47 protein-coding genes, 1 other RNA gene and 3 pseudogenes (2 of these 51 running past the window's edge) are annotated in these 56,541 nt (G+C 73.7%); 11 read left to right on the forward strand and 40 right to left on the reverse strand.

Features of this window, described 5'->3' with window-relative positions:
* The 10 genes and pseudogenes from ACWH4W_RS02330 to ACWH4W_RS02375 form a co-directional block, all read right to left on the reverse strand.
* Positions 1 to 532, reverse strand: the start of a protein-coding gene (locus ACWH4W_RS02330) for a DEAD/DEAH box helicase (RefSeq protein ID WP_473074187.1). The gene continues 1,262 nt to the left of window position 1, outside the view; 532 of the gene's 1,794 nt are visible here — the first part of the coding sequence; it begins with the start codon at positions 530 to 532; its stop codon lies off the left edge, out of view.
* Positions 533 to 645: 113 nt separating this feature from the next.
* On the reverse strand, positions 646 to 1,038 hold the full coding sequence (locus ACWH4W_RS02335) for a type II toxin-antitoxin system death-on-curing family toxin (RefSeq protein ID WP_473074188.1): 393 nt from the start codon (positions 1,036 to 1,038) through the stop codon (positions 646 to 648).
* Complete coding sequence (locus ACWH4W_RS02340; protein ID WP_086684213.1) at positions 1,035 to 1,235, reverse strand: ribbon-helix-helix protein, CopG family; 201 nt, start codon at positions 1,233 to 1,235, stop codon at positions 1,035 to 1,037. The genes ACWH4W_RS02335 and ACWH4W_RS02340 overlap by 4 nt, the downstream gene beginning before the upstream one ends.
* 36 nt (positions 1,236 to 1,271) lie before the next feature.
* Positions 1,272 to 2,723 carry an MFS transporter gene (locus ACWH4W_RS02345; RefSeq protein WP_473074189.1) on the reverse strand — a complete coding sequence of 484 codons (1,452 nt, stop codon included), beginning with the start codon at positions 2,721 to 2,723 and terminating at the stop codon, positions 1,272 to 1,274.
* 136 nt (positions 2,724 to 2,859) lie between these two features.
* Positions 2,860 to 4,035, reverse strand: coding sequence for an SUKH-4 family immunity protein (locus tag ACWH4W_RS02350; protein WP_473074190.1), 1,176 nt, complete (start codon positions 4,033 to 4,035; stop codon positions 2,860 to 2,862).
* A gap of 227 nt (positions 4,036 to 4,262) precedes the next feature.
* A complete protein-coding gene (locus ACWH4W_RS02355; RefSeq protein WP_473074191.1) occupies positions 4,263 to 6,569 on the reverse strand; it encodes a xanthine dehydrogenase family protein molybdopterin-binding subunit in 2,307 nt (768 codons plus the stop codon).
* Positions 6,566 to 9,562 carry a 2Fe-2S iron-sulfur cluster-binding protein gene (locus tag ACWH4W_RS02360; RefSeq protein ID WP_473074192.1) on the reverse strand — a complete coding sequence of 999 codons (2,997 nt, stop codon included), beginning with the start codon at positions 9,560 to 9,562 and terminating at the stop codon, positions 6,566 to 6,568. The genes ACWH4W_RS02355 and ACWH4W_RS02360 overlap by 4 nt, the downstream gene beginning before the upstream one ends.
* The gene (locus ACWH4W_RS02365; RefSeq protein WP_473074193.1) at positions 9,559 to 10,452 is read right to left on the reverse strand and encodes an FAD binding domain-containing protein; all 894 of its coding nucleotides are present in this window, start codon (positions 10,450 to 10,452) and stop codon (positions 9,559 to 9,561) included. The genes ACWH4W_RS02360 and ACWH4W_RS02365 overlap by 4 nt, the downstream gene beginning before the upstream one ends.
* A 320-nt stretch (positions 10,453 to 10,772) precedes the next feature.
* Positions 10,773 to 12,416, reverse strand: a complete 1,644-nt coding sequence (locus tag ACWH4W_RS02370; RefSeq protein WP_473074194.1) for a beta-N-acetylhexosaminidase — start codon at positions 12,414 to 12,416, stop codon at positions 10,773 to 10,775.
* Positions 12,416 to 13,099: pseudogene (locus ACWH4W_RS02375) on the reverse strand (carbohydrate ABC transporter permease); the annotation flags it as partial. The pseudogene ACWH4W_RS02375 and the gene ACWH4W_RS02370, both read right to left, overlap by 1 nt.
* An 11-nt stretch (positions 13,100 to 13,110) precedes the next feature.
* Here ACWH4W_RS02375 and ACWH4W_RS02380 point away from each other — a divergent pair.
* Complete coding sequence (locus ACWH4W_RS02380) at positions 13,111 to 13,458, forward strand: hypothetical protein (RefSeq protein WP_473074195.1); 348 nt, start codon at positions 13,111 to 13,113, stop codon at positions 13,456 to 13,458.
* 288 nt (positions 13,459 to 13,746) lie between these two features.
* Here ACWH4W_RS02380 and ACWH4W_RS02385 read toward each other — a convergent pair.
* From ACWH4W_RS02385 to ACWH4W_RS02395, 3 genes and pseudogenes are all read right to left on the reverse strand, one after another.
* Positions 13,747 to 13,938, reverse strand: a pseudogene (locus tag ACWH4W_RS02385) (extracellular solute-binding protein); the annotation flags it as partial.
* A gap of 225 nt (positions 13,939 to 14,163) precedes the next feature.
* Complete coding sequence (locus ACWH4W_RS02390) at positions 14,164 to 14,445, reverse strand: DUF3039 domain-containing protein (protein WP_006134439.1); 282 nt, start codon at positions 14,443 to 14,445, stop codon at positions 14,164 to 14,166.
* A gap of 30 nt (positions 14,446 to 14,475) precedes the next feature.
* Positions 14,476 to 15,048 (reverse strand): YqgE/AlgH family protein, encoded by a 573-nt coding sequence (locus ACWH4W_RS02395; RefSeq protein WP_473074196.1) that lies wholly within the window; start codon positions 15,046 to 15,048, stop codon positions 14,476 to 14,478.
* Between the two features lie 309 nt (positions 15,049 to 15,357).
* Between ACWH4W_RS02395 and murA the strand changes: the two genes are divergently transcribed.
* A complete protein-coding gene (gene murA / locus ACWH4W_RS02400) occupies positions 15,358 to 16,704 on the forward strand; it encodes a UDP-N-acetylglucosamine 1-carboxyvinyltransferase (RefSeq protein ID WP_473074197.1) in 1,347 nt (448 codons plus the stop codon).
* A gap of 212 nt (positions 16,705 to 16,916) precedes the next feature.
* On the opposite strand, the gene ACWH4W_RS02405 is transcribed toward murA, so the two are convergent.
* The 6 genes from ACWH4W_RS02405 to ACWH4W_RS02430 form a co-directional block, all read right to left on the reverse strand.
* On the reverse strand, positions 16,917 to 17,198 hold the full coding sequence (locus ACWH4W_RS02405) for an HU family DNA-binding protein (protein WP_003990598.1): 282 nt from the start codon (positions 17,196 to 17,198) through the stop codon (positions 16,917 to 16,919).
* A gap of 395 nt (positions 17,199 to 17,593) precedes the next feature.
* Positions 17,594 to 19,003, reverse strand: coding sequence for an NAD-dependent malic enzyme (locus tag ACWH4W_RS02410; RefSeq protein WP_473074198.1), 1,410 nt, complete (start codon positions 19,001 to 19,003; stop codon positions 17,594 to 17,596).
* A gap of 406 nt (positions 19,004 to 19,409) precedes the next feature.
* Positions 19,410 to 21,761 (reverse strand): HelD family protein, encoded by a 2,352-nt coding sequence (locus tag ACWH4W_RS02415; RefSeq protein WP_473074199.1) that lies wholly within the window; start codon positions 21,759 to 21,761, stop codon positions 19,410 to 19,412.
* Between the two features lie 60 nt (positions 21,762 to 21,821).
* On the reverse strand, positions 21,822 to 22,604 hold the full coding sequence (locus tag ACWH4W_RS02420) for an anti-sigma factor family protein (protein WP_473074200.1): 783 nt from the start codon (positions 22,602 to 22,604) through the stop codon (positions 21,822 to 21,824).
* 59 nt (positions 22,605 to 22,663) lie between these two features.
* Positions 22,664 to 23,248: a sigma-70 family RNA polymerase sigma factor gene (locus ACWH4W_RS02425; RefSeq protein ID WP_078492847.1), complete on the reverse strand. Its 585-nt coding sequence runs from the start codon at positions 23,246 to 23,248 to the stop codon at positions 22,664 to 22,666.
* Between the two features lie 301 nt (positions 23,249 to 23,549).
* Positions 23,550 to 24,137 carry a CGNR zinc finger domain-containing protein gene (locus ACWH4W_RS02430; RefSeq protein ID WP_473074201.1) on the reverse strand — a complete coding sequence of 196 codons (588 nt, stop codon included), beginning with the start codon at positions 24,135 to 24,137 and terminating at the stop codon, positions 23,550 to 23,552.
* A gap of 140 nt (positions 24,138 to 24,277) precedes the next feature.
* Between ACWH4W_RS02430 and ACWH4W_RS02435 the strand changes: the two genes are divergently transcribed.
* Positions 24,278 to 24,856 (forward strand): YdeI/OmpD-associated family protein, encoded by a 579-nt coding sequence (locus tag ACWH4W_RS02435; RefSeq protein ID WP_473074202.1) that lies wholly within the window; start codon positions 24,278 to 24,280, stop codon positions 24,854 to 24,856.
* A gap of 9 nt (positions 24,857 to 24,865) precedes the next feature.
* On the opposite strand, the gene ACWH4W_RS02440 is transcribed toward ACWH4W_RS02435, so the two are convergent.
* The 4 genes from ACWH4W_RS02440 to ACWH4W_RS02455 all read right to left on the reverse strand — a co-directional run bounded on the left by ACWH4W_RS02440 (position 24,866) and on the right by ACWH4W_RS02455 (position 28,978).
* On the reverse strand, positions 24,866 to 26,023 hold the full coding sequence (locus tag ACWH4W_RS02440; RefSeq protein WP_473074203.1) for a uroporphyrinogen-III synthase: 1,158 nt from the start codon (positions 26,021 to 26,023) through the stop codon (positions 24,866 to 24,868).
* Positions 26,024 to 26,154: 131 nt separating this feature from the next.
* The gene (locus ACWH4W_RS02445) at positions 26,155 to 27,513 is read right to left on the reverse strand and encodes a nitrate/nitrite transporter (RefSeq protein WP_473074204.1); all 1,359 of its coding nucleotides are present in this window, start codon (positions 27,511 to 27,513) and stop codon (positions 26,155 to 26,157) included.
* Positions 27,514 to 27,686: 173 nt separating this feature from the next.
* Positions 27,687 to 28,481 (reverse strand): hypothetical protein, encoded by a 795-nt coding sequence (locus ACWH4W_RS02450; RefSeq protein WP_473074205.1) that lies wholly within the window; start codon positions 28,479 to 28,481, stop codon positions 27,687 to 27,689.
* Positions 28,478 to 28,978, reverse strand: coding sequence for an ATP-binding protein (locus tag ACWH4W_RS02455; RefSeq protein WP_473074206.1), 501 nt, complete (start codon positions 28,976 to 28,978; stop codon positions 28,478 to 28,480). Before ACWH4W_RS02455 ends, ACWH4W_RS02450 begins: the two co-directional genes overlap by 4 nt.
* A 224-nt stretch (positions 28,979 to 29,202) precedes the next feature.
* Between ACWH4W_RS02455 and ACWH4W_RS02460 the strand changes: the two genes are divergently transcribed.
* From ACWH4W_RS02460 to ACWH4W_RS02470, 3 genes are read left to right on the forward strand one after another with little or no spacing between them, the layout of a single operon-like run.
* Positions 29,203 to 30,057: a helix-turn-helix domain-containing protein gene (locus ACWH4W_RS02460; RefSeq protein WP_473074207.1), complete on the forward strand. Its 855-nt coding sequence runs from the start codon at positions 29,203 to 29,205 to the stop codon at positions 30,055 to 30,057.
* Between the two features lie 11 nt (positions 30,058 to 30,068).
* Entirely contained in the window at positions 30,069 to 30,242 is a 174-nt protein-coding gene (locus ACWH4W_RS02465; RefSeq protein WP_473074208.1) for a DUF397 domain-containing protein, read from the forward strand.
* Positions 30,239 to 30,412 carry a hypothetical protein gene (locus tag ACWH4W_RS02470; protein ID WP_473074209.1) on the forward strand — a complete coding sequence of 58 codons (174 nt, stop codon included), beginning with the start codon at positions 30,239 to 30,241 and terminating at the stop codon, positions 30,410 to 30,412. Before ACWH4W_RS02465 ends, ACWH4W_RS02470 begins: the two co-directional genes overlap by 4 nt.
* Positions 30,413 to 30,493: 81 nt before the next feature.
* Here the strand turns inward: ACWH4W_RS02470 and ACWH4W_RS02475 are convergent, their stop codons facing one another.
* The 8 genes and pseudogenes from ACWH4W_RS02475 to ACWH4W_RS02510 all read right to left on the reverse strand — a co-directional run bounded on the left by ACWH4W_RS02475 (position 30,494) and on the right by ACWH4W_RS02510 (position 39,182).
* The gene (locus tag ACWH4W_RS02475; protein WP_473074210.1) at positions 30,494 to 31,321 is read right to left on the reverse strand and encodes an MBL fold metallo-hydrolase; all 828 of its coding nucleotides are present in this window, start codon (positions 31,319 to 31,321) and stop codon (positions 30,494 to 30,496) included.
* Between the two features lie 433 nt (positions 31,322 to 31,754).
* Positions 31,755 to 31,970 (reverse strand): annotated as a pseudogene (locus tag ACWH4W_RS02480) (helix-turn-helix domain-containing protein); the annotation flags it as partial.
* Positions 31,971 to 32,005: 35 nt separating this feature from the next.
* On the reverse strand, positions 32,006 to 32,344 hold the full coding sequence (locus ACWH4W_RS02485; protein ID WP_103815984.1) for a helix-turn-helix domain-containing protein: 339 nt from the start codon (positions 32,342 to 32,344) through the stop codon (positions 32,006 to 32,008).
* The gene (locus tag ACWH4W_RS02490) at positions 32,341 to 32,724 is read right to left on the reverse strand and encodes a type II toxin-antitoxin system RelE/ParE family toxin (protein ID WP_473077392.1); all 384 of its coding nucleotides are present in this window, start codon (positions 32,722 to 32,724) and stop codon (positions 32,341 to 32,343) included. Before ACWH4W_RS02490 ends, ACWH4W_RS02485 begins: the two co-directional genes overlap by 4 nt.
* A gap of 338 nt (positions 32,725 to 33,062) precedes the next feature.
* On the reverse strand, positions 33,063 to 34,394 hold the full coding sequence (locus ACWH4W_RS02495; protein WP_473074211.1) for an acyltransferase family protein: 1,332 nt from the start codon (positions 34,392 to 34,394) through the stop codon (positions 33,063 to 33,065).
* Complete coding sequence (locus tag ACWH4W_RS02500; RefSeq protein WP_473074212.1) at positions 34,391 to 36,589, reverse strand: bifunctional polysaccharide deacetylase/glycosyltransferase family 2 protein; 2,199 nt, start codon at positions 36,587 to 36,589, stop codon at positions 34,391 to 34,393. Before ACWH4W_RS02500 ends, ACWH4W_RS02495 begins: the two co-directional genes overlap by 4 nt.
* Positions 36,589 to 37,824: a DNA polymerase III subunit gamma/tau domain-containing protein gene (locus ACWH4W_RS02505; RefSeq protein WP_473074213.1), complete on the reverse strand. Its 1,236-nt coding sequence runs from the start codon at positions 37,822 to 37,824 to the stop codon at positions 36,589 to 36,591. The genes ACWH4W_RS02500 and ACWH4W_RS02505 overlap by 1 nt, the downstream gene beginning before the upstream one ends.
* A 374-nt stretch (positions 37,825 to 38,198) precedes the next feature.
* Positions 38,199 to 39,182, reverse strand: a complete 984-nt coding sequence (locus ACWH4W_RS02510) for a LysR family transcriptional regulator (protein ID WP_473074214.1) — start codon at positions 39,180 to 39,182, stop codon at positions 38,199 to 38,201.
* Between the two features lie 83 nt (positions 39,183 to 39,265).
* Between ACWH4W_RS02510 and ACWH4W_RS02515 the strand changes: the two genes are divergently transcribed.
* Both ACWH4W_RS02515 and ACWH4W_RS02520 read left to right on the forward strand, forming a co-directional pair.
* The gene (locus tag ACWH4W_RS02515) at positions 39,266 to 40,570 is read left to right on the forward strand and encodes an MFS transporter (RefSeq protein WP_473074215.1); all 1,305 of its coding nucleotides are present in this window, start codon (positions 39,266 to 39,268) and stop codon (positions 40,568 to 40,570) included.
* A 97-nt stretch (positions 40,571 to 40,667) separates the two neighbouring features.
* The gene (locus ACWH4W_RS02520) at positions 40,668 to 41,672 is read left to right on the forward strand and encodes a LacI family DNA-binding transcriptional regulator (RefSeq protein ID WP_473074216.1); all 1,005 of its coding nucleotides are present in this window, start codon (positions 40,668 to 40,670) and stop codon (positions 41,670 to 41,672) included.
* A gap of 174 nt (positions 41,673 to 41,846) precedes the next feature.
* Here the strand turns inward: ACWH4W_RS02520 and ssrA are convergent.
* The 5 genes from ssrA to ftsE form a co-directional block, all read right to left on the reverse strand.
* Positions 41,847 to 42,250: a transfer-messenger RNA gene (gene ssrA, locus ACWH4W_RS02525) on the reverse strand.
* Between the two features lie 118 nt (positions 42,251 to 42,368).
* Complete coding sequence (smpB, locus tag ACWH4W_RS02530; RefSeq protein WP_473074217.1) at positions 42,369 to 42,848, reverse strand: SsrA-binding protein SmpB; 480 nt, start codon at positions 42,846 to 42,848, stop codon at positions 42,369 to 42,371.
* 60 nt (positions 42,849 to 42,908) lie between these two features.
* A complete protein-coding gene (locus tag ACWH4W_RS02535; protein WP_473074218.1) occupies positions 42,909 to 44,069 on the reverse strand; it encodes a S41 family peptidase in 1,161 nt (386 codons plus the stop codon).
* Positions 44,070 to 44,136: 67 nt separating this feature from the next.
* Positions 44,137 to 45,054 (reverse strand): permease-like cell division protein FtsX, encoded by a 918-nt coding sequence (gene ftsX / locus ACWH4W_RS02540; RefSeq protein WP_473074219.1) that lies wholly within the window; start codon positions 45,052 to 45,054, stop codon positions 44,137 to 44,139.
* A 29-nt stretch (positions 45,055 to 45,083) separates the two neighbouring features.
* Positions 45,084 to 45,773 carry a cell division ATP-binding protein FtsE gene (ftsE, locus tag ACWH4W_RS02545; RefSeq protein ID WP_004987389.1) on the reverse strand — a complete coding sequence of 230 codons (690 nt, stop codon included), beginning with the start codon at positions 45,771 to 45,773 and terminating at the stop codon, positions 45,084 to 45,086.
* Between the two features lie 267 nt (positions 45,774 to 46,040).
* On the opposite strand from ftsE, the gene ACWH4W_RS02550 reads away from it, so the two are divergent.
* Positions 46,041 to 46,232, forward strand: coding sequence for a hypothetical protein (locus ACWH4W_RS02550; protein WP_473074220.1), 192 nt, complete (start codon positions 46,041 to 46,043; stop codon positions 46,230 to 46,232).
* A 116-nt stretch (positions 46,233 to 46,348) separates the two neighbouring features.
* On the opposite strand, the gene ACWH4W_RS02555 is transcribed toward ACWH4W_RS02550, so the two are convergent.
* The 4 genes from ACWH4W_RS02555 to ACWH4W_RS02570 form a co-directional block, all read right to left on the reverse strand.
* Complete coding sequence (locus ACWH4W_RS02555; RefSeq protein WP_473074221.1) at positions 46,349 to 46,942, reverse strand: LPXTG cell wall anchor domain-containing protein; 594 nt, start codon at positions 46,940 to 46,942, stop codon at positions 46,349 to 46,351.
* A 427-nt stretch (positions 46,943 to 47,369) separates the two neighbouring features.
* Positions 47,370 to 48,476, reverse strand: a complete 1,107-nt coding sequence (gene prfB, locus ACWH4W_RS02560; RefSeq protein ID WP_473074222.1) for a peptide chain release factor 2 — start codon at positions 48,474 to 48,476, stop codon at positions 47,370 to 47,372.
* A 279-nt stretch (positions 48,477 to 48,755) separates the two neighbouring features.
* Entirely contained in the window at positions 48,756 to 49,994 is a 1,239-nt protein-coding gene (locus tag ACWH4W_RS02565; RefSeq protein WP_473074223.1) for a serine/threonine-protein kinase, read from the reverse strand.
* A 109-nt stretch (positions 49,995 to 50,103) separates the two neighbouring features.
* Positions 50,104 to 51,780, reverse strand: coding sequence for a serine/threonine-protein kinase (locus tag ACWH4W_RS02570; protein WP_473074224.1), 1,677 nt, complete (start codon positions 51,778 to 51,780; stop codon positions 50,104 to 50,106).
* Between the two features lie 499 nt (positions 51,781 to 52,279).
* Between ACWH4W_RS02570 and ACWH4W_RS02575 the strand changes: the two genes are divergently transcribed.
* Both ACWH4W_RS02575 and ACWH4W_RS02580 read left to right on the forward strand, forming a co-directional pair.
* Entirely contained in the window at positions 52,280 to 55,732 is a 3,453-nt protein-coding gene (locus ACWH4W_RS02575; RefSeq protein WP_473074225.1) for an FHA domain-containing protein, read from the forward strand.
* A 501-nt stretch (positions 55,733 to 56,233) separates the two neighbouring features.
* Positions 56,234 to 56,541 carry the 5' end (the start) of an ABC transporter substrate-binding protein gene (locus ACWH4W_RS02580; RefSeq protein ID WP_473074226.1) on the forward strand. 1,111 nt of this gene lie beyond the right edge of the window, so only the first 308 of its 1,419 coding nucleotides appear in the window; it begins with the start codon at positions 56,234 to 56,236; its stop codon lies off the right edge, out of view.

Consider the following 56,541-nt stretch of genomic DNA (forward strand, 5'->3'; position numbering starts at 1 on the left):
ACGGCGTACCGGTGAGCGCGAGCCGGCGGGTGGCCGGTTCGAACGCCTCCAGGCACGCCTCGCCCCACGACTTGGAGTCGCCGGCGTGGTGGATCTCGTCGAGGATCACCAGGGTCTTGCGCTGCTCGACGCGGTTGCGGTGCAGCATGGGGCGCACGCCGACGCCGGCGTACGTGACGGCGACGCCGTGGTACTCCTTGCCGAGCGGGCCCGCGCTGTACTCGGGGTCGAGCTTGATGCCTATGCGGGCGGCGGCCTCCGCCCACTGCTTCTTCAGGTGCTCGGTGGGCGCGACGACGGTCACCTGCTGCACGACGTGGTGGTGCAGCAGCCAGGACGCCAGCGTCAGCGCGAACGTGGTCTTTCCGGCGCCGGGCGTGGCGACCGCGAGGAAGTCACGGGGCTGAGCCTGGATGTACTTGTCCATCGCCCCCTGCTGCCAGGCGCGCAGCTTGCCGGCGGTGCCCCAGGGGGCACGGCCGGGGAAGGCCGGGGACAGGTGGTGCGAGGCGGGGCCGGCGGTGGTAGTCACGATCTCCGAGGGGGTGGTTCGGTCGGCGCATCTGCGTAGGACGACCGGGCCACCCTACCGATGGCCCGGGGCCGTCGACGCCGGTACACGACCGGCGCCGTCGCGGATGGGACTCAGGTCACATCGCCCTCGGCCAGCTCCCTCAGCGCCTCGGAGATCGCCTTGACCTCGTCCACGCTTCCGGTCGCCACGGCGATGACCAGGCGTTCGGCCGCGTCGATGTCGGGGCGCAGCTGCACCTCGTTCAGCGCCAGGAAAACGGCGCAGGACACCCACGCGGTGCGCTTGTTGCCGTCGACGAAAGGGCGATTGACGACCAGGGACTGCAGGAGTGCCGCCACCTTGTCGAGAAGGCCCGCGTAGGCCTCCTGCCCGAACATGGACGCCGACGGGCGATGCACGGCCGACTCGAGCAGTCCCGCGTCACGCACGGCGACGCGCTGATCGTCGACGGCGTCCTCGGCGATGGCCAGGACGTCCTCGGCCGTGAGGTAGACGTACGTCACTTCAGCCGCTCCAGAAGCTCGGCCCACTTGGCGGTCTGCTCCTTGGCGGCCTTGCGCACCAGCGCCTGATGCGCGGTGCGCGCCAGATAGTCGTCCACGGCCCGCAGCAGTATCGCGTGCATGCTGACGCCCTCCTCCTCGGCGCGCAGCTTGAGGGCTTCCGTCTGGTCGTCGCGAAGACGCAGGTTCATAGCCATACCAAAACGGTACCACCGCATGGGGTCATAGTGGTACTAGTCGATCGGCCTCAACCGGGTCGTCACCCACACCCCCGCCAGGGCCACCGCCGCCATCGGCAGGAACACCGCGGCGAAGGCGGCCGGGTGGGACCCGGTGGCCTCCGTCGCCGCGTGGCTGACGGTGCCGCCGCCGAGGGCGGCGAAGGCCGCGCCGCCGATCGCCAGGAGGAGGACGTTGGAGAGGCCGTCGGAGATCTGGAGGGCGGCGGAGTTGGTGCCCGTCTCCTCGGGGGCGGAGAGCTGGAGCAGCAGGACGCTGGTGGAGGAGATCACCAGGCCCATGCCGAAGCAGCCGAACGCCCAGACGACCGCCAGCGTCCAGGCCGGCACCGCCTGGATCAGCACACTCGGCGCCGCCGCGACGGCGAACGCGACCAGCAGCATGCCGAGCGTCATCAGCCGCTCCCGGTACTGCTCCAGGCGGGGCCGGGACTGCACCCAGGAGCCCAGCGCCCAGGTGCCGCCGCCGGCCGCGAGGGAGAAACCGGCCAGCGTGGGGCTGAGTCCCCGCTGGGTGACCAGCATCAGCGGGACGAAGGACTCCGCCGCGATGAAGGACCCGGCGGCGACACCGCGCAGCAGCACCACGGACGGCAGACCGCGGGCCGCCCGGGAGGTGCCGCGCGGGAGCAGGCCGAGGACGGCCGGCACCAGCAGGGCCACGCCCAGCGCGCCCGGCAGCAGGGACAGCCAGCGCAGGTCCTGGGCGGCGTACTGGAGCAGGCCCGCGCCGAAGGAGATCGCGAACGCCAGCCGGATGCGGCGGCGGTCGAAGGAGGCCGGGGCCTCACCGCCGACCGGGCCGGCGGCGAGGCGGCGTATCTGAGGCAGGGCGAGCGCCACCGGGAGCACCACGATCACGGGTATGCCGAGGAACACCCAGCGCCAGCCGAGGTGCTCGGTCACCGCGCCGGAGGCGAGCGGGCCGACGATGGAGGGGACGACCCAGCTCGCGGCGAACGCCGCCATGATCGCCGGGCGCAGCCGCTCCGGATAGGCGCGGCTGACGACGACGTACAGGGCGACGATCACCAGGCCGCCGCCGAGGCCCTGGACCGCGCGGCCCAGGATGAACAGCCACATCGCGCTCGCGGTGCCGCCGATCAGCAGCCCTGCCGCGAACGAGGCGATGCCCCAGGTCAGCGGCGCGAGCGGGCCGCTCCGGTCGGACCACTGGCCGGACAGCACCATGCCGAACAGGCTGGTGGTGAAGTACCCGGAGAACGCGAACGCGTACAGCGGGACGCCGTCCAGCTCGCGGGCCGCGACGGGCATGGCCGTGCCGACCGCCGTCGCCTCGAAGGCGATCAGCAGCACGACGGAGACGACCCCGATGCTCAGCGCCCGGTACCTGCGGCTGAGGACGGTGTCGTCGGGGACGACGGCCGGGGCGGGGGCGACGGCGGGCTCGGCGACACCCGTGTCGCGGGGGTTCGGGGCGGTCATGACCGCCAGGGTAAGGTCCACTCCCCTGTTTGACCCCTGTCGGAGGTCGGTATCGGCACCGGGACCTCGGTCGTAGGACCCGGTGCGCCTCCCCCCCCACCCCCCTCACACGGGCACGGCCGCGTGCCCGAGCGGCTCAGAGAACCCCGCCCGCCTCGTCCTGGAAGAGGCACGTCCAGTAGTGCCAGTCCGTGTCCGGGGTCGTGCCCGTGGGGTCGACGGAGGCGAGGACCTGGATCATGGTCAGGGCGAGCTGGTCGTAGGCGTCGCTGGTGAGGGCGTGGCCGGAGGCCTCGTCGAGGGAGCGCTCCCGGTGCAGGAGCCAGAGCGTGAAGGCCAGCGTGGAGATGTCCGTGTTCAGCGGGCGGAGGGCCGCGTCCCCCTCGCTCCAGCTGAGCACCGCGCCCGTCGCCCCGTCGACGACCAGGCTGTGGTCGTCGATCAGGTGGCCGACGCGGACCAGGCGGTCGGCGTGGGCCGGGAGGAGATCCGGCGGGAACGCGCCGCCGCAGTCGTCGGCCGCGTACTCCGTGAGCGTGCGCAGCGGCTGGTCGGTGTCGAGGGAGAACAGGAAGCCGTCCTCGGGCAGGCCCGTCTCGCGCAGGAAGCGGCGGGTCGGCTCGTGCGTGAGCGTCGGGGGGAAGTCGACCTCCTCGAAGCGGACCACGCCGCCCCGGCCGAACTCCTCGTCCAGCAGGCGCAGGGGCAGGTCCAGGGCCAGCCCGGAGGACGTGCCGGGGCCCGCCACGAGGGCGAGGGGGCGGATCAGCGCCGCCATCCGCCAGAACGGCGCCGGCTCGCCGTCCGCGCCCTCCTCGAACACCGCGAGCAGCTGCCGCGAGGCCTCCGCGACCGCCTTGGTGCCGTAGCGGCCGGCGTAGGCGGCGAACTGGCCGCGCAGCCCCGCCAGTTCGTCCGTGGCCGCGGCGAAGCGGACCAGGGTCGGCAGGGACGGGGCGAGCGGACGGCGGTCCATGAGGTCGGGCCGGTCGTGGACGTACGTCGTGGAGACCTCGCCGGTCGCGCCGTCGAGCAGCACCGACTCCGTCTCCAGGCCCGCCGGGGCGGTGAACTCGCCGATGACGAGCTGGTCGCGCAGGGCGGACGGGAGCCGGCCGGCGGCGCCCGCCACGTCGGCGACCGTGTGCGGTCCGCCGGGACGGGCCGGCTCCGCGAAGCGGAACAGGCCGCTGTCGCACGGCAGCCCGGGTCCGGTCAGCCAGTGCCGCGTCAAGGCGTGCGTGACCTGGGGACCGAGGTCGTCCTCGGTGAGTGTGATCGCCCTCGCGACAACGGTGTCGGTCGTGCTCATGATTCCCCCGCGATACGTGTGCTCGGTCCCGGGCCCGCGAACGTCCCGCCCCGGGCAGGACGGCCCGCGCCCCGCCGGACCCACGGCCGTCCCCCACTGCTTCCGAAGACTACGCGGCGCCACTGACAACGCCTCAGGACCGCGGGGCGCGGCCGGCGCCCCGTCCCTCAAGACGCGCGGGAGGCCGCTCGCGTTGCCCGGACGCGGCGACCGTCTCGGGGAACCGCTCAGTTCCCGGTGACCACGGCGGCCTGCGGGCGGATCGGCAGCCGGTTCACCGGCCGGCCGGTGGCGGCGCGCACGGCCGAGGCGATCGCGGCCGGCGAGGTCACCACCGGCACCGCGCTCACCGCCTTCGCGCCGAACGGCGCGACCACGTCCCGCTCCTCCACGAGCTTCACGATCCGGATGTCGGGCACGTCCAGCGCCGTCGGCAGGGCGTACCCGGTGAGGTCGGGGTGGCGGATCAGACCGCGCGGGGTGCGCAGGTTCTCGGTGAGCGCGGCGCCCAGGCCCTGGGTCACGCCCGCCTCGATGCGCGCGGCGAGCTGCGCCGGGTTGAGCACCCGGCCCACGTCCTGCGCGACCGCCAGCTCCACGACCCGTACCGAGCCCAGCTCGATGTCGACGTCGACCACCGCGCGGATCGCGCAGAAGGAGATGCCGACGAAGGCGTCGCCCTGTCCGGACCCGTCCAGCGGCTCGGTGGGGTGGGGACGGCACTGCGCGGTCGCCCACAGCTCCTTGCCGTCCATCGCCTCGGTGACGGTCGTGGACAGCACGCCGTCGTACGAGGTGATCTTGCCGTCGGTGATCTGCAGCAGCTCGGTGGACATGCCGAACTTGTGCGCCAGCGGCTGGAGGAGCTGGGTGCGGACCATCTTGGCCGCGCGCTCCACCGCCCCGCCCGACACCCAGGTGTGGCGGCCGCGGCAGCCCGCCCCGGCCGGGGGCTGGTCGGTGTCGACGGGCACCACGTGCACCTCGTCGATGCCGAGGGTCTCCTGCACGATCTGCCGGGCCAGCGTGGAGAAGCCCTGCCCGGTCTCGACGGCCGCGCACAGCACGGTCGCCACGCCGTTCTGGACGCGCACGGTGGCCGTGGACACCTCGTCGGCGCCCTCCGCGCCCAGCATGTGCACCATGCCCAGGCCGTAGCCCACGCCCCGGCGCACCGCGCCCGGCTCGCCCGCGCCCTCGGGGCCGCCGGGCAGCAGCCACTCGTCCTCGGGGGTGTCCTTGGGCAGCGGCGGCAGCGGGAAGTCCCGTACGGCTTGGAGCAGTTCGGCGACCGGGGCGGGGCAGGTGACGGTCTGGCCGGTGGGCAGCACGTCGCCGGTGGCCATCACGTTCCGCTGCCGCACCTCGGCCGGGTCCAGGCCGAGCTTCTTGGCCAGCTTGTCCATCTGCGCCTCGTACGCGGCGCACACCTGCATCGCGCCCTCGCCGCGCACGTGGCCGGAGGGCGGGTTGTTGGTGCGCACCGCCCAGCCCTCGATGAAGGCGTTGGGGACGACGTAGGGGCCGCAGGCGAAGGCGACGGCGGCGGCCAGGGCGTCGGAGGAGGTGCCGGCGTAGGCGCCCGCGTCGAGCAGGATCTGCGCCTCGACCTTGACCAGTCTGCCCTCGGCGTCGGCGTGGTGGCGGTAGCGCAGCAGCGTGGGGTGGCGGTGGCCGTGACCGAGGAAGGACTCCTCGCGCGTGGCGGCGAGTTTCACCGGGCAGCCGGTCTTCAGCGCGAGCAGCCCGAGGGGGAGCTGGAAGCTCTGGTCCTCGCGGTCGGCGGTGGCGCCGGGCACCCCGGTGACGACGATCTTGACCTGGTCCTGCTGGAGGCCGAACGCGGCGGCGGCGGTGTCCCGGTCGCCGTGCGGGTCGGTGGACGCCAGGTACAGCTCGACCCCGCCGTCCGGGCGGGGCACGGCGAGTCCGGCCTCGGCCCCTATGGGGGCGGGGTCCTGCCGCCCGATGCGGTACAGCCCCTCGACGACGACCTCGCCGGCCGCCTCCGCGTCGCCGTGGCGCAGCGGGATGTGCCGGATCAGGTTGCCGTCGGGGTGCAGCGGTTCGGCCTCGAAGGCCTGCTCGGGGTCGGTCACCGGGTCGAGCACCTCGTACTCGACGATGACCGCGGCGGCGGCCATCCGCGCGGTGTCCGGGTGGTCGGCGGCCACGGCGGCCAGCGGCTCGCCGTGGTGGCGTACGACCTCGGAGGCGAAGACCGGGCGGTCGGCCGTGCCCCGGCCGAGCACCGAGGCGCCGGGGACGTCCTCGTGGGTGACGACCGCGCGGACGCCGGGCATCTCGCGCGCGTGCGTGGTGTCGATCGACTTGACGCGCGCGTGCGGGTGCGGCGAGCGCAGCACGGCGGCCCACAGCAGGCCCTCGGCCCACAGGTCGGCGGCGTACGGGAAGGTTCCCTCGGTCTTGGCGCGCGCGTCGGCGGCCGGGAGGGAGACGCCGAGCCCGCGCGGGGCGGCCTCCTCCTCGGGGGCCGCCTCGGCGGTCCGCACGGTGGCTGCTTCGTTGCTCACGCCTGGCCTCCGTCCTGGCCGTGGGGCTGGTCCTGCGGTGCGACGCCGAACGCCGAGGGGCCGACCCCGCCGGCGCCGGGGCCCGCCTGGTGCGGGATGCGCGGGGTGCCGTCGCCGTCGTCCTCCGCGGCCTCGGCCTTCGCCTCGCGTTCGGCGACGACCTCCCGCACGGCGGTCACCACGCCCCGGTAGCCGGAGCAGCGGCACAGGTTGCCGCACAGGGCCTGGCGGGTCTCCAGCTCGGTCGGGGCCGGGTTGCCCTCCAGCAGGTCGTGCACGGTCATCGCCATGCCCGGCACGCAGAAGCCGCACTGCACGGCTCCGCACCGGGCGAGGGCGCGCTGCACGTCCGAGGGGCGGCCGTCCTGGGCCAGTCCCTCGACGGTGCGGACCTCGCTGCCGGCCGCGGTGACGGCGGGGACCAGGCAGGACGCGACGAGCCGGCCGTCCACCTGCACGTTGCACGCGCCGCACTCGCCCTGCGAGCAGCCGTCCTTGGCGCCGGCCAGACCGAGCCGCTCACGCAGCACGTAGAGCAGCGACTCGCCGATCCAGGCGTCGGTGACGGGCCGGTCGGTGCCGTTGACGCGGAGCACGTAGGAGGCGAGGGGGTGGTCGTCGTGGGGAACCACGACGACGTCCGCGGCGGGGGCGTCCGCCTCGGGAGCGGTGTGCGGGCCGGCGGAAGCGTCGTCGCCGGCGGAGGGCTCCGAGGGCCCCTCGGACGGCTCGGGAGCGGTCCGGGCGTCCTCGGCGGGGCCGCCGTCGCTCCCGGACGCCCCGGGCGCGGGCTCCTCGGCGCCCTGGGGGGCGTGCGGGTGCTCGCGTCCCTCGGCGGCCTCGGCGTCACCGACGCCGTCGCCGGACTGCCACGGCTGCTCGGCCCCGGACGGCCGGAGGTGCTCCGGGTACGCCTCGGCGGGCAGCGGCCGGGACGCGTGCGGGGCCTCGTGCGCGGAGGCGCCCTCGGCGGCGGGGTCCGCCTGCGACCGGTTGTGGGCGTGCGGCGGCTGCTCCGGGGAGCCGCCGGGCGCGCCCGGATGCGAGGGCTGGCCGGCGTCCGGCCGCCGTCCGTGCGCGGGAGCGCCGCCGTGCGGCCGGGTGGCGGCGTCCTGCGGTTCGTGCGCGGGGGCGTGGTCACCGCCCGCGGTGCCGTACGAGCCGGACCGCTGCCCGTCGGCGCCGGGCTGCGGCGCCTGCCCGCCGGCCTCGGGGCCGCGTCCGTCGTCCTGCGTTCCGTGCGGGCCGGACTGGGGTCCGTGGACGCCGGGCTGCGATCCGTGCGCGCCGCCCTGCGGCCCGGGTTCACCGTCCCGCGGCTCGTGCGAGCCGGACTGCGACCCGTGGACGCCGGGCTGGGGTTCGTGCGCGCCGGGTTGCGGCCCATGCGGGCCGGACTGCGGGCCGTGCACGCCGTCCCGCGGCCCGAGTTCGCCGTCCCGCGGCTCGTACGAGTCGTCCTGCGGCCTGTACGAACCGTCCTGGGGTCCGTGCGGACCGCCCTGCGTTCCGTGCACGCCGTCCCGCGGGCCGAGTTCGCCGTCCCGCGGCTCGTGCGAGCCGTCCCGCGGCCTGTACGAACCGTCCTGGGGTCCGTGCGGACCGCCCTGCGTTCCGTGCACGCCGTCCCGCGGCCCGAGTTCGCCGTCCCGCGGCTCGTGCGAGCCGGACCGCTGCCCGTCGGCGCCGGGCTGCGGCGCCTGCCCGCCGGCCTCGGGGCCGTGCACGCCGTCCTGCGGGCCGTGAGCACCGTCCTGCGGCCCGAGTTCGCCGTCCCGCGGCTCGTACGAGTCGTCCTGCGGCCTGTACGAACCGCCCTGCGTTCCGTGCAGGCCACCCTGCGGGCCGTGGGTACCGTCCTGCGGCCCATGCGGGCCGCCCTGCGCTCCGTGCACGCCGTCCTGCGGGCCGTGGGTACCGTCCTGCGGCCCATGCGGGCCGTCCTGCGCTCCGTGCGCGCCGCCCTGCGGCCCGAGTTCGCCGTCCCGCGGCTCGTACGAGTCGTCCTGCGGCCTGTACGAACCGTCCTGGGGCCCGTGCGGACCGCCCTGCGCTCCGTGCACGCCGTCCCGCGGGCCGTGGATACCGTCCTGCGGCCCATGCGGGCCGTCCTGCGCTCCGTGCGCGCCGCCCTGCGGCCCGAGTTCGCCGTCCCGCGGCTCGTGCGGGCCGGACTGCGGGCCGCGCACGCCGGACTGCGGCACCTGTCCGCCGCCGCCCTCGGGACCGTGTGAGCCGGCCTGCGACCCGTGCGGACCGTCCTGCGCTCCGTGGGGGCCGCTCGGAGGGCCGTGGACACCGCTCTCGAACCCGTGCTCGCCGCCCTGCTGCTCGTGGTCCTGCGGCACGCCCGGTACGCCCGGTCCCCACGGCGTGCCGATGGACTGGGACTCCGCCCAGGGGGCCGCGGCGCCGCCCGGGAGGGTCGCCGGAGGGGTGCCGCCCCACTGCTCGACCAGGGAGGACGCGGTGAACTCGCCGGACTCGTCCGGCAGGTCGCCGCCCGCCACGGGGATCGACCACTGCCCGGTGACGTCCTGGCCCGGCGCCTGTCCGGGCGCCCGGTGCTGTCCCGCGGGATCCTGGTCCTGGGCCTGCGCGTGGTGCGGGCCCGCCGCGTTCGGGTCGTAGGCCCACTGCCCGCTCGCGCCGGGGTCGTAGCCGAACCGGTCCCCCGCGGCCGCGTCGGCCTGCGCGGTCCCCGGGTCGTCCCACCGGGCCCCGTCGACGGGGGCGCCGGACGCCGCCCAGGCGCCGGTGGCCGCCGGGTCGGTGCCCGCGGTGGTGGCGGGCGTGACCGTGATCTGCGGCGGCACGTAGCCGTGGCCGGGTGCGGCCAGCGGGCTCTCCATGGAGTCCAGCAGGGCGTCGATGCCGCCCTCCGGGAGGTTCACGAAGGCCGTGGCGCCGTCGTCGTAGTCGCCCTGCGGCAGGGGGTCCCAGCGGCTGCCGCCCGGAGGCGTGCCGCCCTGTCCGTGCTGGTCGTCGGTCACGACAACGCCCTCCCCAGTGCTCGTCGGGCCAGCGCGGCGACGGTGCGCCGCAGGTGCAGTACCGCGGGCGGCAGCGGCGGGACGGTCCCGTCCTCGCCGGGCGCGGCGTCGGGGATGCAGGCCGCGGCGACGTACTCCCCGAACGCGCTGAGCGCCTCGGGCACGATCGCGCGGTCGTTGTCCCAGTCGATGAGCTGCGCGACCCACTGCTCGGCCTCCAGGGGCCGCAGCGGCATCGGCGCGATGGCGCCCACCGCGCAGCGCACCCCGCGCCGGGCGGGGTCCAGCACGAGGGCGACGGAGGCGACCGCGCGGCCGGGTCCGGTGCGGCCGGTCGCCTTCAGGAAGACCTGGGGGGCGTGCAGCAGCGGTACGCGCACGTAGCCGATGAGCTCGCCGGGGCGCAGCGCGTCCATGCCGGCCAGCAGGTGCGACACCGGGACGTCGCGGCGGGCGCCGCCCGGGCTCGCGACGATCAGCGTCGCCTCCAGGGCGGCCAGCACGGGCAGCGCGTCCCCGGTGGGGGCGGCGGAGGCGATGTTGCCGCCGAGGGTGCCGGCGTTGCGGATGTGCGGGGGTCCGGCGGCCCGCGCGGCGGCGGCGAGCGCCGGGATGAGGGCGGCGAAGTCGGGGCGCCCCATGCGCGCGTGGGTGAGTCCGGCGCCGAGCAGCGCGTGTCCGTCCAGGTACTGCCAGCCGCGGATCTCGTTGATCTTGCCGAGGCCGACCAGCGCGGCGGGCCTGAGCTGCCCGGAGTTGACGGCGGCCATCAGGTCGGTGCCGCCCGCGACGGGCACGGCGGCGGGCATGGCGGTGAGCGCCGCCACGGCCTCGTCCAGCGTCGTGGGCAGCGTCACGGCCTGCGCCGCCTGCGGTGCGTGCGTGCTCAAAACCGGCTGCCCCTTCCCGCTGCCCCACCTGGTCCCGCCCGTGCGCCGTACGGTACGTGCTGACAGGGCGGACGTGGCAACTCTGGCACATCTTGGCAGGTGCCGAGGACGGGGGTCCGCTAGGAGGCATTCGCCCGGCTGGGCCCGGACCTGGCCGATTCCGTCCGCGAATCGCCGCGGTGCCGCGGAATCACAGGCTTCGGAAGCTCTTGCTCCGTTATGGAACGACCTGTTCGGCCTGTTCGGCCCGCAGCGAACGCGCGGGGCGCGGGTCGTCCCCCGGGGCGCGGGAGCACCGGGGGACGACCCGGGAGCCGTGCCTACACGGCGGGCGGCGGCCCGTCGAGCGGGCGGCCGAGGACGCCGGGGCGGCGCTGCCACGGGCGGGGGCCGGCGGGCGGGCGGTAGGCGACGCCGAGGGCGTCGAGGCGCCGGTAGTGCTCGGTCATCCGCCGCTCGAAGCCGGCGAAGTCCCGGTCGGCGGGGGCCGGGAGCTCGCTCCAGGCGACCTCGCACAGCGCGACGAGCCGGGGGAACGTCTGGTAGTCCACGCGCCCCTGGTCCTCCATCACCTCGGTCCACACGTTGGCCTGCGTGCCCAGCACCCGCGTCCGCTCCTCGGGCGTCAGCTCCGCCGGGACCGGCTCGAACCGGTAGACGTCCTCCAGGGTGCGCACGTACCCGATCGGCACCGGTTCGTCGGGGCCCGCGTCCTGGCGGTGGTCCAGGTACACCTGCTGCTCGGGGCACATCACCACGTCGTGTCCGGCACGGGCCGCGGCGACCCCGCCCGCACAGCCGCGCCAGGACGACACCGCGGCGCCCGGCGCGAGACCGCCCTGGAGGATCTCGTCCCAGCCGATGAGGCGCCGCCCGCGTTCGGCCAGCCAGCCGTCGAAGTGGCCGATGAACCAGGACTGCAGGGCCTCCTCGTCCGCGAGTCCGAGCGAGGCGATCTGCCGCTGCGCGGTCTTCGACGCCCGCCACTGGTCCTTGACGCATTCGTCGCCGCCGATGTGCACGAACGACGAGAACGGCCCGGCGTCGGCGGGAAACAGCTCCAGGACTTCCTCCAGCACCCCTTCGTAGAAGCGCAGGGTGTCCTCGGTGGGGCTGAGGACGTTCGGATTGATGCCCCAGGTGTCCCAGACGGTCAGCGAGGAGGTGTCGACGACGTCGGAGTTGCCGAGTTCCGGATACGCGGCGATGGCGGCCTGCGAGTGCCCGGGGACGTCGATCTCGGGAACGACGCTGATATGCCGTTCGGCGGCGTGGGCGACGATCTCGCGGAGGTCGTCCTGGGTGTAGTGGCCGCCGTGCGGCCGGTCGTCCCAGAGCGGCGAGGCGCGGTGGCCGATTTTGGTGCGGGCGCGCCAGGATCCGATCTCGGTGAGCCGCGGATACCGCTTGATCTCGACGCGCCAGCCCTGGTCGTCCGTCAGGTGCAAGTGGAGGACGTTGAGTTTGTGCGCGGCCATCAGGTCGAGATAACGGAGCACGCCTTCCTTGGGCATGAAGTGGCGTGCCACGTCGAGCATCAGCCCGCGCCAGCGGAAACGGGGCGCGTCCTCGACGGTCACGTGCGGCACCGTCCACACCCGGTCGCGGCGCACGGGCGCCCTGCGGAACGCGTCGGGGCCGAGGAGCTGCCGCAGCGTCTGCGCGCCGTGCAGGACGCCGGCCGCGTCACCGCCCTCGACGAGGACGCCCCTGCGGTCGCTGACGAGCCGGTACGCCTCGGGGCCGAGGTCCGGGGCGAGGGCGAGACGGATGCCGTCGCCGGCCTCCGCTGGCTCCCGCGCCTCGCGCCAGGGCAGTCCGGTGGCGGCCCGCAGCACGGCCCCGAGCCACCGCCCCACGCCCTCCGTCCCGGCGCCGGCGTACAGCCCGGAGCGCTCCGTCAGGCGCGTCTCCCCGTCGCCGGCGACGACGCCCCGGGGGGCCGGAATCAGTGAAGTCGGCATCACGTCAGTCCTTCCGCGCCGCCCGGTCCGGAAACCAGACGCCGCTGTACGAGTACGAAGAAGATCAGCACCGGAATCGTCATCACGGTGGAGGCCGCCATGACCCCGCCCCCGTCGGGGTCGTCGGGTTTGCAGAACACCGGCAGTGCCATCGGCAGGGTCGACCGGGAGATGTCGCTGATGATGCACGACTCGGCGAACAGGAAGTCGTTCCAGGCGGAGATGAACGAGAACACACTGGTGGCCACGAGGCCCGGCAGGACGAGCGGGAAAAGGATCTGCCGGAGGAAGCGCGCGCGGCTCGCGCCGTCGATGTACGCGGCCTCCTCCAGCGCCTCCGGAACGCCCTTCACGAATCCCCTGGGCATCCAGATCGCGAAGGGCAGCGAGAAGGCGATGTGCGGCAGGACCAGCGACCACAGCGTGTTCAGCTGACCGAGATCCCGCATCACGAAGAACAGGGGGACCGTCGGCGCCTCCACGGGCACCGTCTGGGCCACCAGGAACATGATCAGCAGGGTGGTCCGCAAACGGAACCGGAATCGCGTCACGGCGGTCGCGGCGAGAAACGCGAGGAGCGCGGAAGCGATCACCACGGCGACCGCGACGACGACGCTGTTGAGGAAGTAACGGCCGAAATCCTGCTGCCCGAACACCCGCCGGAACGAGTCCCGCGCGGATGCCGGCGTAGACGGTGACCCTCACGAACGGGAAGGAGCACCACACCGCTTCGAGCAGCACCAGGAAGAACGCGCTGAACCGCCCGTACGTCCAGGAGTGGTCGCCGAGCCCCAGCCCCCGGTCGACCGGGCCGGAGTCGGCGTCGGAGAGGAACAGCCACACCGTGGACCCGGTGAGCGCCGGAGTGGCCCAGGCGCCCAGCGCGGCCGGCATCAGCGCCGGCCGCGGCACCGCCCGCACCCGCGTGAGCAGCACGGCGAGCGCGCACCCCACGGCCGGCGTGGAGACGACACGGGCCGCCGCGAACAGCACGGTGGCCAGCAGCACCTGGAACTGCGCGTCCCCGAACAGCCCGGCGTAGTTCCCGAACCCCTCGAAGGTGGTCGGCTCCCCGCCACTGACCCGCGCCTGGGCGGAGGGGAAGACCGAGATGAGCCCGAGCTGGCCGATCGGGCAGGCGAGCAGCCCGCCGAGGACCACGAGAGCCGGGGCGAGACACAGCCGGGGTGTGCCCGAACGCCCCGCTCGGGGGCGCGGGGAACCGTGCGGAAAGCCCTTGCGCACCGGAGCCCGCCGTCGCTGCGGAACCCCCGGGCTCGTCGACACCGTCATCCGACCGACCCGAACGCGTCGTTCATCTTCTTCGCCCCTCCTCGAACGCGGCGAGGACGGAGTCGACGACCTGTTCCTCGGGTTTGTCGCCGACCTCCTGGAAGAGCCGGACGCGCAGGGTGCCGGTCTTCTCGTCCTTGTCGGAGGAGGACGTGCCCGAGGTCTGGGGGGCGCAGGCGGCGGTGGCGAGGACGGCCGCGGCGGCGCCCGTGCGAAGAGGCAGCTTCATGACGTGCTCCCCCGAGTGCGTTGCAGCATATGCAATGACGGTTTCGCTGTGCACAACACACCGAAGGCTAAGGACTGGGTGAGTCACCCCACAAGAGGGCTCCACCACTCTGTGACCGGCCGACGCACCCTGTGCAACGGGCAAGCAGCGCAAAGGCCCCCGCGGGCACGCACAGCGCACCCCGGGGGCCTCGAAGGACTCGGACCGGCGTCAGCGAGGCAGGGGCTACTTGTCGCCCTTGCCCTTGTCGTCGCCGCCGTCGCCCATGGACTCGTAGATCTCCTTGCACATGGGGCACACCGGGTACTTCTTCGGGTCGCGGCCGGGCACCCACACCTTGCCGCACAGCGCCACGACGGGAGTGCCGTCGAGGGCACTCGCCATGATCTTGTCCTTCTGGACGTAGTGGGCGAAGCGCTCGTGGTCACCGTCGCCGTGGGAGGTCTGCGGCGTCGGCTCGACGAGGGTCCCCGTACCAGTCCCGCGCTCGGGCTCAAGAGTGCTCATAACCGCCAAGGGTACTGAAGGCCGCCCGGCTCAGTTGAGCGAAGGGTCGTCCGGATACGTGGCGACCATCGCCAGCTCGCCGCGCTGCCGGCGCAGCACCTCGCGCCAGAGCCGCTCGGGCGACGGACAGGACACGTCACCGGGCTCCGACTCGACCACGTACCAGGCGCCGTCCGCCAGCTCGTCCTCCAGCTGGCCGGGGCCCCAGCCCGCGTACCCGGCGAAGATCCGCAGCGAGCCGAGGACGGAGGCGAGCAGCTCCGGCGGGGCCTCCAGGTCGACCAGGCCGATCGCGCCGTACACCCGGCGCCAGCCCAGCGGCGGGTCCTCCCCCGCCGCCCCGCCCGGGACGACGGCCACGCCGAGGGCGGAGTCCAGCGACACCGGGCCGCCCTGGAACACCACGCCGGGCTCGCCGGCCAGGTCCGCCCAGCCCTCCAGGATGTCGCCCACGTCCACCGGGGTCGGCCGGTTGAGGACGACACCGAGGGAGCCCTCCTCGTCGTGGTCGAGGAGGAGCACCACCGCACGGTCGAAATTCGGGTCCGCCAGAGCGGGAGTGGCCACGAGCAGCCGCCCTGTGAGCGAGGACACCTCGGTCATGCCAGACATGATCCCGCATCTTCCCGCCGCGCGGGGAGGCAATCCGGGTGACGGAGTGAACACGGCCGCCGCGCGCGAGACCTCCCTGGTCGGGCGTCGTCCGGCCGGGGTGAGGAGGTGCGGACGGGCGGCCGGGGGCGCGGACGGCGCGCGGCGGCTCCCGGTGACCCCGCGTGGCCGTCGCCGGACGGTTCGTGTTGTGACAGATCCATGACGCCCCCGGGGGCTCCTCGGGCTTACAGAAGGGGGGTGGAGGGCGACTACCCTTTCCCTTCTGGCCCCTGCCCCACTCCACGGAACGCGAGATCCATGACCGTCAACGACGTCGACGACGTACTGCTTGTCCACGGCGGAACCCCGCTGGAGGGCGAGATCCGGGTCCGCGGTGCGAAGAACCTCGTACCGAAGGCCATGGTCGCCGCGCTGCTGGGCAGCGCACCGAGCCGGCTGCGCAACGTTCCGGACATCCGTGACGTCCGGGTCGTCCGGGGTCTGCTGCAGCTGCACGGCGTGACGGTCCGTCCGGGCGAGGAGCCCGGCGAGCTGGTGCTCGACCCCACCTACGTGGAGAGCGCCAACGTCGCTGACATCGATGCCCACGCCGGTTCCTCGCGGATCCCGATCCTGTTCTGCGGGCCGCTGCTGCACCGGCTCGGCCACGCGTTCATCCCGGGTCTCGGCGGCTGCGACATCGGCGGACGCCCCATCGACTTCCACTTCGACGTGCTGCGGCAGTTCGGCGCGACGATCGAGAAGCGCGCGGACGGCCAGTACCTGGAGGCCCCGCAGCGGCTGCGCGGCACCAAGATCGCCCTGCCGTACCCGTCCGTCGGCGCCACCGAGCAGGTGCTGCTCACGGCGGTCCTCGCGGAGGGCGTCACCGAGCTGTCCAACGCGGCGGTGGAGCCGGAGATCGAGGACCTGATCTGCGTCCTGCAGAAGATGGGCGCCATCATCGCGATGGACACCGACCGGACGATCCGCATCACCGGTGTGGACCGGCTCGGCGGCTACACCCACCGCGCCCTGCCGGACCGGCTGGAGGCCGCCTCCTGGGCGTCCGCGGCGCTCGCCACCGAGGGCGACATCTACGTCCGCGGCGCCCAGCAGCGCTCGATGATGACGTTCCTCAACACCTACCGGAAGGTCGGCGGCGCCTTCGAGATCGACGACGAGGGCATCCGTTTCTGGCACCCCGGCGGGCAGTTGAAGTCCATCGCGCTGGAGACGGACGTGCACCCCGGCTTCCAGACCGACTGGCAGCAGCCGCTGGTGGTGGCGCTGACGCAGGCCACGGGCCTGTCCATCGTCCACGAGACGGTCTACGAGTCCCGTCTGGGCTTCACGTCCGCGCTGAACCAGATGGGCGCCCACATCCAGCTCTACCGCGAGTGCCTGGGCGGCTCCGACTGCCGCTTCGGCCAGCGCAACTTCCTGCACTCGGCGGTCGTCTCGGGCCCGACGAAGCTCGAGGGCGCGGACCTCGTCATCCCCGACCTGCGCGGCGGCTTCTCGTACCTGATCGCGGCCCTCGCCGCCCAGGGCACGTCCCGCGTCCACGGCATCGGCCTGATCAACCGCGGCTACGAGAACTTCATGGAGAAGCTCTCCGCGCTCGGCGCCAAGGTGGAACTGCCGGGCAAGGCCCTCGGCTGACCCACAGCACACGAACGCCGATGGGGCGGTCACCCGAGTCGGGTGACCGCCCCATCGGCGTTCACTGCAACGCCCCGAAGGGGGCGCGGGGCTGCACCTCTGTGCGGCTACCGCCGCGTGCGCGCGACCCGCCGCGAACGGCCGGCACACGGCGGGGGGCGCCCAGCCGAACGGCGCTGAACCGCTCAGGCGCGAGGCGCCCGCGGGGCGCCTTACTTGCCCTTGGCCGCTTCCTTGAGCTTCGAGCCCGCGGAGACCTTCACGCTGTACCCGGCGGGGATCTGGATCGGCTCACCGGTCTGCGGGTTGCGCGCGGTGCGCGCAGCGCGGTGGGTGCGCTCGAAGGTCAGGAAGCCGGGGATGGTGACCTTCTCGTCGCCCTTGGAGACGATGTCGCCGACGACGTCGGCGAACGCGGCCAGCACGGCGTCGGCGTCCTTGCGGGTCACCTCGGCGCGGTCGGCCAGCGCGGCCACCAGCTCACTGCGGTTCATGTTGTTACTCCCGTGTTCTTCTTGCCGTTGAGGCGTGCCACGCGGCGGAGCCGCATGTCGGGCACGGCGAAAGCCGATGCTGCCAGGTTCCTCGGTGAGTCCCCGGGCCCGGGTCCTTCGTCGGACCCTCGCGCCCAGGGACGCATCCTGCCTCTACCTGCGGCGGTAATGCCAATCCGGCACCCGCAGGAGTCGTGAGAACACCCGAGGGAGTCACACGAAGAGCGTCACGGCCTCCGCACGGTGACGCTCCGTCCGCTTCCGGCAGCGGACAGCAGGGGGCCGGAGCCCGGGTCCGGCCGCCACCCTAGGGGGCGGCCGGGACTACGGGTTCCGCGACGCGCCGGTTCAAACCGCCCGTGGCGATCCTCACAGCGCCCGGACCGCCGGGGGCGTCACGCGCCGGCGGCCTTCGCGGCGTCCCGGACGGCGTCGGCCACCGCGCCCGCGACCTTCTCGTTGAAGACGCTGGGGATGATGTAGTTCGGGTTCAGCTCGTCCTCGGTGACCACGTCGGCCAGGGCCTGGGCCGCGGCCAGCATCATCTCGGTGTTGACGGTGCGGGACTGGGCGTCCAGCAGACCGCGGAAGACGCCCGGGAACACCAGCACGTTGTTGATCTGGTTGGGGAAGTCGGAGCGGCCGGTGGCCACGACGGCCGCCGTCTGACGGGCGATCGCCGGGTCCACCTCGGGGTCGGGGTTCGCGAGCGCGAACACGATCGCGCCCTCGGCCATCGCGGAGACGTCCTCGGCGCCGAGCACGTTGGGGGCGGAGACGCCGATGAAGACGTCCGCGCCGTGCACGGCCTCCTTCAGCGTGCCGGTGAGGTTCTCCGGGTTGGTGTGGTCGGCGATCCAGCACAGGGCGGAGTCGGGGGCGGCGTCGACCAGGTCCTCGCGGCCGGCGTGCACCACGCCGTGGATGTCGGCCACCACGGCGTTCTTCACGCCGGCGGCGAGCAGCAGCTTGAGGATGGCGGTGCCGGCCGCGCCGGCGCCGGACATGACGACCCGGATGCCCTCGATGGACTTGCCGGTGACCCGCAGGGCGTTGGTCAGGGCGGCGAGCACCACGATCGCGGTGCCGTGCTGGTCGTCGTGGAAGACGGGGATGTCGAGGGCCTCGCGCAGCCGGGCCTCGATCTCGAAGCAGCGGGGCGCGGAGATGTCCTCGAGGTTGATGCCGGCGAAGCCGGGGGCGATCGCCTTGACGATCTCCACGATCGCGTCGGTGTCCTGGGTGTCCAGGCACAGCGGCCAGGCGTCGATGCCGGCGAACCGCTTGAACAGGGCGGCCTTGCCCTCCATCACCGGCAGCGCGGCCTTCGGGCCGATGTTGCCCAGGCCCAGCACGGCGGAGCCGTCCGTCACGACCGCAACGGAGTTGCGCTTGATGGTGAGGCGGCGGGCGTCCTCGGGGTTCTCGGCGATCGCCATGCAGACCCGGGCCACACCGGGCGTGTAGACCATGGACAGGTCGTCACGGGTGCGGATGGGGTGCTTCGACGCCATCTCGATCTTGCCGCCGAGGTGCATCAGGAACGTACGGTCGGAGACCTTGCCGAGGGTGACGCCCTCGATGGCGCGGAGCTGCTCGACGATCTCGTCGGCGTGGGCGGTGGACGCGGCCGCGATCGTGACGTCGATCCGGAGCCTCTCGTGGCCCGACGCCGTCACGTCGAGGCCGGTCACCAGGCCTCCGTGGGACTCGACGGCCCCGGTGAGCTGGGACACCGCGGTTCCGCCCGCGGGCACCTCCAGCCGGATGGTCATCGAGTAGGAGACGCTGGGCGCCGTTGCCATGGCCGACTTCCTCTGCTTCTTCAACCGTGTCGCGAATCGTGCCGTCCGATCGTCGCACCTACCACTGGGTACGTGGTAGCCGCCTCGGATTGCGAACGTTTTGTTCATCGCACTATGTCATTATCCGGAAAATGACTTCCACCATACGAGAAACGCCAGGGCATGAAAGAGGCCCACGTCACGCTTCGTGACGTGGGCCTCTCACACGTTCATGACACCGACCCGCCATGCTCGCCTCGCGGCAAGTGGTCGCTCGAAGCGACTAAGGTTGGGCCCGGGGGCTTGGATCGGGCCGGTGCCACGTCCAGGCTAACAAACGGATCGCGCGAGGCCATTCCCGCGACCGGGGATATTTCCCGCATCCCCGGCCCCACCGGTCCCACGGGATCGCCGCAGGACCGTCCGCTCAGTCCCGCAGCAGGTCGGGGACCCCGTCGGCGTCCGGCTGGTCCCGCTCCGCGGACACCACGGTGAGCTGCTGCGTGGCGCGCGTCAGGGCGACGTACAGCACCCGCAGGCCGGCCGGGGACTCGTCGGCGATCTCCGCGGGAGAGACGACGACCGTCGCGTCGTACTCCAGGCCCTTGGCCTCCAGGCTGCCGAGCGCCACCACCCGGTCGCCGAGCCCGTCGAGCCAGCCCCGCGCCTCCTCGCGCCGCCGCATGGCGACGACCACGCCGACCGTGCCGTCCACCCGCTCCAGCAGCCGGGCGGCCTCGGCGCGCACGGTGTCGCCCAGCGTCTCCCCGGCCACGGCGAAGCGCGGCTCGACGCCCGTGGAGCGCACCGCGCGCGGCGCCTCGGCGCCCGGCATGGCGAGGGCGAGCACCTTCGCCGCCAGCTCGGCGATCTCGGCCGGGTTGCGGTAGTTCACGGTCAGCTCGAAGCGGCGGCCACGGGAAGGGCTGCCCGAAGGGCCCTCCCCGGCAGGGCGGTGGCGGGAGACGGGCGGGCGGGCGCCGAGGGCCTCGTCACGGGCCTGGGCGGCCTCGTCCGGGTCGGACCAGGAGGACTGGGCCGGGTCGCCGACGATCGTCCAGGTGGCGTGCCGGCCGCGGCGGCCGACCATGCGCCACTGCATCGGGGTGAGGTCCTGCGCCTCGTCGACGATGACGTGGGCGTACTCGACGCGCTCCTGGGCGAGCCGCTCGGCCCGCTCGCGCTGGGTCTCCTCGCGCACCGGCATCAGCTCCTCCAGGCCGGTGAGCTGGTCCAGCGGGTCGATCTCGCGCTTCTTGCGGGGCCGGGCGGGGGCGCCCAGGACCGCCTGGAGCTCGTCCAGCAGCGCGATGTCGTGCACGGAGCGCCCGTCCCGCTGGAAGGCGCGCGCCAGTCTGCGCACCTCCCCCGGGTTCAGGAGGCGCCGGGCCCAGCGGCCGAGGCGCCGCTCGTCGGCCATGGCGTCGAGGACGGCGGCGGGGGTCAGCTCCGGCCACCAGGCGTCGAGGAAGGCGGTGAAGGCGTCCTCGGAGGTGATGTCCTCGTCGAAGGAGGCGCGCAGCTCGGCGGCGAGTTCGGGGTCGGTGTGCCGGGCCCCGGCGCCGGAGCGCTCCCACAGGGCGTCCAGCAGCAGCTTGCGGGCGCGGGGACGCAGCAGGTTGACCGGGGCGGTGCCGCCGAGGGCGGTACGGCGGATGCCCGCCAGTTCCTCCGCCTCCAGCTCCAGGCGCCGGCCGAAGGCGACGACCCGCAGCCGCTGCGGCGCGTCGTTCAGCTCCAGGGCGCCGCGCGCGGCCTTCCGCACCACCTTGAGCATGCGGTACGAGCCCTTGACGCGGGCCACGGCCGGGGAGTCGTACAGCGTGGCCTCGGCGCCGTCCACGAGGGAGCCGATGGCGCGGATGGCGACCTGGCCCTCCTCGCCGAGGGACGGCAGGACGCCCTCGGTGTAGGCGACCAGCAGCGGGGTCGGGGAGACGATGAGGATGCCGCCCGCGTACCGGCGCCGGTTCTGGTAGAGCAGGTAGGCGGCGCGGTGCAGGGCGACGGCGGTCTTGCCGGTGCCGGGGCCCCCCTCGACGTAGGTCACGGAGGCGGCGGGGGCGCGGATCACCAGGTCCTGCTCGGCCTGGATGGACGCCACGATGTCCCGCATCGTGTGGGTGCGGGCCTGGCCGAGCGCGGCCATCAGGGCGCCGTCGCCGATCACGGCCAGCTCGCGGCCGTCGAGGGAGGCCGTCAGCTCGGGGCGCATCAGGTCGTCCTCGACGCTGCGCACCCGGCGTCCCTGGGAGCGGATCACCCGGCGCCGCACGACCCGGCCGGGATCGACCGGGGTGGAGCGGTAGAAGGGAGCCGCGGCGGGCGCCCGCCAGTCGATGACCAGCGGGGCGTAGTCCTCGTCGAGGACGCCTATGCGGCCGATGTGCAGGGTCTCGGCGATGTCGGCGGTGTGGTCGGGGCGGACGGCGCCCTCGGCGGGCTCGACGGCGGTGTACGCGCCGTCCGGGCCCTTCGTGCCGTCCTTGCCGGGCAGCAGGTCGATCCGGCCGAAGACGAAGTCCTCGTACTCGCTGTGCAGCCGGTTGAGGTGGACGCCGGCCCGGAAGACCTGGGCGTCCCGCTCGGCGAGGGCGCCGGGCGTGCCGACCTGGCCGCGCCGGGCGGCGTCGCGCATGAGGAACTCGGCCTCGGAGATCTTCTCCTCGAGGCGCCGGTACACCCGGTCCAGGTGTTCCTGTTCCACGCGGATCTCCCGGTCCCGAACGGAGTCGTGAACCGGGCCGACCGCGGTTTCCTGTTGAGCCTGAGCGGCCACCGGGCCCCCTTCTGACGTGCTGGGCAGCCGTCAACCGTACGCGAAGGGGGCCCGTCGCGGCTACGCGTCGACCTCCACGAGCGTCTTGCCGTCGAAGGTCGCGATCTCGAAGTGGTCGATCTCGTTGCGCTCGAAGGCGGCGCCGCCCTGGACGTACAGCGGCTGCTTGCCCTTGTCGGTCGTGGCGTCGGGCAGTCCGTAGCCCTCGCCGGTGACCGCCCAGGAGTTCACCGTCTCGCGCTCGCCGTTCTTGCCGACGGCGATGAGCGAGCACTTCTGTTCGCCCTTGACGTTCTTCAGCTCGGTGACGATCTCGGTGCCCCAGAGCTTGTCCTCCAGGGCCACGGTGGCGGTCACCCCGCTGACGGGGTCGGTCGCCGTGATCTTCTCGGAGCTCTTGTCGAAGGCGTCCTTGGCGGGGTTGGCCGCGAGGGTGCGGCTGGTGCCGCCCCCGCCGCCGCTGCCGCCGCCGTCCCCGCCGCTCGCCGCGACGGCCACGAACGGGCCGCTGACGATCAGCGCGCCGGCCGCGGCCACCATGTAGAAGTTGCGGCGGCGCTTGCGCGCCCGGCGCTCGGCCACCTCGTCGATGAGCTTCTCCACCACGCGCGGCGACGGCTTCGCGGACAGCGACTCGCCGACCGCGGGCGATCCGGCGGCGTCGGGCAGGTCCGCGAGCGCGGCCAGCATCGGTTCCATCCCGGCGAGTTCGTCGAGCTGCTGGGCGCACCACTCGCAGGTCGCCAGATGCGCCTCGAACGCGCTGGCTTCGGCGTCGTCGAGGATGCCGAGGGCGTAGGCACCGACGGTCTCGTGCTCGTTCGGCACCGGTGATCCCTCCATGGCACCTGACATACCCGTCCCGCCCGTGCCGAATCCCCGGTCTCCCCCGTACACACTCATCACGCCGTCACCCCCCGCTCCTCCAGAGCCAGCTTCATCGACCGCAGGGCGTAGAACACCCGGGAGCGCACGGTGCCGCTCGGTATGCCGAGTGTCTGGGCCGCCTCATTGACGGTACGCCCCTTGAAGTAGGTCTCGACGAGGACCTCCCGGTGCGCCGGGGTCAGGTCGTCGAGTGCGTCCGACAGCGTCATCAGCCACAGCGCCTTGTCGATCTCGTCCTCCGCGGGGATGACCTCCAGCGGCGACGGATCGACCTCCTGCGGCCGGGCCTGCCGGCTGCGGTGGCCGTCGATGACGATGCGCCGGGCGACCGTCACCAGCCAGGGGCGTACCGAACCGGTCGCCCGATTGAGCTGACCGGCGTTCTTCCAGGCACGGATGAGCGTTTCCTGGACGACGTCCTCGGCGCGCTGCCGGTCTCCGGCGACCAGCCTGAGGACGTAGGCCAGCAGGGGTCCCGCGTGCTCGCGGTACAGCGCACGCATCAACTCCTCGTCAGGTTCCGAGGGCTGTGAGGACATGCGATGTCGGGCCCTCGTTCCTCGTTCATTGGCCACGGCCGCATCCTTGCGCACGCCCACCTCCGGTGTCCGGGCGATCCCCCAGTCGGTCGCTCGCCCACCGGTACGCACGGGGACCGTGGGGTGTTCAAAGAGGGACGGCAGTTTTCTCGGGGACGTCACGACGAGCGGGACATGCACGCACATTCCCCCCGCTTCCTCTCCACATCTCCGGCACACGGTGAGCGGGGAAGCGCCGAGGGGCGACCGCACGGGTCCAACGGAAGCGTGACGGTCGTCACTTGACCGGTGCCCGGCGTCCTCGGTGCGCGAACACCGCGAAGCGGACAGGGCGTTCCGGCGCGGATCGGCGGCGCCGGCCTCAGGCGCGCGTGAGGGCCGCGGCGCGGCGGCGGTGCCGGGCCACGCGCTCGCGGTTGCCGCACACCTCGCTGGAGCACCAGCGGCGCCGCCGGCCCCGGGAGGTGTCGACGTACACGATGGGGCAGTTGTCGCCCTCGCACTGGCGCAGGCTCGTCCGGGCGGCCGGGTCGGTGAGCAGGTCCACCGCGTCCCGCGCCACCGCGCCGAGCAGCGCGTCGCGGCCGGGCGGGCCGGCGAGCCGGCGCACCAGCGTCCCGTCCGCGCCGGGGACCGCGCGGGGCGCCGGCGGTGCGGAGCGGGCGAGTTCGTTGACCCGGGCGAGCGCGGGGCCGTAGGAGCGGGGGCCGGGCGTCCGCACCAACGAGGCCAGGCACGCGCGCAGTTCGCGGAAGGCGGTCAGCCAGGACGGGTCGGCGTGGGTGAGCGGGGTGCCCCCGGGGACGAGTCCGGCGCCGGTGATCCAGGCGCGCAGCGCGTCGACGGAGGCCAGCCGTTCCCCTGGATGAGTGGTCGCGAGCAGGTCCAGGCAGACCCGCCCGGTGTCGAACCTCAGCTCGTAGGACGCCGTGACCGTACCCAGTGCCATGTCCTGCCACCGCCTAGGTGGGCCCCCGCGCGCGTGGGGGGCCGTGCGCGAACCGGGAAACCGTTCCGTCTCCACAGTGCCCGCCCGCCCCGGCCCCCGGAACCCCTCCCGCCGCGTGCTTTTCCGCCTAGCCTGCCCGCATGGAGGAGTTGAACGGGGTGGAGGTCCGCGCGTTCCCGGACGCGGCGGCTTTCGACGACTGGCTGGCCGAGCACCACACCCGCCGCGAGGGGGTGTGGGTGAAGGTGGCGAAGAAGGCGTCGGGGATCGCGTCGGTCACCGACGGCGAGCTGGTCGACGCGGGCCTGTGCTGGGGCTGGGTCTCCGGGCAGCGGCGCCGCCTGGACGACCGGTACTACCTGCAGAAGTACGGACCGCGCCGGCCGCGCAGCCTGTGGTCGCGGGTGAACGTGGAGAAGGTCGCGGCGCTGGCGGCGGAGGGCCGGATGCGGGAGCCCGGCCTCGCGGAGGTACGGCGCGCCCGCGAGGACGGCCGCTGGGACCGGGCGTACGCCTCGCAGGGCACGGCGGAGGTCCCCGACGACCTCGCCGAGGCGCTCGCCGCCGACCCGGAGGCCCGCGCGGCCTTCGACGCCCTCGACCGCACGGCCCGCTACCTGGTCATGCTCCCGCTGCTCCAGGCGGCGACGCCCGAGACGCGGAGGAACCGACTGGAGCGTGCGGTGAGGGACTTGGCGCGGGGCCGGCGCCGGGCCTGACGACCGCGCTCAGCCCGTCGCGTCGTACTTGGTGTCGGCCGCCGGGTCGAGGGCCAGGCGGTAGCCGCGTTTGACGACCGTCTGGACCAGCTTGGGGGCGCCCAGGGCCGCGCGCAGGCGGGCCATCGCGGTCTCCACCGCGTGTTCGTCGCGGCCCGTGCCCGGCAGGGCGCGCAGCAGCTCCGCGCGGGAGACGACCCAGCCGGGCCGGCGGGACAGCGCCCGCAGCAGGGACATCCCGGCGGGCGGTACGGGCCGCAGCGCGCCGTCGACCAGCACCGCGTGCCCCCGGATCTCCACCCGGTGCCCGGCGACGGGCAACACGCGGGCACGCGCGGGGAGTTCGCGGCAGAGGAGCTGGACCAGCGGGCCGAGCCGGAAGCGTTCGGGCTGCACGGTGGCGACACCCTTCGCCTGGAGCGGCAGGGCGGTGACCGGGCCGACGCAGGCGGGCAGCACGTCGTGGCCGAGTGCGGCCAGCAGGTCGTCGAGCAGGCCCCGCTCCTCGGCGCGGGACAGCAGCGAGGCGGCGGCGGGCGCGCTGGTGAAGGTGACCGCGTCCAGGGTGCGGGCGACGGCCGCGTCGACCAGGCGGTCCACCGGCCCGAGGTCCTCCGGTGGCAGCCAGCGGTAGACCGGCACGCCCACCACCTCCGCTCCCCCGGCGCGCAGCGCCTCCACGAACCCGGGCAGCGGCTCGCCGTGCAGCTGGACGGCGACGCGCAGCCCGTCGACGCCCTCCTCGAGGAGCCGGTCCAGCACCTCCGCCATCGACTCCGAGGCCGGCGACCACTCCTCGGTCAGCCCGGCCGCCCGGATCGCGCCCTTCACCTTGGGCCCGCGCGCCAGGATCCGCACCCCGCGCAGCCGCTCCAGCAGGTCCTCGCCGAGCCCCCAGCCGTCGGCGGCCTCCACCCAGCCGCGGAACCCGATGGCGGTGGTGGCGACCGCGAGGTCCGGGGCCCGCCCGATGATCTCCTTGGTGGTGGCCAGCAGTTCGCTGTCGTCGGAGAGCGGCACGATCCGCAGGGCCGGGGCGTGCAGCACCGCCGCACCGCGCCGCTCCAGCAGCGCGCCCAGCTCGTCGGCGCGGCGCGCCGCGGTCACGCCCACGGTGAAGCCCGCGAGGGGGCCGTGCTCCGGTGACTGCTCTCGTTCCTCGTCCATCACTCTCGTCCCGGCTCGAATCGGCGTCCCGCACGACAGGCTCGGCTCCACGTCCGTGCCGGACCGAGCCTGTCAACGCTCCATGACAGGCTCGGTTCGGCTCCATGTCACCAGTGTTACGTCACCGGCCGTCACACCTCGGCATAACCGGGCTGCGGCTTCTCCTCCCGGGCGGGGAGGGGGCCGGCCGGGCGGGCGGCGGGCCGGCGGACGTATACCGCCCAGGTGACCGCGCAACAGACCGCGTAGCAGGCGAGGAACGCCACGAACGCGCCGGTGCCGGAGCCGTGGGAGAGGAAGGACTGGCGGAAGGCCAGGTTGATGCCGACGCCGCCGAGCGCGCCCACCGCGCCGATCAGCCCCATGGACGCCCCGGACAGCCGCCGCCCGTACGCGGCCGCCGCCTCCCCCTCCAGCCCCAGGGCGTGCGCCTTGGCCTGGAAGATGCCGGGGATCATCTTGTACGTCGAGCCGTTGCCGAGGCCGGTCAGCAGGAACAGCCCCACGAAGGCGGCGGTGAACAGCGCCGGCGACTGCCGCGTCGAGGCGGCGATCAGCACGGCGGTCGCCGCGCCCATGGCGACGAAGTTCCACAGCGTGATGCGCGCGCCGCCGTAACGGTCGGCGAGCCGGCCGCCCACCGGCCGGATCAGCGAGCCCAGCAGCGGCCCGACGAAGGTGACGTACGCGGCCTCCAGCGGGGTGCGGCCGAACTGGTTCTGCAGCACCTGCCCGAAGGCGAAGCTGTAGCCGATGAAGGAGCCGAAGGTGCCGATGTAGAGGAACGACATGATCCAGGTGTGCGGGTCGCGCGCGGCGTCCTTCGCGGCCCCGGTGTCGTTCCGCACGGTGGCCAGGTTGTCCATGTGGCGCGCGGCGAGCACGGCGGCGGCGACGATCAGCGGGATGTAGAGGCCGAGCAGCACCCGCGGCCCCCCGTTCGCGCCGATGACGGCGAGGGCGGCGAGCTGGATGACGGGGACGCCGATGTTGCCGCCGCCGGCGTTCAGGCCGAGCGCCCAGCCCTTCTCCCGCAGCGGGAAGAAGGCGTTGATGTTGGTCATGGAGGAGGCGAAGTTGCCGCCGCCGATCCCGGCCAACAGGCCGACCAGCAGGAACGTGGAGAAGGAGGTGCCCGGCTCCATCACCGCGAACGCGGCGACGGCCGGCACGAGCAGCAGCCCCGCGGAGACGACCGTCCAGTTCCGCCCGCCGAACACCGCGACGGCGAAGGTGTACGGGACCCGGACGACGGCGCCGACCAGTGTGACCAGCGACGTCAGCAGGAACTTGTCGGCGGGGGTCAGCCCGTACTCGGGGCCCATGAAGAGCACCAGCACGGACCACATGGTCCAGATGGAGAAGCCGATGTGCTCGGACACCACGGAGAAGAGGAGATTGCGGCGGGCGATCCGCTCTCCGGTGCGGCGCCAGAAGGTCTCGTCCTCCGGGTCCCACTGCTGGATCCATCGGCCGCTGCGGGCTGTCATGGGGCCTCCACTGCTCTCCGGGGCGCGGCGGTGCCGCGAGGGCTGGTCCCGAAGGTAGGGAGGGGGCGTTTCCGGTCTGTGGCACGCGGTGACCGGCAGGGAACGTTGCTCTCACCCCGGGCGGGGGCGGGGTGAGAGGAGGCGGTCACCGGTTGCCGGTGGCGCGGTGAGGGTCAGTGCTGCGGGGGCTGGCCGTAGGGGCCGGGCGCCTGCTGCGGCGGGACGCCGTACGGACCCGGCTGGCCGTAGGCGGGCGGCTGCTGGGCGTACGGGCCGGGCTGCGCGTAGCCCGGGGCGGGCTGCTGCTGCGGGAACGGCGGCGCGCCCTGGGCCTGCGCGCCGTACGGCCCGTACGGGCCGCCCCCGTACGGCGTGCCGGAGCCCGGAGGCAGGTAGCGCACGCGGCCCGTCTCGTCCGCCACCGGTGCGAAACCGGCCGCTTGCAGCCGCGCCGCGAACTTGGCGTTGCGCTTGCGGGTGACGACGAAGCCGATGCCGAGGATCACCATGAGGGCCAGCCAGATGATCGCCGCGATCACGAAGTCGTCCGAGGTGCCGCCGAGCCGGTAGGCGATGATCACGGCGCCGATGGAGACACCGAGGGCGCCGTAGCCCATCCGCTTCTCGGCGCTCTTGCCGGTGAGGTCGAAGTTGATGCGCGCCTTGAGCAGTTCGAGGGCGTCCGGCACGAGCGGCGGCAGGGAGACGCCGTCGTGGGCGTTGGGGTACTGCGCCCAGTTCTGCGCGGCGCGGGCCTGGGCCTGCGGGCTGAGGTCAGGGACGATCAGCATCTTCAACTGGCTGTTGTTCCCGCCGCCCTGCCGGACGTCGGCGTACTCGTAGCCGAACTGCTGGGCGATGAAGGCGAGTCGGGCGAGTTTCTTCACGGATGCCATGGGACTGGTGAGCTCCACCGGCTCCCCGCTCGCCATCAACCGCAGCATCTTCTGCGTCTGCCGCTTGCTCATCCGCCCTCGCCCCCTGGTACGCCGTTCACTTCAGCAACAGGGGGCAGTGTGGCACGGCCACCCACCTCGAGCCAGAGCAGCTTCCCCGCTCCCCGCCCCAGCGCACCATCACCGAGGGCCCACCCTCCCCAGGAGTCGGCATACTCCTGCACGAGACGCAGTCCGCGCCCGGACCCGGCGTCGAGCGGAGCGAGCGGGACGGAATCGTCGCCGGCCCCGCCGAACGGGGCGGGGACGTACGGGTCGCTGTCCCACACCCCGACCCGCAGCCGGCCGTCGCCCAGCCCCGTGAGCCTCAGGGAGGCGGGCCCTTTGGTGTGCAGGTAGGCGTTAGTGACCAGCTCCGACGCCAGCAACTCGACGACGTCGAGGGCGTCCTGCCTGCCGTGACCGCGCAGTGCGGCCCGCACCGTCATACGTGCGACGCGTACGGCGCGGGGGTCATGCGGGAGACGAAGGGCGTACGTCCAGGGGTGGGGCGGGGCTACGGTGACCATGGTCGTCTCCGGGGTATCGAGGGGACTTTGGCTTCGCGTTCATGGCCGCGCAGGCGGTGGCAGTGCCTCGGTCGGTGCGCTTCCGGCTTATGAGCGCGGCGGATGAGTGATAGCGCTACCGTAGAGCCGATCAGGAGATACATCTCCCGAATGTTGGAGATTCACCTCTCGATTAGCTCGAGTGAGGGACAGGAGAGCCGCTACGCGGCCAGGAAGGACACACGGTGCCGCCCACGAACAATCCGACACTGAGGCAACGGAGGCTGGGCGCCGAGCTGCGCAAACTCCGCGAGAAGGCAGGGTTCACGGTGACTCGGGCCGCCGAGCACCTGGGCGTCAACCAAGGGCGCGTAAGCATGATCGAGACCGGCCGCAGCCCTGTGAGCGCCGATCTCGTGCGAGGGATGGCATCCGCCTACGACTGCTCCGACATGGCTCTGATCGACGCACTGGCCGCCATGACCGGACGCCGGCGTCGGGGCTGGTGGGACGAGTACCGCGAACACCTGCCCGCCGCGTTGGTCGATCTGGCGGAGCTGGAACACCACACGTCCGCGCTACGCGTCGCCCTGGTGATCCACCTTCCGGCGCTGCTGCAGACCACTGATCACGCCCGCGCCCTCTTCCGCGCTGTGGTGCCGCCTCTCCAGCAGCACGAGATCGAGCACCGCCTCACGTTCCGCATCAAACGGCAGGGCATCCTGCACCGCGAGGATCCGCCCTCCTACTCGGCGATCATTCACGAGTCGGCACTCCGCATGGGATTCGGAGGCCCTTCCGTGACCCGCGGCCAGCTCACGCATCTGCTGGAGATGGGCGAGTTGCCCCACATCACCCTTCGCGTGGTCCCGTTCGGCACGGCCCGCTTCCCGAGCACCGGTCAGTCCTTCGACTACCTCTCGGGCGCCGTGCCGCAACTCGACACGGTCCAGCTGGATACGCACCACGGGGGCTGCGGATTCCTGGACGCGGAGGCACAGTTGGCCAAGTACCGAGCCGTACTGGATCACATGTCGACCTGTGCGCTCGACCCCGCAGAGTCCCGCGACTTCATCCACAGCCTCGTCCGAGAGACCTGAGAAGGAACCCCGTGCAGACCATCACCTGGCGCAAGTCGTCCTACAGCGGCGACAGTTCGAACTGCGTGGAGATAGCGGCCACACCCACCACCGTCCACATACGCGACTCGAAGAACACACCCGGCCCCCAGCTCGGCGTCTCCCCCACCACGTGGACCGTTTTCCTCACGCACGTCATGAAGTGACCGCCGGGACCGGGCACCTGCTCATCGGAGCGCCGGATGCCGACAACGACGGCGTCCCCGACACCTGGACGGTGCGCTTCTACGCAGGCGGCAGGACCTCGCCGGCCGGGTTCGGCACCCGGATCACCGGTACGTCGGTCTACCGGAAGACACGGATGGCCATCGGGTGAGCCATCGCATCAAGCGCCAGGGCATCCTCCACCGCAAGGGATCACCGCCCTGCGCGGCGGTGATCCACCGGCGGAAGCGGATCACTGGTCGGGCGTCCCCTCGCGCTCGCTCCCTCGGGCGAGGCTTCGGGCCTGCCCTTCGTGGATGCCGCTTGCCCATTCCCAGCCGGGCTTGGGCGATACGACCCGTGGGTCGCTGGTGACCCGGGCGTCACGCAGGTCCTCCACGTACGCCCGGTCCCGTGTGATCCTTGCGCGTACCTCCTCGCCCCTGGCGACGGATCCGTGTCCGGGGACGAGGACATCGACGTCGTCCGCCACGCCCTCGAGCAGTCCCAGCCCGGCGAGGTAGTCCTCGATCGGGTTGTCGGTGTCGTCGAGCATGGGGACGAAGACATCGGAGAGCATGTCGCCGGCGATGAGAACCCGGCGTTCCCCGACCAACAGCGCCGCATGGCCCGGGGCATGCGCCGTATGCTCGATGATCCGCACCTCGGGGCCGTCCCAGGGAAGCTGCGCGGTTCCGGCAGGCAGACCGGTGATGAGGCCGTACAAGGCCAGTGGTGTGTCCCCGGCGATTTCCGGCGGCAGCCCCTCGGTGACGCCGGCCTTCCAGTCCGCGTTCGACAACACGTCCCGCATGAAGGCCGCGCAGCGGGCCGTGCCGTAACGAGGCGCTTCACCGAGTTCGGCATGCCAGAGCACGTGATCCCAGTCGGGATGCGTCGAGAAGCCCGCCACCACGGGCCGGCCCAGCTCACGAAGGTCGTTCGCCAGGCAGGTCATCTCGGCGCCGGTGATCCCGGCGTCCACGAGCAGCACGCCGTCCCTGCCCTGCACGACAACGGTGTTGTTCTCGAGCAACTCGCTCCGGTGGATCAGTACACCCTCGGCGACCTGCTTCAGCATGGGCCCCTCCCGTTCGAAGTCTGCGGCCGCGTCTTGACCGGCACTGGGTCGTTGGTCCTGCTCAAGATCGAACTGCCTGCCCGGTCTACGGCGTCACCCCACCAGAGGGTCTGACGCGCATCAACACGGCCGGAGGGGGGTGTGCGACGGCGACCCCCGACGACGGGACCGCCCACGGAGGCTTCTTCGATGGTGAGCCTATGCCGGATGACGGCTCCGAGATGGCGCTGACGCCAGCGGCAACCGCACATCGTCCGCGGCCACTTCGGCGGCCCTGCCGTCCGCTACGTCCTGGACGAGAACTCCATGAGTTTTTGATCAATAGTGGGTGTGCAGGCCAGGCCGCTCCTACCTGCGAGTCTGCTGGCGTTGCCGTCACCACTGCCCTCAGTGGTCTACACCGCCTGGGGGGTTCAGGAATTCCGAATGCGTGTCAAGCGGCTTTGTCGTGGGGGGTTAGGCTGATGGTCAGGTCGGCGCCGAGAGCCTGAGCCAGGCGGCGCAGGAGGGGAAGCGTGGGCACGGTCCCGCCGCCTTCGAAGCGGGAGATCTGCGGCTGCTTCATCCCGCACCGCTCGGCCAGCTCGGCCTGGGACAGCCCGAGCTCGACGCGCCGGTCGTGGACGAGTTGCCCGAGCTCACGGGCGAGCGCGGAAGGCGGGTCCTGCATGGTTCCTCCCCGCCTCAGGCCGCTGGGGCGACAATGGTCACGGTGGGCTCGTCTCCGCCGGCGAGGTGCACGTCCACCGTGAGGTCCAGTGCGCGGGCCAGGCGCATGATGACCGCGATGGGCGGCAGCTCGGTGGCCGTCTCGATGCCTTCGATGTCATCGACGTCGACGTGCATGCGCTCGGCGAGATCGGCCTCGCTCAGGCCCAGCTGCTTACGCCGGTCGTAGACGGCCTTGCCCAACGTCATGGCGAGACCGGCCTCTTCGTAGACCCGGTCGTACTCGGGGTCGGCGTCCAGGTGTTCGCCCAGCAACTGGCGGTGGCGACGGGTCCTCCATTCGCTGTGGTTCATCGGTTCTCCTTGAGGTTGCGGCTGTAGAGGTCGTGCTCAGCGGCGGCTTCATGCTCTGCCTCGCACAATCGCTGTGCGGCGTGGGCGCGGTCCACTTCGGCCTGCTCGCGCATCTTGGTCTTGCGGAACACGGTGAGCAGCACGACACGTCGGCCGGGCGCCAGCCAGTAGGTGATCCGCTGATGGGCATCGCCCAGGCGGAAGCGCAGCTCGCGGAGCTTGCCGCCCAGGTGACGGGAGTGCGGTTCGTCAAGCGTGGTGGGCTGCTCGGCGAGCAGGTCGGCGACGCGTTCGGCCTGCTTGTAGTGAGGGGCGGGAATGTTCTCCAGCCACAGCCGCACCTCCGGCTCGATCTCAATCGAGTACCGCCCGCTGTCCATATCGCCGATGGTATATCGTGCGGGGCGCGAGAGCGCGAACATGTGGTTCAGGTCGTGTGCCGTCGCCGCGACCGCAGCCACTCCAGCGTCGCACACCCCCGGTACTCCCCTTCGTCCTGATGCCGCGGCGCCGCCCGCAAACCAGCGGCAGCCTGCCGAGGCGACACAGGGGCGGCTTCTTTCGGCGGGATTAGGCCCGAGCGGGAGAGGACGCGTACGGCTGGGCTGTGGTTCCCGGTGACGACGACCGTGCCGCCGGCGTCGCCGGTGAACGGACGAGGGCCGTCGGACGTGTCGTCCGACGGCCCTCCGCTCCTCGGCGCCCCCGCCCGTGACGCTCAGCCCCGGCGTGCCCCGGCCCGCGGGCGGGAGCTCTTGCTTCCGTTCGGCCAGAGCCTCGGGCGGCGCTTCGCCGCGAGGTCCTCGACCCAGCCGGTCGCGAGCACCACCAGGCCGATGAGCGGCCAGATGAACGTGAACGTCCAGAGCTCGTAGGTGCTGTTGAGGGCCTCCACCCCGCGCTCGTTCTGCATGAACGGGAGCTTGTACAGCAGGTCGACGAGCGGGAAGGTGAGCGCGATCAGCAGGTTGTGCCAGAGGTAGATGGTGACCGCCCGGTTGTTGGACAGGGTCACCAGCCGGTCCCAGCCGGCGAGCCGTCCCGGCAGTTCCTGCCACGACGGCGAGTACTGGAGCAGGATCACCACGAACCCGAACGACCAGGCGGCCTGGGCCAGCGGGATGTCGTTGAGGTTCCACCCCGAGTCGCCGAGGTGGCCCGAGGCCCACCACAGGCCGAACGCCATCACCAGGGAGGCGCAGGACACGGTGATGTAGCGCGGGACCTGCTTGAGCATGCCGTCCTGGTGGGCGAAGCCGAGCACCCAGCAGGAGCCGTAGACCGCGAAGTCGGTGACCGCGTTGCCGGTCTCGCCGGGGATGGTGACCAGCCCGGTGCCGACGACGGCCGTGAGGCCGAGCGGGGCGAGCAGCGTCGGCCAGGGCGCCCGGCGGAACGCCCACAGCAGCAGCGGGGAGGCGAGCACGAACCACAGGTAGGCGCGCAGGTACCACAGCGGCCCCACCGCGTCGGTCGCCCAGGTGGCGCCCAGCGGCCCGAGGTCCCCGGCCTCGAAGGGGTAGGGCGGGGCGCCGATCGGGACCAGGTAGTTGAACAGCTTGACCAGGCCCCAGAGCCCGCCGCCCTGGCCGGGGTCCTTGCCCGGGTTCCAGCCGCTGACGAACAGCAGCGTCAGCATGATGGCGCCGAAGATCCACAGGGGGGGCAGCAGACGGCGGAGCCGTCCGCGGATCACGCTCCACGCGGGCCGCTTCAGCGACCTGGCCATCAGCGAGCCGGCGAGCGCGAACATCACGCCCATCGACGGGAACAGCACCGTCAGCCAGGCCCACCCGAAGAGGTGGAAGACGACGACGCGGACCAGGGCGATGGAGCGCAGCAGGTCCAGGTACCGGTCCCGGCCCGGCTTCTCGCGGGCCGGCGCCTCGGCGGGTTCCGGAGCCGGTTCCGGAACCGGCTCCGTGGTGTGCTGCCGGGGGAACGGGTACGGCGGCTGCGGGGCCGTGCCCGTGTGTCCGCCGTACGGGGTCGGGTACGGGCCGGCCGGTCCCGGGACCGGGCCGGCGCCGGACGGGTGTCCGTGGGTCATGCCACCGGCCTCCGGTCGTCGTGGTACGCCTGGCCGCTCGGCACGGCCCCGTTCACGGGCGCCCCGACCACACCGGTGCGGCGCAGCTTCTGCCAGCGCAGCCGGCCGCCGGTGAGCGCGGTGATCCAGGACTGGAGCAGCACGACGTACATGAGCTGGCGGTAGAGGATCTGCTGCAGCGGCAGCGAGATCAGGTGGGTCATGCGTTCCTTGTCCAGGCGGAACGCGTACGCGGCGCAGACCGCCTGGATGGCCAGCACGCCCAGCCACGCGAGGATGGTCTGCTGGGTCGGTCCGAAGACCAGGCCGTACAGCAGGAAGACGTCGATCAGCGGGGCCAGCAGCGGGGCCACGATCATGAACAGCGAGACGAAGGGCAGGCCCACCCGGCCGAAGCGGCCGGAGGGACCCTTCTCGACGAGGGCGCGGCGGTGCTTCCAGATGGCCTGCATGGTGCCGTACGACCAGCGGTAGCGCTGCGACCAGAGCTGCTGCACGGTCTCCGGGGCCTCGGTCCAGGCGCGGGCGTTCTCCGCGTAGACCACGCGCCAGCCCGCGCGGTGCAGCGCCATGGTGACGTCGGTGTCCTCGGCGAGCGTGTCGTCGCTCATGCCGCCGATGGGCTCCAGCGCCGACTTCCGGAAGGCGCCGACGGCTCCCGGGATGGTCGGCATGCAGCGCAGGATGTCGTACATCCGGCGGTCCAGGTTGAAGCCCATCACGTACTCGATGTGCTGCCAGGCGCCGATGAGGCTGTCCTTGTTGCCGACCTTCGCGTTGCCGGCGACGGCGCCGACCTTCGGGTCGCCGAAGGGCTGGACGAGTTCACGGACGGTGGACGGCTCGAAGACCGTGTCGCCGTCCATCATCACGACGATGTCGTACCGGGCGTTGGCCAGGCCCCGGTTGAGGGCGGCGGGCTTGCCCGCGTTGAGCTGGCGGATGACCCGGACGTTGGGCAGGCCCATCGCCTCGACGATGCGGGCGGTGCCGTCGGTGGACCCGTCGTCGATGACCAGCACCTCGATCGGGTGATCGCTGGCCATCAGGGAGGTGACGGTGTTCTCGATGCACTTGGCCTCGTTGTACGCCGGGACGAGCACCGTGACCGGCTCGGTGACCGGCGGGCCCCAGCGGAATCTCCTGCCGCGCACCCGGCGGGCGTGGGCGCCGGACAGCAGCAGCATCAGCACGAAGCGGGCGATGACCAGGGTGCCGATGATCGCCAGGCCGACCACCAGCACGTCGGTGATCTTCTCGGAGGCCTGCACCAGGAAGATCCAGGCCTTGCCCTTCCAGAGCTCGGGTCCGGTGACCGTGCTGTGCGCGCTGGGCGCGTCCAGGGCCTCGGTCAGGTTGTCGAACTCGTAGCCCTTCTCCTTCAGGTCGGGCAGGAACCTGTCGAGCGCGGCCACGGTCTGGCTGCGGTCGCCGCCGGAGTCGTGCATGAGGACGATGGCGCCCTCGCCGTTCTCCGGGGTGGCGCGGCGGATGATCTCGGCGACGCCGGGCCGCTTCCAGTCCTCGCTGTCGGTGTTGTTGACGACGGTGAGGTAGCCGCGGCTGCCGATGTACTCGGTGACCGGCCACGACTCGTTGTCCATGGCGGCGGAGAAGGAGGAGTACGGCGGGCGGAACAGCGAGGTGCGGATGCCGGCCGCGCCGGTGATGGCGAGCTGGTTCTGCGACAGCTCCCAGTCGATGCGCTCCTTGGACTGCAGCGACAGGTCGGGGTGGTTGAAGGTGTGCAGGCCGATCTCGTGGCCCTCGTCGACCATGCGCTGGACGAGGTCCGGGTAGCGGGAGGCCATGGTGCCGGTGACGAAGAAGACGGCGTGCGCGTCGTGCTTCTTCAGCACGTCGAGCACCTTCGGCGTCCAGGTGGGGTCCGGGCCGTCGTCGAAGGTGAGCACCAGGCGGCCGTCCGGCACGCTGAGGGTGGTGGCCTCGCCCGTGCGGACGTCGATCACCGGGCCGCCCTCGAGTATCTCCTTCGGCACCTCGGTGGTGGGCGCCGGGTTCTGCACCCGGTGGTCGGCGAGGATCTCGCTGTGCACGTAGCCGCGCAGCATCAGCATGGCGGAGAGGGCGACCAGGACCAGCAGCGGGAGCAGCAGGCGCAGCGGTACGCGACGGCGCAGTGCGCCGCGCCGGTCCGGGCGGGGCGCCCGGCGGCGGTGGGAGGGGGGTGCCATCAGAGGACGTTCTCCGGGGACGGTGCGAGGGTGGGGGCGGAGTCCGCGCCCGCGGCGGGTTCGGCGGCGACCGGGCGGCCGCCGGACGGAGCGGAAAGGCTGTCGGTGCCGCCGGCCTCGCCGGCGGCGGGGTCGGGCGTCCCGGGCTGCGGGACGTCGTCCTCGGTCGTCGGCGTGGAGGGCTGGGTGCTGGTGCCTCCGCCGGCCGGGGGCGTCTCGGCGGCGGATCCGCCGTCCGCGTCGGCGCCGCCGGTGCCCGGCTGGGAACTGGCGCGGCCGGTCGGCGTGGCCGCCGGGGCGCCGCCGTCGGGCTGCTCCACGGCGTTGCCGGCGCCGCCGGTACCGCCCGCCGCGGGCGCGGAGGCGCCGGGTCCGGGCAGTTCGGCGGCGCCCGGGGTGGGCGGCACGACGCCCGGGTCGGGGCCGGCGCCGGAGCTGGGGGCGGGGCCGGGGTCGGTCGCGGAGGGCCGGGGCGTGGTCTCGACCTGCCCGGCGGGCTTGTCCTCCTGGCCCGGGACGGGCATCCAGGGGGCGTCGGAGTTGCCGGACAGCAGGGTGGCGACCATGACGACGGCGTAGCCCACGCAGGCGAGGCCGACGGCCAGGCCGATACGGCGGTAGAGCCGGTTGCGGCGGCCCGACTCGTCGACGAACACGGGGGCCGCCTCGGGCGCCGCGCCCGCTCCGGGGGTACGGCTCAGCACACCGTCGGCGCCTATCTGCACGGCGTCGAGCTGGACCGTCACCTCGTGCGGGTCGTGGGTGGCCTCGCCGGTGCCGCCGGGTTCCTCCTGCCAGGGGTCGCGTACGGCGGTGCCGGTGTCCCCGGGGACCGCGGCGTCCGCGGCCGGGACCCGGGCCGTGGCGCCGGCGTCCGCCGTCCCGGCGGCCGGGAAGGCCGGGGCCGCCGGGCGGGGGACGCGCAGGGCGGTGGTGCGCTCGGAGTCGTAGGTCTCGTCGGCGACCCGGCGCTCCGCGGGCGCGGGCGGCTTCCCGAAGGCGTCGAAGCGGTCCCGGCCACCGGACGCCACGGAGGCGCCGGACGGGCCGGGCCGGGCGGGCGGCTCCGCGCGTCCGTCCACCTCGGGCAGCACCTGCGTACGGTCCTCGCCGCCGGTCCTGGCGGGCGGGACCGTGCGGCCGGCCGCGTCGGGCAGCACCTGGGTCCGGTCGTCGTTCCCGGACGGGGGCAGCACCTGCGTCCGGTCGTCGTCACCGTTCCCGGACGGGAACACGCCAAGACGCGTCCAGCGTTCGTCCAGGGAACCAGAACCGGAACCGGCGCGGAGGCTCTCCGCGCCGTCTCTCACGCCGGGTCCGACGGGCCGGTCCGCCAGGGGCATCACCCGTGTCTCACGGGCGGCCTCGTCCCCTTCCGCGAACCTCCGGGAAGTGCCGGCCCACTGCGGCCGCCCCGGTTGGGCGTCTTCTCGCCACTTCTCCACGCGCTCGCACTTCCCCCCAACGGAGTCTTCGGCGCGCGTACGACCCGAGCACCCGTCGGCGGACCGGGCCCCCACCCGCTCCGAGCGCCCCGTTTATCACACCGTGCTCGGGCATCGAATGTAGCGCACCCGGAGGTCGCGTGTTCCCGGGGCGACCTTTTGTGTCAGCAGCGAGACATTGGGTGCGTTCCCATGACGGCGGCGTCGGTCTCCGGGAGCCAGGAGTCCCCGGGTCGCCGCAGCCAGCCCCGCCCGGCGGCGAGCTCGGCCGCCGACTCGCGCAGTTCGGTCAGAGCGGGATGCATCATGCCCTTCCGCCACACGAGCGACACGGGCGAGAGGGGCACCGGCGCCACCAGGGGCCGCGACACCGTCCCCGGGAGTGGCGGAAAACCGACCACGGCGAGGATCGGATGCCCGGTCCGCGCCATCACCCGCTGGAACTCCTCCTCCCCCACCGCCAGCGGCGCGGGCGGCGCGAGCGTGATCCCCCGGTCCTCGAACAGCCGCCGCGCCAGGTCCGTCCACTCCTCCGTGCGGTCGTTGCCCGCCCCGGCGTACACGGTCACGCCCGCCAGCGCGGCCAGCGGCACCTCCGGCAGCGCGGCCAGCGCGTGGTCCTCGGGCAGCACCACCGCCATCGGCTCGTACCGCACCGGCTGCTGGTCCAGCCCGGCCCGCACCGCCGGCGCGAGCCCCGCGAACCGGCCGAACGACGCGTCCAGCCGCCCCGCGAGCAGCTCCCCCGCCGCCCAGGTCAGCCCGCTCTCGTAGCGGGCCATCAGCTCGTGCCCGGGGGCCCGCTCACGCGCCCGGCGCAGCACCTCGCGATGGGTCCCCAGGCCCGGGGAGTTGAGGTCCACGAGCAGCGGACGGCTCCGTCCGGCGGCGGCGAGCAGGTCGTCCTGCGCCTGGAGCGCCGCGCGGACGTACGGCAGCAGGCGCTCGCCGTCGGCGGTGAGCGTGACCCGGCGGGTGCTGCGCACGAACAGTTCGCAGCCCAGCTCCCGCTCCAGGCGCCGCACGTCCCGGCTGAGCGCCTGCTGGGCGACGTGGAGGCGCGCGGCGGCGCGGGTGAAGTGCAGCTCCTCGGCGACGGTGACGAAGGCGCGCAGCAGACGGGGATCGACGTGGGCGGTGGCGGGCATTCCGCGAACTTACAACACAGGTGCGTCAATGGGCCCGGAGAAGGTGTTGGACCGGCCACCTGACCAGGGGGGACGGTGAGGCCATGCCTCAGCCGCCCCCGCGGGACACCCGCCTGTACACCGTCACCGCCGACACCCTCGTGGCCGTCGACCTCGCCCCGCGCGCCCGGCGCGAGCCGGGCCCGTACCGCCGTCTGTTCGCCCTGCCCGGCGCCCGCGCCTTCACGGCGGGCAACCTGCTCGCCCGGCTGCCGATGGGCATGTTCGGAGTGAGCGCGATCCTGATGATCTCCGGGGTCCGCGGGTCCTACGCCCTGGCCGGCGCCGTCACCGCGACCGGGCTCGCGGCCACGGCGGTGGCCGCCCCGTGGACCGCGCGCCTGGTGGACCGGTACGGACAGGCCCGGGTGGCCCTGCCGGCCACGCTGGTCGCCGTGCTGGGCTCGCTCGCCCTGGTGCTCTGCGTGCGCCACGACGCCCCCGCCTGGACCCTGTTCGCCGCCTACGCGGCGACGGCCACCACCCCCAACACCGGGGGCATGTCCCGGGCCCGCTGGGCGCACCTGCTGAAGGACAGACCCGGCGACCTGCACATCGCGAACTCCTTCGAGCAGGCCGCCGACGAGCTGTGCTTCATGCTCGGCCCGGTGCTCGCGGCCCTGCTGTGCGGGGCCCTCTTCCCGGAGGCGGGCACGCTGGCCGGCGCGACGTTGCTGCTGACGGGCGTCGCGCTGTTCGCCGCACAGCGCTCCACGGAGCCCCCGGCCGTCCCCCGCGCCCCGGGAGGGGCGCCGCTGCGCGCGCCCGGCGTACGGCCGCTGCTGCTGGTCTGCCTGGCCACGGGCGGGGTGTTCGGCTCCCTGGAGGTCGTGACGATCGCGTTCGCGGACGAGCAGGGGCACCGCACGGCGGCCGGCGTGGTGCTGGCGCTCCAGGCGGCCGGCTCCTGCGCGGCGGGCCTGCTGTACGGGACGGTGCGCCCGGCCGGGTCCGCGCGCTCCCGGCTGGGCTGGTGCCTGGCGGCGATGGCCGCGCTGATGACCCTGCCGCTGCTCGCCGCCGCCCTCACCGGCTCGCTGCCGGTCCTGGCGGGCGCGCTGCTGGTGGCGGGGATGGCCACCGCCCCGACGATGGTCACCACGATGACCCTGGTGCAGCGGTCCACCCCCGAGGGGCGGCTGAACGAGGGCATGACGCTGGCGGTGACCGGGCTGCTGGGCGGGATCGCCTGCGGCAGCGCGGCCGGCGGCTGGATCGTGGAGCGCGTTTCGGCCACCGCCGGGTACGGAGTGCCGGTGGCGGCGGCGCTCACCGCCCTCGCGGTCGCCGGGGCGCTCCTGGTGTCCGGGCCGTCGAACCGCTCCAGGGATCACCGTTCGCCCCATTGACGGCCACGGGTCCCGCACCTACCTTCACCCGTCGAAGCGCTTCGACAGGGGCGTCGGCCGCTTCCTCCCCCACGGACCGTGCCCCCGAGGACTCCCGATGGCGAAGATCACGGATGTGGCCCGGCGCGCCGGCGTCTCCCCCAGCACGGTCTCGTACGCGCTGAGCGGCAAGCGGCCGATCTCCGACGCGACCCGGCGCCGGGTGCAGGCCGCGGTGCGCGAGCTGGGCTACCGCACGGACGGCGGGCGGTCCCGGCCGGGCGGCAGGGCGAAGGTGCTCGCCCTGGCCGTGCCCCTGCGCCCCGGCATCCATGTGCCGGTGGTCACCCGGTTCACGCTGTCGGTGGTCACCGCCGCCCGCGCCCGGGACCACGACGTGCTGCTGCTCACCGAGGGCGAGGGCGACGAGGGCATCGGACGGGTGACCCGGACGGGGCTGGCGGACGGCGTGATCGTGACGGACGTGCAGTGGCAGGACCCCCGGCTGCCGCTGCTGCGTGCGTGCCCCGTGCCGTCCGTGCTGGTCGGCGTGCCCGCCGAGGCGGACGGCCTGACCTGCGTGGACTTGGACTTCCGGGCGGCCGGGGAGCTGTGCGTGGACCATCTGGCGGGGCTCGGGCACCGCGCGGTGGCGCTGGCCGGCTCGCCGCCGGAGGTGTACCTCCGGCGGACCGCGTTCGCCCGCCGCCTCGTGGAGGGCTTCACCTCTGCCGCCGACCGGCACGGGCTGGCCTCGACGGTGCTGCCGTGCGGCACCGGCCGGGACGCGGCCCGCGCGGTCGTGGAGCGGCTGCTGCGCGACCTGCCCGCGCTGACCGGGGTGGTGGTGCACAACGAGCCGCTCGTCGACCCGCTGATCGAGGCGTTCGAGGAGCGGGGGATGCGGGTCCCCGGTGACGTGTCCCTCACCGCCGTCTGCCCGGCCCCGGTCGCCGAGGCGGCCCGCGTCCCGGTCACCTCGGTGGCCGTCCCGGCCGCCGAGCTGGGCGCCCGCGCGGTGCGTCTGCTGGTGCGCAAGCTCTCGGGAGCGGCCGTGCCGGGCACCACCCTGCTGCCGCCCCGCCTGACGGAGCGGGCGAGCACGGCGCCGCGCGGACACTGAGGCTCAGCCAGGTCCGCCGGGCCTTCCCCGGCCGGTACGCGGCGCACAGGCGTACGCCGAGGACGTACGCCCCGGCCGTCCCGCACCGCGCGTCCCCGGTCGCGGGGTGCGGCTCGTGCGGCCGCATGACAAAGGCCCCGCCGCTCGCGCGACGGGGCCTCTGCCCACATGGGGTCGTGGAGATGGCGGGAATCGAACCCGCGTCCAACGGTGCGGAACCAGGGCTTCTCCGTGTGCAGTCGGCTGTGCTTTTCTCGGCCCCGGAGATCACGCCGACAAGTCTCCGACGGGCCCAGTCACTGTGAGATTTCCCTTTTCACCCCGTGACCGGGATCAAGGTTTAGTTCCCTAGCTGATGCCAGGATCCGGGTCGGGAACACCCCCGGGCTGACACTCCCTTAAGTAGGGGAGCCGCTGCTCGCTACCTGAAGATCAGGCAGCGAGGGCGAGCTCGCCCTGGGAGATGGATCGCTTGGAATTGGCGATTATTTTTTTCGGCCTGTGGTTTACGAGATCATGGCCGCTTCCTCGACACGCTTCCCCTGCTTCGACAGCCGCTGTCGAAACCGATCATCCCCATGTTGTGTTGTCAAACCCTCCCGGAGGAGGTGACCCGCACCCGCTGTGAGGTGCGAAGCCATCGTACGTGACCAACGCGGGTCGATGCCAGCCTATTCCCGCGGGGTCCCGGCGGCCTCAGGCCCGCTGCTTCCTGCGCACCGCGGAGATCGCCCGCTCGGCCTCCCTCCGGTCCTGCTTCTCGCGCAGCGTCTGCCGCTTGTCGTACTCCTTCTTGCCCTTGGCGAGCGCGATCTCGACCTTCGCCCGGCCGTCCTTGAAGTACAGGGTGAGCGGCACGATGGTGTGGCCGGTCTCCTGGGACTTGGCCTCCAGCTTGTCGATCTCCTCGCGGTGCAGCAGCAGCTTCCGCTTGCGCCGGGCGCTGTGGTTGGTCCAGGTGCCCTGGCTGTACTCCGGGACGTGCACGTTGTGCAGCCACGCCTCGTGGTCGGTGAGCTGGACGAAGCCGTCCACCAGCGACGCCCGTCCCTGGCGCAGGGACTTCACCTCGGTGCCGGTGAGCACCAGGCCCGCCTCGTAGGTGTCGATGATGAGGTAGTCGTGGCGCGCCTTCTTGTTCTGCGCGATCAGCTTGCGCCCTTTTTCCTTAGCCATAGTGCCGCCCATTTTCGCACCACACGGGGGCTCCCGGGGAAGCCGATTACCGGGCCCGGCCTACCGGCCGAGTCCGCCCACGACCGTCTCGGCGCGCTCCAGGGCCTGCGCGCCGGCCTCCAGGTCGGGGGTGAGGCCGTGGCCGTCGACGCCGCGGCCCGAGGGGGTGCGGTAGTGGCCGACGGTCAGTTCGGCGACGGAGCCGTCGGGCAGCTCGGTCGGCATCTGCACCGAGCCCTTGCCGAAGGTGCGGGAGCCCACGACGACCGCCCGTCCGCGGTCCTGGAGGGCGCCGGTGAGGAGTTCGGCCGCGCTCATCGTCCCCGCGTCGACCAGCACCACCAGGGGTCTGTGCGTGTCGCCGCCGGGCTCGGCGTGCAGGGCGCGCTGTTCGCCCTCGACGTCGTAGGTGGCGACCAGGCCGCCGTCGAGGAAGGCGGAGGCCGCGGTGACCGCCTCGGCGACCAGGCCGCCGGAATTGCCCCGCAGGTCGAGCACGACGCCGGACTCCTCCGGCGCCTCGCGCACGGCGGTGCGGACCTGCTCGCCGGAGCCCCTGGTGAAGGCGGTGACCTGGACGACCGTGACCCCGGAGGGCAGGGAGCGGACGGTGACCGTCTCCCGGGAGAGCCGGGCGCGGCGGACGGTCTCGCTCCACGAGCGCGAGCCGCGCTCCAGTCCGAGCCGTACGGTGCTGCCGGCGCTCTTGCCCGCCGTGTCGCCGCGCAGTAAGGAGACGACCTCGGTGACGGGCCGGCCGTCGACCTTCTCGCCGTCGACGCTGCGCAGCCGGTCGCCCGCGCGGATGCCCGCCTCGGCGGCGGGGGTGCCGCTGCCGACCTTGGTCACCTCGATCCGCCCGTCCCGCTCGCGGGCCCACAGGCCGACGCCGGTGTAGGCGCCGTTGAGGCCGGCCTCGAACTTCTCGTACTCGTCCGGGGAGTAGACGGCGGCCCAGCGGTCGCCGCTGCGGCTGACCGCGCGCTCGGCGGCCTCCAGCGGGGAGTCGCCGTGGGCGGCGGCCTCCTCGGCCGCCCGGAAGACCTCGGTGCGGTGTCCGACGGGCGCGGCCTGCCCGGCGCCGTCCGCGGAGGTGCCGCGGCCGGCGCCGGGCAGGCTGCCCGTGGCCGCGCCGGCGACGAGCACGCTCGCGAAGACCAGGGTCAGGGCGGCGCCGCGGCGGACGCTGCGGGGCCGACAGAACGGGTCACGACCTGACATGCCGGTGAGTCTAGGACAACGCACAGGGGCGCACGGTCCGTTGACCGCGCGCCCCTGGGGGCAAGTGTCACACCTTCAGGTACTTGCGCAGCGCGAAGAACGCGGCCAACGCCGGCATCAGCAGACTGGTCGCGAGGATGAGCGGGAGCTTCGTCAGAACGGCGTCCCAGCCGATGAAGTTGATCAGGCTCAGCTTCTCCGACAGGGCGAGTCCGTGGTCGATGATGAAGTACCGCGCCAGGATGAGGAAAGTGCAGGCGAGGCCGCCGCCGATGAGTCCGGCGACCGCGGCCTCCATGATGAACGGCGCCTGGATGTAGAAGCCGGAGGCGCCCACCAGACGCATGATCCCGGTCTCGCGGCGGCGGCTGAACGCGGACACCCGGACGGTGTTCACGATCAGCATCAGGGCGACGACCAGCATCAGCGCCATCATCGCGAGGGCGGCGATGTTCATGCCCTCCAGCAGGCCGAAGAGGTTGTCCAGGGTGCCCTTCTGGTCCTCCACGGACTGCACCCCGTCCCGCCCGTCGAAGGCGGTCGCGATGACCTGGTACTTCTCCGGGTCCTTCAGCTTGACCCGGTACGACTCCTGCATCTGGTCCGGCGTGAGGGAGCTGGCCAGCGGCGAGTCGCCGAACTGCTCCTTGTAGTGCTTGTACGCCTCGTCCTGCGACTCGTACGTCACCGTGTCGACGACCGACATCTTCTCCAGGTCGGCCTTGATCTGGCTCTTCTGGTCGTCGGTCACCGCGCCCTTGGCGCAGTTGGGGTCGGACTCGGCGTCGCTCTTGTTACAGAGGTAGATGGAGACGTTGACCTTGTCGTACCAGTAGCCCTTCATCGCGCTCACCTGGTCGCTCATCAGGAGCGACCCGCCGAACAGGGCGAGCGACAGGGCGACGGAGACGACGACCGCGAAGGTCATCGTCAGGTTGCGGCGGAGACCGACGCCGATCTCCGACAGGACGAACTGGGCGCGCATGGCGTCTGATCAAGCCTTTCCGTGGAGCGTCAGTGCTGGTAGCCGTAGACGCCGCGTGCCTGGTCGCGCACGAGGCGGCCCTTCTCCAGCTCGATGACGCGCTTGCGCATCTGGTCCACGATGTTCTGGTCGTGCGTCGCCATCACCACGGTGGTGCCCGTCCGGTTGATGCGGTCGAGCAGCTTCATGATGCCGACGGAGGTCTGCGGGTCGAGGTTGCCGGTGGGCTCGTCGCAGATGAGCAGCTTGGGCCGGTTGACGAAGGCCCGCGCGATGGCGACGCGCTGCTGCTCACCGCCGGACAGCTCGCCCGGCATGCGGTCCTCCTTGCCGCCGAGCCCGACCAGGTCGAGCACCTGCGGCACGGACTTGCGGATCTCACCGCGCGACTTGCCGATGACCTCCTGCGCGAAGGCCACGTTCTCCGCGACCGTCTTGTTCGGCAGCAGGCGGAAGTCCTGGAACACGGTTCCCAGCTGCCGCCGGATCTGCGGCACCTTCCAGTTGGAGACGCGGGCGAGATCCTTGCCCAGGACGTGCACCTGACCGTGGCTGGCCCGCTCCTCGCGGAGGATCAGCCGCAGGAAGGTGGACTTTCCGGAGCCGGAGGACCCCACGAGGAACACGAACTCGCCCTTCTCGACCTCCAGGGAGACGTCCCGGAGGGCGGGGCGGTTCTGCTTGGGGTAGACCTTGGACACGTTGTCGAATCGGATCACGGATGCACCACGGGTAGCCGGGGGTAGATGAGCGTGACCTTACGCGACCCGGAGAGCCGAGCGCAGTCACCGGAGGGGGTTGTGGAGAAGATGCGCCCTTTGTTCCGGCCGGCGCCGGCCGCCCGGGGGGACGGCCGCGCTCCCGCGGGGGGTCCCGACCGGGGAGGACCCGGCGCGGTCCCGGCGGGAACCTGGCACAGTGGAGGGGGAACGTTCACCCGGTGGTGGGCGTTGAACCCCAGGAATCGGCGCGAGGAGGGCGAGCGCATGACGTACGACCGGCTGGTGTGCGCGAACTGCGCCGCGCCCGTGAGCGAGGGCCGGTGCCCCGTGTGCCGGGCGAACCGCGAGCGGATGCAGCAGGAGAACTTCTTCGCGGGGCTGAACCCGATGATGCTGATCGTCCTGCTGGCGGTGCTGGTGGCGGCGGTGGCGCTGCTCGCCCACCAGACCGTCTGACCGTCCGACCGGGACGGACGGGGGTCCACGGACACGGCGAGGGCCCGGAGCGCCGCGGCGGCGCTCCGGGCCCTCGCGTCATGGCGTGCGCACGGTGCGTGCGTGCGCGGCCACCGTCAGGCGGCCGCGCCGCCGCGGCCGGTCATCAGGCGCGGCAGCACCCGGAAGCCGACACCGCCGGCGATCATCGTGGCGGCGCCGATCACCAGGAAGGTGGTCTCGGCGGCGCCGGTCTCGGCCAGCTCCTTGCCGCTGCCCTGGGCGGAGGTGGCCGGGGGCTCCTCGCCGGTGTCGGTCAGGGCGGAGGAACCCTCGTCCTGCGGCGAGGCGCCGCCGTCGGGGTCGAGGCCGCCGCCGGGGGCCTCGGAGGGCTCCTCGACCGGGCTCTCGTCGTCGCCCGGGGTCTCGCCGCCGGGGGTCTCGCCGCCGGGGTTCTCACCGCCGGGGTTCTCACCGCCGGGGTTCTCACCGCCCGGGTTCTCACCGCCCGGGTTCTCACCGCCCGGGTTCTCACCACCGGGGTTCTCACCGCCCGGGTTCTCACCGCCCGGGTTCTCACCACCCGGGTTCTCACCACCCGGGTTCTCACCACCGGGGTTCTCACCACCGGGGTTCTCACCACCGGGGTTCTCACCGCCCGGGTTCTCACCACCCGGGTTCTCACCGCCCGGGTTCTCGCCACCCTCCTCTTCACACTCCGGAGTGACCACGATGTCACAGATGGGGCTCTCGTCAGCCTGAGCAACACCCGTCACCATCAGCGACGCACCCGCAGCGACCACGGCGCCGGCTGCGATGCGTGCGACGCGAAGCCGCGTCTTCTTCGTCATATGCGTGCTACCCCCAGTAGCTGATCGTCAATGAGGCGGCGCCCGGGGCCGTGATCAACGGAGGTAACTGTGGTGAAACGCCCCCCGGTTCACATGCGCCCCAGAATTGCGCATGCCGCCCTTCACCCTTCCGACTTTCCAAAAGAACGTCAAGGCCGTTGCGCGCGCGATGTCCGGCTCCGCGTGCTTTGCGCGACACGGAAGCCGTGACTGTGACACAGATCCCGGACACCCCCGACACGACAAGGCAACTGCCGCTGAATAAGCGGCAGTTGCCTTGTCGACATATCGGCGTCCGGGCGGAGCCTTACTTCTCCTGCTGCTTGCGCCAGCGAATTCCGGCCTCGAGGAAACCGTCGATCTCGCCGTTGAACACGGCCTCCGGGTTGCCGACTTCGAACTCCGTGCGCAGGTCCTTGACCATCTGGTACGGGTGCAGCACGTACGAACGCATCTGGTTGCCCCAGGAGTTGCCGCCGTCGCCCTTGAGGGCGTCCATCTTGGCCTGCTCCTCCTGGCGGCGCCGCTCCAGCAGCTTGGCCTGGAGGACGTTCATCGCGGTGGCCTTGTTCTGGATCTGCGACCGCTCGTTCTGGCAGGAGACCACGATGCCGGTGGGGAGGTGGGTGAGCCGCACCGCGGAGTCGGTGGTGTTCACGCCCTGGCCGCCGGGGCCGGAGGAGCGGTAGACGTCCACGCGCAGTTCGGACTCGTCGATCTCGATGTGGTCGGTCTGCTCGACCACGGGGAGCACCTCGACGCCCGCGAAGGAGGTCTGGCGGCGGCCCTGGTTGTCGAAGGGCGAGATGCGCACCAGGCGGTGCGTGCCCTGCTCGACGGAGAGGGTGCCGTAGGCGTAGGGCGCCTGCACGGAGAAGGTGGTCGACTTGATGCCGGCCTCCTCCGCGTACGAGGTCTCGATCAGCTCCGTCTTGTAGCCGCGCTGCTCGGCCCAGCGCAGGTACATGCGCTGCAGCTTCTCGGCGAAGTCGGCGGCGTCCACGCCGCCCGCCTCGGCGCGGATGTTGACCAGCGCCTCACGGGAGTCGTACTCGCCGCTGAGGAGGGTGCGGACCTCCATCTCGTCCAGCGCCTTCCGGACCGACGCGAGCTCCGACTCGGCCTCCTCGCGGGTGTCCGGGTCGTCCTCCTCCTCGGCCATCTCGAAGAGCACGGCGAGATCGTCGATCCGCGAGCGCAGGGCCTCGGCCTTCCTCACCTCCGCCTGGAGGTGGGACAGCTTGCTGGTGATCTTCTGCGCCTCGTCCGGGTTGTCCCAGAGGGACGGCGCGGCCGCCTGCTCCTCGAGCACGGCGATGTCTGCCCTCATCTTGTCGAGGTCCAGGACGGCCTCGATCGACTCCATGGTCGAGGAGAGGGACTTGAGCTCTTCGGATACGTCGACGACTGCCACGCCCTCCAGCGTAACGGCTTCCCGCCGTGGGCCACGCCGGACGGGGGCCGCCCGTCCCCCTCCCGCCCCCGGGGGCTCCACCCCCGGACCCCCTGTCGCGCAGTTCCCCGCGCCCCTGAGGGAGTCGTCCTCCCCTTGCCTCACAGGGGACGGCCGGGGCCGGGGCGGACCGCACCGGGCGGGGTGCCGCCCGCCCCCCTCCCGCCCCCGGGGGCTCCACCCCCGGGCCCCCCGTTGCGCAGTTCCCCGCGCCCCTGAAGGGGATCGCCTCCCCCGTCTTCAGGGGACGGCCGGGGCCGAGTTCTCCGTGCCGGTCGGTGGGGGGGCGGCTTCTTCCGAGGTGGCCAGCCAGGTGCCCACGCCCGCCGCGGCCAGGAGCGTCGCCGCCAGCGCCAGCGTGAGGCGGCGTCGGCGGGCGACCGCGCGGTTGCGGGCCGAGCCGGGGCGGGGGGCGCCGGCCGCGCGGGGGGCGCGGGCCGTGCCGTGGGCTCCGCCCGCCAGTTCGTCGGGCGCGGGGACCCGCATCGACGTGTGCGTGTCGCGGTTGGAGTCGGACGGCTTCGCGCCCGGCACCAGCGGGACCGCGCCCCGGCGGCGTACCGGCTGTCCGGCGGCGGGGGCCGCGCCGGCCGGTTCCTCGGCGGTCTCCTCGGCCGGGTCGGTGTCCGGCTCGTCCACGTCCAGCGGCGGCATCCCCTCCAGCATCGGCAGCAGCTCCCGCAGCCGGGCGGCCAGCTCGGAGGCGCGCAGCCGGGACGCCGGGGCCTTCGCCAGGCACTGCACCAGCAGCTGCCACAGCTCGTCGGGGATGCCGGGCAGCGGGACGACCGTCTCGGTCACGTGCCGGCGCAGCACCGCGCCCGGGTGGCCGCCGCCGAACGGCGTGAAGCCCGCGAGCAGCTCGTAGAGGACCGTGGCGAGGGCGTAGATGTCGACGGCGGCGCGCGGCGGGAGGCCCTCGACGATCTCCGGGGCCAGGTAGTCCGGCGTGCCGATGATCTTCGAGGCGCGGGTGCGGCGCGGGGTGTCGATGAGTTTCGCCACGCCGAAGTCGGTGAGCAGGGCGCGGTGCGAGCCGCCGGGGCCGAGCGGGCCCTCCATGTCGAGCAGGATGTTCTCCGGCTTGACGTCCCGGTGCACGACCCCCGCCGCGTGCGCCGCCGCCAGGCCGTCCGCGACGTCGGCGACGATCGCCACCGCGGCCTCCGGGGCGAGCCGGCGCTCCCGGTCCAGCCGGGTGCGCAGGTCGGTGCCCCGGACCAGGTCCATGACGAGCGCGAGGTCGTTGCCGTCGACCACCAGGTCCCGTACGGACACCACGTGCGGGTGCTCCAGGCCCAGCAGCGCCGTCCGCTCCTGCACGAAGCGGCCGACGAGCTCCTGGTCCGAGGAGAGATCCTCACGCAGCAGCTTGATGGCGACGGGCCCCCCGGGACCCTCGCCCAGCCACACCGTGCCGGCGCTGCCCCGCCCGAGGATCTGGTGGGCGGTGTACCGGCTGCCGATTCTCCGTGCCAAGACTGCTCCTACCGACGCGTGTTGTCGCCCAAGCTACGCGTCCGGACAGGTGACCTTCACCGGAGACCCGGAAATCGGGCCCCGGATGTCGACAAAGCGGCAGACGAGCTCAGTTCGCCGGGTCCGAGGGCCCGCCCAGGTCCTCGATCCAGCCCGTGATCGAGCCGAACCAGTCGCTGAGCTGGTCCCAGTAGCCCTTGCCGGTGCCGATCCAGTCCTGGAGCGGGCTCAGCTCCCAGATCAGCCAGCTCGCCACGAACAGGATGAGCAGCGTGAACAGGCACCCCTTCAGACACCCCAGGCCGGGGATGCGCATCGGGTTGGCGCCGCGCTGCCGGGGCTGGCGCGGCTCCCGCGCGGGGCGCTGCGGCTCCGGCGGCGGCGCGTACCGCTGCGGCGGCTGGGGCTGCTGCCGGCGCTGGCGCTCCGGCGGCGGGGCGTACTGCTGCGGCGGGGGCTGCTGCGGGTAGCCGTACCCGGGGCCGGGCTGCTGCGGCTGCTGCTGGGGGCGGCGCTGCGGCTGCTGGGGCGGCTGCTGCGGGGGCCGGGCCACCTGCCGCTGGGGGCGGCGGCGCAGCGGGTCCTGGCTGGGGTCGAGGTACTGGACCTGGGTCTGCTCGTTGCGGTCGCGGGCCGCGCGGAGCTGGGTCTGCCAGGGGTGCGGGTCGTCGGGGCCGCCGGCGGCCTGGCCCGGCTGACCGGGCGGCACCGGGGGCATCACGGCCGTGGGGTCGGCCGCGCCGGGCGGCGGGCCGGTCTGCGGCAGGACGCTGGTCGCGGCGTGCGGGTCGTAGGCGCCGTTCGGGTTCTGCGGCAGCACCTGCGTGGGGTCGGAGGCGCCGGGGGCGGACGGCTCGCCCGGCACCGGCGCGGGCGCGGGGTCGGGGGCGAGGAGCGCGCCGACGTTCTCCGCGGCGGAGATCTGCGCCGAGTTCGCGTGCACGCCGATGCCCGCGGCGACGACCCGCAGGCCGCGCGCGAGGTTCTCGGCGCTGGGCCGCTCCTCGGGGTTCTTGCGCAGGCAGCGCTCGATGACCGTCCACAGCGGGTCGGGCACGCTGGACGGGCGGCGCGGCTCGGCGCTCAGGTGCTGGTGCAGCACCTCCAGGGCCGACGTGCCGGAGAACGGCGGGCGGCCGGTGACCAGCTCGTACAGCAGGATGCCGGCGCCGTAGACGTCGACGGCGGAGGTCTGCGGGCGGCCCTCGGCGGACTCCGGCGCGATGTACGCGGGCGTGCCGACGAACTCGTGGGTGCGGGTCAGGCCCGGGGAGTCGGCGAGGCGCGCGATGCCGAAGTCGGTGAGCATCGGGTGCAGCTCGTCGCCCTCCTGCTTGAGCAGGACGTTGGCGGGCTTGAGGTCGCGGTGCACCACGCCGTCGGCGTGGCTGGCGCCCAGCGCGTCGGCGATCTGCGCGGTCAGCAGGGCCGCGGCGACGGGCGTGAAGGGGCCGTTCTCCCGCAGGTGGCGGTGCAGGTCGGGGCCCTCGACGAGGTCCATGACCAGCGCCAGCAGCTCGCCCTCGACCACCAGGTCGCGGACCCGGACGATGTTGGGGTGGGTGAGCCGCAGCAGGACGGAGCGCTCCCGCAGGAAGCGCATCACGACGTCGGCGTCGCCCGCCAGCTCCTCCTTGAGGACCTTGATCGCCACGGTCTCGCCGGGCTGGCCCGGCACGGCCGCCTCGGCGCCCGCGGTCTCCCGCTGGCGCGCACGCCAGACGGTGCCCGTGGCGCCGCGTCCGAGCGGCTCCTCGAGCAGGTACTTGCTCCCTACCGGCCGCACGTCATGCGCTCCCTGCTGCTTGCCTGGCTGGCGTACACCGTGGTCCACCCTGCTGCGGAATGTTCCGACCCACTGTAGTGCCGCCGCGCGGGATACCGGCCGGCCGACTTCCGCGTCGCCCCGTGCCGGGTCCTGCGCACCGGTTCCCGTTCCCGTTCGGCGGTTCGGTTGACCGCGCGGATTCCGCGTGTGCGCGGAGTCTGCGGGAAAGACGCCCGACTCTGTCCGTTGGTTGCCGCGGCCCGGACGTGACCGATCTCAAGTCGGCCCGGAACGATCATCCGTGCGTCATTGGTCAGGCATTTTTACGGGCAGAGCCGACCAATCAAGATCATTCGATGCCCGGAGGCGGGCGCGCTGTCGGTGACAGGTGCGAGGATGCGGGCAGTACTGGCCGTACGTGCGCGTGTGGCGGTGGGGGAAGTCCGCGGTGGGGGACCGCGGGGCGGCTTCGTCCCCCGTGTCGCGGGCGCCCGCGCAGAAGGGACCGCTGACGGCGATGCAGATCCGGCTGACCGTCGTAGACCCGCTGGGCCCCTCCTCCCCCGTCCGGGAGCGGGCCGTGAGCTGCGACGTGCTGGTCACGGCGCCCGCGGGCACGGCCCTCGCCGCGGTCGCCTCCGCGCTGGCCTCGGCGGTCTCCGGCGGCGACGGCTCCGCCGGCTCGTCGGGCGCGCCCGCGCTGTACGCCGGTGACCAGCGCCTGGACGCCCAGCGCTGCACACTGGGCGAGCCTCCGCTGATCGACGGCGCGGTGCTGGCGGTGGGCGCCCCGGGCGAGCCCGAGCCGCACCCCGAGCTGGACACGACCCCGGCCCGGCTGCACGTGGTCGCCGGGCCCGACGCGGGCGGGGTGCACCTGCTGCACGGCGGGGAGATCCGCATAGGCCGCTCCGCCGACGCCGACGTGCCGCTCGACGACCCGGACGTCTCCCGGCTGCACTGCGCGGTGACGGTCGGCGCGGACGGCCGCGTCTCGGTCGCCGACCTCGGCTCCACCAACGGCACCACGCTGGACGGCCGCCCCGTGGGCTCCCGCCCGGTGCGGCTCACCCCGGGCGCGCTGCTGCGCATCGGCGAGTCGGCCCTGCGGCTGACCCCGGCGGAGGGTCCGTCCGCCCGGACGGCCACGACCCCGGACGGGGAGGGGCACGTACGGGTGCCGGGGCCGCGTGCGGCGGACCCGGTGAGCGGGCGCGACGCCCCGGGGACACCGGGCCCGGAGGATCTCCGGGGCACTCCGGAGGGGCCGCGCGCCCGGACCCACCACGCCTACGGCTCCGCGGACTGGGCCACGCCCGCCCGCCCCGACGCCGCCGACGCCCGCACCCCCGCCACGCCCGCCCGCGCCGGCGCCGCCGACGCCCGCGCCGTGCCGGATCCCCTCCCGCACGTGCCGGAGCAGAGCGGCCCCCCGGAGGCCGAGCAGCGGCGCGACGGCGAGGCCCCCGGCCGGCGCACCGTACGGATCACGGCCCACGGGGACGTGCCCCGGGCGCCCCGGGGGCGGCGGGTGTCGCGGCCCGCCCCCTCGGCCGGGACGCGCGCCGGACGGGGGCAGGCGCCCGGCCTGTACGCCGAGCCCGTGCACGGCCAGGCGCGGGACGAGGCGCCCACCGCCCACCCCGGACCCGCGCCCGCCGGACCCACCGGCCGGACCACGGGCGACGCCCGCGACGGGCGGTACGGCGACGCCACCGCCGGCGTCTCCGACGGCACCCGCAAGGGCACCCCCGTACGGGGCACCGACGTTCCCGAGCCGCCGCGGGCGCGCAAGCGGGGCGGGATCGGCGCCTGGGCGCGGCGGCTCGCCGGCGGGCGGCAGGAGCGGGACGCGGACGCGGTCCCCTGCGACGACCCGGCCGGGCGGCCGGCGCACGCCCCGGCTCCCGCCGCCCCCGCGCGGCCCGAGACCTGGCCGGACCCGGCCACCCTGCTGCTGACCGCCCTGGGTCCCGGCCCCCGGCTGTGGGAGCGCGGGCCGGACCACCCCGAGGCGCTGGCGGTGCGGCTCGGCACCGGGGACCGGCCCGCGCCGGACGGCTCCGGGCTGCTGCCCGTCGTCCCGGTGACCGTGGGGCTGCGCGAGGTCGGCGCGCTGGGGCTGGCCGGACCGCGCGAGCGGCTCTCCGGGCTGGCCCGCGCGGTGCTCGCCCAGCTCGCCGCGCTGCACTCCCCCGACACGCTGGAGATCGTCCTGATCGCCGCGGACCCCTCCCGGCCGGCGGCGGAGCGCACCGCCGAGTGGTCCTGGCTGGGCTGGCTGCCGCATCTGCGGCCGGGGCACGGACAGGACTGCCGGCTGCTCCTCGCCCACGACCGGGAGCAGGCCGCGGCCCGCGTCGGCGAACTGCTGCGCCGCCTCGCCGACCACGACCACGCGGGCGCCCCGGCGGACGCCGGCCCGTACACCGTGGTCGTGGTGGACGGCGACCCCGGCGACGCCGGCGTCCGGGAGGCCGTGGCACGGCTCGCCGTGGAGGGGCCGCGCGCCGGTGTCCATCTGCTGTGCCTCGCCGAGACGCCCGCCGCCTCCCCCGCGTCCCCGGTGACGGAGACCTACGAGGCGGCCTGCGCGGCGGCGCCCGCGTTCCGCCGGTGCGGGGCGGTCGCCCTGCTCAGCGGGGACGTGGCGACCGCGCTCCGGCTGCTGCGGGTGGCCGAGGCCGGCGACGGCTCCCCGCCGGGGCCCGTCGGGCACGGCACCCTCGCCACCGTCGACGCGGTCTCCACGGCCTGGGCCGAGCGGTTCGCGCGGGCGCTCGCGCCGCTGCGCCCCGACGGTCCCGCGGCCGGACCGCACCCGCGCGTGTCGGCGCCGCTGCCCCCGTCGGCGCGGCTGCTCGACGAGCTGGGCCTGGCCCGGGCCACGCCCGCGTCGCTGATGGCCCGCTGGGCCGACGCGGCCGACGACACCCGGGCGCTCGGCGGACGCGCCACCGCCGTCCTCGGCGCCGGACCGCGCGGCCCGGTCACCGCCGACCTCGCCGCCGACGGACCCCACCTGCTGGTCGAGGGCCCCGCCGGCAGCGGCCGCACGGAGCTGCTGCGCGCGGTCGTCGCCTCGCTGGCCGCGGCCGAGCGCCCCGACCGGCTGGGCATCGTCCTGGTCGACGGGCAGGGCGGCCCGGTGACCGGCTCCGGGCACGGCGAGGGCCTGCGGGTGTGCACGGACGTGCCGCACGTCTCCACCCACCTGGGCGCCGACGACCCGGTGCGGATGCGGGAGTTCGCCCAGTCGCTGAGCGCCGAGCTGAAGCGGCGCGCGGAACTGCTGGGCCGCTCGGACTTCGCCGAGTGGCACACCGGGCGGGAACTGGCGGGCCGGATGGTCGCCCAGCGCACGGCGTCGAACGGCGACCTGGACACGCCGCCCAGCACGACCGTGCGGCTGCGGCCGGGCGCGGACCGCCGCAAGACGCAGGCCGCGCCGCCGCTGCCCCGGCTGGTGGTGGTCGTGGACGACCTCGACGCGCTGGTCTCCCCCGCGCTCGGCTCCCCGGGGCGCCCGGCCGCCGGGTCGGTGCTGCGGGCGCTGGAGGCGGTGGCGCGGGACGGCGAGCGGCTCGGGGTGCATCTGGTGACGGCCACCGCGCCCTGCCCTCGGACGGCGCAGACCGAGCCGGTGAAGCAGGCGTCGCTGCTGGTCACGCTGGACGCGCCGGTCGCGGGCCGCGGCCCGGACGACCCGGCGCCGGGGCGCGGCCGGCTGGCCTGCCGGGACGGGCGGGAGACGCCGTTCCAGGGCGGCCGGGTGACGGGCCGCATCCCGCGCACGGCGACGCTGCGGCCGACGGTGGTCCCGCTGGAGTGGCACCGCATGGGCGACCCGCCGGCCCGCCGCCAGGTCCGCGAACTCGGCAACGGCCCCACCGACCTGGCCCTCCTCGCCAGCGCCCTCGACCGGGCCGCCCGCCAGGTCGCGGCGGCGCGGGTGCCGTCCCTCCTGTAGGGCGCCCGCCCACGCTCCGGGGAGCACGGCCACGGTGCCGCGCTCCCCCGGCGCTCCCCCGGCGCTCCCCCGGCGCTCCCGCGGCGAGCGCCGCACACCGCACACGGCCCGGACGCTTCCGCACGCCCCGGCCCGGTCGGCACATCGTCCCGGAGCCGCGCCCGCGCCGTCGCCGCCCCTCGAAGCACCGCACCGACGCCCCGCCCAGGTCCCACGCCGCACGCCCCACGCCCCACGCCCCAGCCTCCCGCACGCCTCGGCCCGGGGCCGCCACCGGCCCCCGAACCCCCCGCCCCGCCCCTGACGACGAACCGGGCCGTGTCGCGGGCCGGCCCGCCGCCGGGCGCGTCCGGCGTGACGCCCGATCACGAGGTGATCACGATCGCGGAGTTGACACGAGAGGCGCTCTTGCCACCCCCACGTGCCGGGCGTAGACCAGACCGCACGGGACAGCGCTCGAACGTTCGGCCAAGTACGACGGAGTACGAGAACGGGGCAGGGATGCACAGCACGAACAGGATCATCCGGATACGCAGGTCGCCCGAGCACCACGGGCCGCCTCCCGCCACCCGACGGGCCGTCAGGGCCGCCGCGGCCCTGGCCGCCGGTGTGCTGGCGGTCTCCCTCACCGCCTGCGGAGGCGACGACGACGGTGGCGGTGGCGACAAGGGCAAGGGGTCCGGCGACACCGGAACCACCGTCACCCTGCCCAAGCTGGACGGCCAGACCCTGGAGGTCGCGGCCGTGTGGACCGGCACGGAGCAGGAGAACTTCAAGAAGGTCCTCGCGGAGTTCGAAAAGCGCACCGG

The organism is Streptomyces sp. DSM 120436 (assembly GCF_055778765.1).

What these genes read in the sequence shown, in the direction of transcription:
- ACWH4W_RS02340 (WP_086684213.1), bottom strand. Translation starts at nt 1,235, where the DNA reads ATGGCTATGAACCTGCGTCTTCGCGACGACCAGACGGAAGCCCTCAAG.
- ACWH4W_RS02345 (WP_473074189.1), bottom strand. Translation starts at nt 2,723, where the DNA reads ATGACCGCCCCGAACCCCCGCGACACGGGTGTCGCCGAGCCCGCCGTC.
- ACWH4W_RS02350 (WP_473074190.1), bottom strand. Translation starts at nt 4,035, where the DNA reads ATGAGCACGACCGACACCGTTGTCGCGAGGGCGATCACACTCACCGAG.
- ACWH4W_RS02370 (WP_473074194.1), bottom strand. Translation starts at nt 12,416, where the DNA reads ATGCCGACTTCACTGATTCCGGCCCCCCGGGGCGTCGTCGCCGGCGAC.
- ACWH4W_RS02390 (WP_006134439.1), bottom strand. Translation starts at nt 14,445, where the DNA reads ATGAGCACTCTTGAGCCCGAGCGCGGGACTGGTACGGGGACCCTCGTC.
- ACWH4W_RS02395 (WP_473074196.1), bottom strand. Translation starts at nt 15,048, where the DNA reads ATGACCGAGGTGTCCTCGCTCACAGGGCGGCTGCTCGTGGCCACTCCC.
- murA (WP_473074197.1), top strand. Translation starts at nt 15,358, where the DNA reads ATGACCGTCAACGACGTCGACGACGTACTGCTTGTCCACGGCGGAACC.
- ACWH4W_RS02405 (WP_003990598.1), bottom strand. Translation starts at nt 17,198, where the DNA reads ATGAACCGCAGTGAGCTGGTGGCCGCGCTGGCCGACCGCGCCGAGGTG.
- ACWH4W_RS02410 (WP_473074198.1), bottom strand. Translation starts at nt 19,003, where the DNA reads ATGGCAACGGCGCCCAGCGTCTCCTACTCGATGACCATCCGGCTGGAG.
- ACWH4W_RS02420 (WP_473074200.1), bottom strand. Translation starts at nt 22,604, where the DNA reads ATGGAGGGATCACCGGTGCCGAACGAGCACGAGACCGTCGGTGCCTAC.
- ACWH4W_RS02430 (WP_473074201.1), bottom strand. Translation starts at nt 24,137, where the DNA reads ATGGCACTGGGTACGGTCACGGCGTCCTACGAGCTGAGGTTCGACACC.
- ACWH4W_RS02435 (WP_473074202.1), top strand. Translation starts at nt 24,278, where the DNA reads ATGGAGGAGTTGAACGGGGTGGAGGTCCGCGCGTTCCCGGACGCGGCG.
- ACWH4W_RS02440 (WP_473074203.1), bottom strand. Translation starts at nt 26,023, where the DNA reads ATGGACGAGGAACGAGAGCAGTCACCGGAGCACGGCCCCCTCGCGGGC.
- ACWH4W_RS02445 (WP_473074204.1), bottom strand. Translation starts at nt 27,513, where the DNA reads ATGACAGCCCGCAGCGGCCGATGGATCCAGCAGTGGGACCCGGAGGAC.
- ACWH4W_RS02450 (WP_473074205.1), bottom strand. Translation starts at nt 28,481, where the DNA reads ATGAGCAAGCGGCAGACGCAGAAGATGCTGCGGTTGATGGCGAGCGGG.
- ACWH4W_RS02455 (WP_473074206.1), bottom strand. Translation starts at nt 28,978, where the DNA reads ATGGTCACCGTAGCCCCGCCCCACCCCTGGACGTACGCCCTTCGTCTC.
- ACWH4W_RS02475 (WP_473074210.1), bottom strand. Translation starts at nt 31,321, where the DNA reads ATGCTGAAGCAGGTCGCCGAGGGTGTACTGATCCACCGGAGCGAGTTG.
- ACWH4W_RS02485 (WP_103815984.1), bottom strand. Translation starts at nt 32,344, where the DNA reads ATGAACCACAGCGAATGGAGGACCCGTCGCCACCGCCAGTTGCTGGGC.
- ACWH4W_RS02490 (WP_473077392.1), bottom strand. Translation starts at nt 32,724, where the DNA reads ATGGACAGCGGGCGGTACTCGATTGAGATCGAGCCGGAGGTGCGGCTG.
- ACWH4W_RS02495 (WP_473074211.1), bottom strand. Translation starts at nt 34,394, where the DNA reads ATGACCCACGGACACCCGTCCGGCGCCGGCCCGGTCCCGGGACCGGCC.
- ACWH4W_RS02500 (WP_473074212.1), bottom strand. Translation starts at nt 36,589, where the DNA reads ATGGCACCCCCCTCCCACCGCCGCCGGGCGCCCCGCCCGGACCGGCGC.
- ACWH4W_RS02510 (WP_473074214.1), bottom strand. Translation starts at nt 39,182, where the DNA reads ATGCCCGCCACCGCCCACGTCGATCCCCGTCTGCTGCGCGCCTTCGTC.
- ACWH4W_RS02515 (WP_473074215.1), top strand. Translation starts at nt 39,266, where the DNA reads ATGCCTCAGCCGCCCCCGCGGGACACCCGCCTGTACACCGTCACCGCC.
- ACWH4W_RS02520 (WP_473074216.1), top strand. Translation starts at nt 40,668, where the DNA reads ATGGCGAAGATCACGGATGTGGCCCGGCGCGCCGGCGTCTCCCCCAGC.
- smpB (WP_473074217.1), bottom strand. Translation starts at nt 42,848, where the DNA reads ATGGCTAAGGAAAAAGGGCGCAAGCTGATCGCGCAGAACAAGAAGGCG.
- ACWH4W_RS02535 (WP_473074218.1), bottom strand. Translation starts at nt 44,069, where the DNA reads ATGTCAGGTCGTGACCCGTTCTGTCGGCCCCGCAGCGTCCGCCGCGGC.
- ftsX (WP_473074219.1), bottom strand. Translation starts at nt 45,054, where the DNA reads ATGCGCGCCCAGTTCGTCCTGTCGGAGATCGGCGTCGGTCTCCGCCGC.
- ACWH4W_RS02550 (WP_473074220.1), top strand. Translation starts at nt 46,041, where the DNA reads ATGACGTACGACCGGCTGGTGTGCGCGAACTGCGCCGCGCCCGTGAGC.
- ACWH4W_RS02575 (WP_473074225.1), top strand. Translation starts at nt 52,280, where the DNA reads ATGCAGATCCGGCTGACCGTCGTAGACCCGCTGGGCCCCTCCTCCCCC.